This window comes from Streptomyces sp. NPDC023723 (assembly GCF_040639815.1).
In the GTDB taxonomy this organism is placed as follows: Bacteria; Actinomycetota; Actinomycetes; order Streptomycetales; family Streptomycetaceae; genus Streptomyces.
Window position 1 is genome coordinate 1 of record NZ_JBFAAP010000003.1, and the last position, 57,671, is coordinate 57,671.

Genomic DNA, 57,671 nt, shown 5'->3' on the forward strand with positions numbered 1-57,671 from the left:
GCTCCCCCCGCCCCGGGGGCGACCCTGGGGTGCGGGCCCCGGAGGGAGTTCCCTCCGGGCCCCGCACCGCTGTCCGCGGCTCAGTCCGTCGCGCGCCCCTTGGGCCGCCACACCACCAGCGCGCTGGTCTGCTGCACCTCCTGGTACGGGACCAGGTCCCGGCGGTAGGAGGCGTGCACCGCGGCCTCGCGCTGGCGCATCGCCGCCGCCGCGCCGTCCAGGGCGGACTCCATCTCGGCCACCCGGGCCTGGAGCGCCGCGACCTGGTTCTCCAGTTCGATGATGCGTTTGATGCCGGCCAGGTTGATGCCCTCGTCCTGCGACAACTGCTGCACGGTGCGCAGCAGTTCGATGTCCCGGGCCGAGTAGCGCCGGCCCCGGCCGGCGGTGCGGTCCGGGGAGACCAGGCCCAGACGGTCGTACTGACGCAGGGTCTGCGGGTGCAGGCCGGACAGCTGGGCCGCCACCGAGATGACGTAGACCGGGGTTTCCTCGGTCAGTTCATACGGATTGCGCCGACGACCGTCCATCTCCGTCAAGCTCCCTTCGCGGCCTCGAACAGCTCCGCCCGCGGATCCTCGTCCGCGGTCGCCTCGCGATACGCCTCCAGTGCCTCACGAGCCTTCCCCGTAAGGTCCTTCGGAACACTCACCTCGACGGTGACCAGCAGATCCCCGCGAGTGCCGTCCTTGCGGACCGCGCCCTTGCCGCGGGCCCGCATGGTCCGCCCGTTGGGCGTGCCGGCCGGCAGCTTCAGCGTGACCGGCGGGCCGCCCAGGGTCGGCACCCTGACCTCGCCGCCGAGCGCCGCCTCCGCGTACGTCACCGGCACGGTGACGGTGAGGTTGTCGCCCTTGCGGCCGAAGACGGAGTGGTCCTTGACGTGCACCACCACGTACAGATCGCCCGCCGGGCCGCCGCGCTCGCCCGGCGTGCCCTTGCCGCGCAGCCGGATGCGCTGCCCGTCGGAGACCCCGGCCGGGATGCGGACCTGCATGGTCCGGGAGGACTTGGCGCGTCCGGAGCCCTTGCAGACGTCGCAGGGGTGCTCCGCGATCAGACCGCGGCCCTTGCAGTCCGGGCAGGGGTCGGTCAGCGAGAACCCGCCGCCCGAGCCCCGGGACACCTGGCCGGTGCCGACGCAGGTCGGGCACACCCGGGGCGTGCCGTTCTTGTCGCCGGTGCCCGAACACGCCTTGCAGGGCGCCTGCGAGGACATCCGCAGCGGAACGGTCGCGCCCTCGATGGCCTCGGTGAAGCTCAGCGTGACCTCGGACTCGATGTCCTGCCCGCGCCTGGGCTGGGTCCGGGTGCCGCCGCCCGCGGTGCCCCGGTTGAACAGGCCCCCGAAGACGTCACCGATGCCGCCGCCGAAACCGCCGGCCCCCTGTCCGCCGCCCTGCGCGCCGCCTCCGAAGAGGTCGCCCAGGTCGAAGTTGAAGGTGCCGCCGCCGGCCGCGCCCGGCCCGGGGCGGAAGCCCCCGTTGCCGAAGAGCGCGCGTGCCTCGTCGTACTCCTTGCGCTTCTTGGTGTCGCCGAGGATGTCGTTCGCCTCGGAGATCTCCTTGAAGCGCTCCTCCGCTTTGACGTTTCCCTTGTTGGCGTCCGGGTGGTTCTCGCGGGCGAGTTTCCGGTACGCCTTCTTGATCTCGGCGTCGGTGGCGTCCTTGGGGACGCCGAGGACCTTGTAGTAGTCCTTCTCGATGAAGTCCTTGGTGCTCATCCCCGACGTCCCTCCTCTCTCGTCACTGCACGATCAGCCCTCGTCCGGGCCACCGCTCTCCTTGTCCTCGGCGGAGTCCGCCGTCGGCTCGGTGCTCTCCTCGGCCGGCTTGACCGGCTGCGCCCCGGGCTGGGGCTCGGCGACGGCCACCCGCGCGGGGCGGATGGTGCGCTCGCCGATCCGGTACCCGGGCTGGAGGATCGCCACGCAGGTCGTCTCGGTGACGTCCGGCGCGTAACTGTGCATCAGGGCCTCGTGGATGGTCGGGTCGAAGGGCTCGCCCTCCTTGCCGAACTGCTGAAGACCCAGCTTGGCCGCGACCGCCTCCAGCGACTCGCCGACGCCCTTGAAACCGCCGACCAGTTCGCCGTGTTCCCGGGCCCGGCCGATGTCGTCGAGGACGGGGAGCAGCTCGGTCAGGAGGTTCGCGGTGGCGACCTCCTTCACGGCGACCCGGTCCCGCTCGACCCGGCGGCGGTAGTTCTGGTACTCGGCCTGGAGCCGCTGGAGGTCCGCGGTGCGCTCGCCCAGCGCGGTGCGCACCTGGTCCAGCTGGGCCACCAGGCCCGCGTTCTGGCTCGCGTCCCCGGCCGGGGCCGCCCCCTCCTCCGAGGAGGGGGGAGCGGCCTTCGGCTCGGCGTCTTCGGAGGTGGCGCCGGAGGGGACGTCGGGCTTCTCGTCAAAACCCGGGGTCTCCTCCGTCACGCGGCACCGTCCTTGCGCTCGTCGTCGACGATCTCGGCGTCCACGACGTCGTCGTCGGCCTTGGCCTGACCGGCACCGGCGTCGGCGCCCGGGGCCTCGCCGCCGGCCGCCTGCGCGCCCTGGGCGTCGGCGTACATGGCCTGGCCGAGCTTCTGCGAGACGGCGGCGACCTTCTCGGTGGCGGTGCGGATCTCGGCGGTGTCCTCGCCCTTGAGCTTCTCCTTCAGCTCGGTGAGCGACTCCTCCACCTCGGTCTTGACCTCGCCGGGGACCTTGTCCTCGTTGTCCTTGAGGAACTTCTCCGTCTGGTAGACGAGCTGCTCGCCCTGGTTGCGGGTCTCGGCGGCCTCGCGGCGGCGGTGGTCCTCCTCCGCGTACTGCTCGGCCTCCTGGCGCATCCGGTCGACCTCGTCCTTCGGCAGCGAGGAGCCGCCGGTGACGGTCATCTTCTGCTCCTTGCCCGTGCCCAGGTCCTTCGCGGTCACGTGCATGATGCCGTTGGCGTCGATGTCGAAGGAGACCTCGATCTGCGGGACGCCGCGCGGCGCCGGCGGCAGCCCGGTCAGCTCGAACATCCCGAGCTTCTTGTTGTACGCCGCGATCTCGCGCTCGCCCTGGTAGACCTGGATCTGCACGGACGGCTGGTTGTCCTCGGCGGTGGTGAAGATCTCGGACCGCTTGGTCGGGATCGTCGTGTTCCGCTCGATCAGCTTGGTCATGATGCCGCCCTTGGTCTCGATACCGAGGGACAGCGGCGTGACGTCAAGGAGCAGGACGTCCTTGACCTCACCCTTCAGCACACCGGCCTGGAGCGCGGCGCCGATGGCGACGACCTCGTCCGGGTTGACGCCCTTGTTGGCGTCCTTGCCGCCGGTCAGTTCCCTGACCAGTTCGGCGACGGCCGGCATCCGGGTGGAGCCACCGACGAGAACGACGTGGTCGATCTCGCTGAGCTGGATGCCCGCGTCCTTGATCACGTTGTGGAACGGCGTCTTGCAGCGCTCCAGCAGGTCCGCGGTCAGCTGCTGGAACTGGGCCCGGGTGAGCTTCTCGTCCAGGTGCAGCGGGCCCTCGGCGGAGGCCGTGATGTAGGGCAGGTTGATCGAGGTCTCGGTGGACGAGGACAGCTCGATCTTCGCCTTCTCGGCGGCCTCGCGCAGGCGCTGGAGCGCCATCTTGTCCTTGCTCAGGTCCACGCCGTGACCGGACTGGAACTGCTTGACCAGGTAGTCGACGACGCGCTGGTCCCAGTCGTCACCACCGAGGTGGTTGTCACCGTTGGTGGCCTTCACCTCGACGACGCCGTCGCCGATCTCCAGCAGCGACACGTCGAAGGTGCCGCCACCGAGGTCGAAGACCAGGATCGTCTGGTCGTCCTTGTCGAGGCCGTACGCCAGCGCGGCGGCGGTCGGCTCGTTGACGATGCGCAGGACGTTCAGGCCCGCGATCTCGCCGGCCTCCTTGGTCGCCTGCCGCTCCGAGTCGTTGAAGTACGCCGGGACGGTGATGACCGCGTCGGTCACCTTCTCGCCCAGGTACGCCTCGGCGTCCCGCTTCAGCTTCTGCAGCACGAAGGCGCTGATCTGCTGCGGGTTGAAGTCCTTGCCGTCCAGGTTGATCTTCCAGTCGGTGCCCATGTGGCGCTTGACCGACCGGATGGTCCTGTCGACGTTCGTGACCGCCTGGCGCTTGGCCACCTCGCCGACGAGGACTTCGCCGTTCTTGGCGAAGGCGACGACGGACGGCGTGGTCCTGGCGCCCTCTGCGTTGGTGATGACGGTGGGCTCGCCGCCTTCAAGAACGCTGACGACGGAGTTAGTCGTGCCCAGGTCGATGCCGACCGCACGTGCCATGGTGATTTCCTCCAGCTGACTTGAGTGGAACAGGCTCAAGTGTGCACGACGAAGTCCGCCGGGTCAACAGACCTGAGTCGAGTGGACTCAACTCTTATCCGTTCCTTACGCGCAACGACTCGCTGTTGGTCAGGGTTCCCTCAGCGACACAGATCACGACACGGCCGACTACAGTGCGGCGGAGAATGGGGGGTACTCTCATACAGACCGCATAAGCTACCGCTCAGTAACTCTCGCTCAGCTGTACCGCCCCCCTGGAAACCTCGCAGGCCCGAGGAGCCCCGAAATGCAACTCGCCGCGATCATCGTGTCGCTGGTCCTGATCGTGGTCGGCGTGGCGCTGTTCGCCCGCGCCGTCCTGCAGATCGTCACCTACATGCGACTGGGCCAGCCGGTGCCGGCCGGCACGCGGACCGACGCCCCCGGGCAGCGCACCCTCACGGTGGTCCGGGAGTTCCTCGGCCACACCCGGATGAACCGCTGGGGCGTCGTGGGCGTCGCGCACTGGTTCGTGGCGGTGGGCTTCTTCTCCCTGCTGCTGACGATCGTCAACGCCATCGGCCAGCTCTTCCAGGCCGACTGGCTGCTGCCGATCCTGGGCGACTGGGCGCCGTACAACGTCTTCGTCGAGTTCATCGGCACGATGACCGTGCTCGGCATCCTCGTCCTGATCGGCATCCGGCAGCTCAGCCACCCGCGCAAGCCGGGCCGCAAGTCCCGCTTCGCCGGCTCCAACTTCGGCCAGGCGTACTTCGTCGAGGCGGTCATCCTGATCGTCGGCGTCTGCATCTTCACGCTGCACGCGCTGGAGGGCGCCCAGCACCACGTGGACGGCTACGAGGCGTCGTTCTTCATCTCGTACCCGGTGGTGTCCTGGCTGGAGGGCCTGGACCTCGCCAGCCTCCAGAACCTCACCTACTTCTTCGCCGGCCTGAAGATCGCGACCTCCTTCATCTGGATGATCACGGTCGCCCTGAAGACCGACATGGGAGTGGCCTGGCACCGGTTCCTGGCCTTCCCGAACATCTTCTTCAAGCGGAACGCGGACGGCGGGACCTCGCTGGGCGCCCTGCTGCCGATGACGTCGGGCGGCAAGCCGATCGACTTCACCGACCCCGGCGACGACGACGTCTTCGGTGTCTCCCAGGTCGAGCAGTTCTCCTGGAAGGGCCTCCTCGACTTCTCCACCTGCACCGAGTGCGGCCGCTGCCAGTCGCAGTGCCCGGCCTGGAACACCGGCAAGCCGCTCTCCCCGAAGCTGCTGATCATGTCCCTGCGCGACCACGCGCACGCCAAGGCGCCGTACCTGCTGGCGGGCGGCGGCAAGTCGATGGAGGGCGAGGAGAAGGCGAGCGAGGAGCAGCTGGCGGGCGTGCCGGCGGCGGCCCTGGCGGAGGCCGAACGCCCGCTGGTGGGGTCGTTGGACGACAACGGCGTAATCGACCCGGACGTCCTGTGGTCCTGCACCACCTGCGGCGCCTGCGTCGAGCAGTGCCCGGTGGACATCGAGCACGTCGACCACATCGTCGACATGCGCCGCTACCAGGTGATGATCGAGTCGTCGTTCCCGTCCGAGGCGGGCACGATGCTCAAGAACCTGGAGAAGAAGGGCAACCCCTGGGGCCTGGCGAAGAAGCAGCGCCTGGAGTGGACCAAGGAGGTCGACTTCGAGGTCCCGGTGGTCGGCAAGGACATCGAGGACCTCACCGAGGTCGAGTACCTCTACTGGGTCGGCTGCGCGGGCGCGTTGGAAGACCGCGCGAAGAAGACCACGAAGGCGTTCGCGGAACTCCTCCACATGGCGGGCGTCAAGTTCGCCATCATGGGCGGCGACGAGAAGTGCACCGGCGACTCGGCGCGGCGGCTGGGCAACGAGCCGCTGTTCCAGGAACTGGGCATGGAGAACGTCGCCGCGCTGAACATGGCCTTCGGCGAGGAGATGGACGACGAGGGCAAGGTCGTACCGGAGTCCGCGAAGCCGAAGTCGGCGAAGAAGATCGTCGCGACCTGCCCGCACTGCCTCAACACCCTGGGCAACGAGTACCCGCAGCTCGGCGGCGACTACGAGGTCATCCACCACACCCAGCTGCTCCAGCACCTGGTGGACGAGGGCAAGCTGGTCCCGGTCACGCCGGTCGAGGGCATCATCACTTACCACGACCCCTGCTATCTGGGCCGGCACAACAAGATCTACACGCCGCCGCGCGAGATCATCGCGGCCGTCCCGGGCGTCCGCAACGAGGAGATGCACCGGCACAAGGAGCGCGGCTTCTGCTGCGGTGCCGGTGGTGCGCGGATGTGGATGGAGGAGCGGATCGGCAAGCGCATCAACAACGAGCGCGTCGACGAGGCCCTCTCCGTCAACCCGGACATCGTCTCCACGGCCTGCCCGTTCTGCCTCGTCATGCTGACCGACTCGGTCAACGGCAAGAAGAACGACGGCCAGGCGAAGGAGTCGATCCAGGTGGTCGACGTCGCCCAGCTGCTGCTGGACTCCGTGCGGACGCCGGTGGACCCGGCGGGCGAGGCGGAGAACGAGAACGCGCCGGAGCCGGAGCCGGTGAAGTAACGCCTCCGGCCAGCTGTTGAGCCCGCTCAGTCGAGCGGGCTCAGCCGTTCCCCTCGGCTTTCGGCGACCCGGAGGACCTCCTGAAGGGACTCGGCCAGCCGCACGGCGAGATACCGCAGCTCCCCGTCCGGAGCACTGGGCAGCATCCCGCGCGCGTGGACGAGCAGCCGCTCCCCCATCTCCAACTGGACGGATTCGGTGACGTCCGCGATCCGGGAGACGGTCCCGCCGTGCCGGTCGGTGATGAGGTAGGCCGGCTTGCCGCCTTCGGCTGCGGCGGAGCAGGGCAGCAGGCGGATATGGTCGGTCATGTCATCAGCTCCGTGTGAGTGGGCAGTTGGTGGCCACGCCCCCGGACGGCTCCACCCGTCGCGGGGGCTTCATGTGCCTCACCGTAGCGGAGGCATTACAGGCATGCTAGGGGTTCCGTGAATCGCACGGATGTACAGGGATACGCATGATGGCTGGCATGATGGAGTTCGCCCCCGACATCCCGCGCTGGCGCCAGGTCGCGGAAATCATCCGTGGCCGGATCGCGGACGGCACCTACACCCCACGCACACGAGTGCCCTCGGTCGTCCAGCTCACCGCGGAGTTCGGCATCGCCAACGCGACGGCCCACAAGGTACTGCGCGCACTGCGTGAGGAAGGGCTGACCTACACCGAACCCGGCCTGGGGTCCTTCGTCGCCCGGCGCTCGGACGGGACACCCACCGAGTGAGCCCCGACCTCGACCGCACCTGGCCCATCTGGCGTCAGGTCGCCGCCGCGACCGCGGACCGCATCACCGACGGCCAGTACCCCGTGGGCGCCCGCGTCCCCTCGGTCGTCGAACTGTCCGCCGAGTTCGGCATCGCCGCCTCGACGGCGCAGAAGGCCCTGAGCCACCTCAAGGCGGAGGGCCTCATCCGCGCCGAGGTGGGCCTCGGCTCCTTCGTCATCCGGCGCCCGGACGACCCGGCGTAGCCGCCCGGCCCGCCAAGGCCGGTCCGAACACGCGTACAACCCTCACTCCCCGCCAGCAGTCTCCTGATCGCCGAACGTGCAGTGACCCCGCCCCCAACTCCCGGCGAACACACCGCAACCGGCACTCAACCGACGCGATGCCGTCAGGCATTCGCATGCCGCAGGAGACCCCGTATGCACAGACCTCTGCGCCTCGCCCTCGCGACCGCCACCGCCGCCGCGCTGACCGGCGGGCTGCTCAGTGCCGTCGCCGTGACGGCCACCGCCGCCGACGCCACCGTCGTCCCGGGGGCCGACTTCAACGGCGACGGCCGCGGCGACGTCGCCTTCTCCGCCAGCAGCTCCTACGTCGCCGGCAAGCAGGGCGCCGGCCAGTTCGTCGTCCTCTACGGCACGGCCACCGGCGTCTCGTCCGCCAAGCGCCACACCATCAGCCAGAACACCACCGGCACCCCCGGCGGCGCCGAGACGGGCGACATGTTCGGCGCGGAGAGCGCCTACGCCGACTTCAACGGCGACGGCTACGACGACGTCGCCGTCGGCTCCCCCGGCGAGGACGTCGGCAACGACAAGGACGGCGGCAGCGTCACCATCCTGTGGGGCTCGAAGTCCGGCATCACCGGCAAGGGCGCCGCCGTCGCCGACCCGGCCGCCTCCGCGCACGACTACTGGGGCAAGAACCTCGCGGCCGGCGACTTCGACGGCGACGGCAAGGCCGACCTGGCCGTCGGCAGCGACAACGCCACCGTGTACGTCCTCAAGGGCGGCATCAGCAGCACCGGCAAGCCCGGCGGAAAGTACACCGTCAAGCCCCCGATCCTCAGCACGGAGGCGATGGGCCCGCTCAACCTCACCACCGGCGACATCAACGGCGACCACCGCACCGACCTCGTCGTCGACGGCTACGAGACGGCCACCGAGTACGGCTGGAACCGCAACTTCTACCTCCCCGGCTCCGCGACCGGCCTGACGGCGTCCGCCGCGCAGCCCCTCAAGCCCGGCGTCATCACCGCGATCGGCGACATCGACGCCGACGGCTACGGCGACATCGTCAGCGGCGCCTACTGGAACACGAAGACCGAGGACGGCACCACGGTCCCCGACTCCGCCAACGGCGGCAAGGTCTGGGTGACGTACGGCGCGGCGGCCGGCCCCGGTGCCGCCACCGGCATCACCCAGAACACCGGCAACGTCCCCGGCACCGCCGAGGGCAACGACTTCTTCGGCTACGAACTCGACCTCGGCGACATCAACGCCGACGGCTTCCTGGACCTGGCCATCGGCGTGGCCGGCGAGAACATCGGCAGCGCCGTCAACACCGGCACGGTCACCGTCCTCTACGGCACCGCCGCGGGCCTGAACACCGCCTCCGGCACCCAGTCCTTCTCCCAGGACACCGCGGGCGTCCCCGGCGCGAGCGAGAGCGACGACTTCTTCGGCGTCGACCTCAAGCTCGACGACGTCACCGGCGACGGCCGCGCCGACCTCGTCGTCGGCTCGGACGAGAACGCCGGCAACGGCGCACTGACCTACCTGCCGTCCAACGGCACGAAGATCATCACGTCCGGCTCCCGCACCATCTCGCCGAGCACCTCCGGCGTCTCGACGACGGGAACGCCGTACTTCGGTTCCAACTTCGCGGACTGACGGGCGGCTGACGGACGGCCGACGGGCCGCCCCCTAGGGGATACGGTCCGATCCCGTAAGGGATGTCACAGCTCGGCCGCAAAGCCGGGCCCTGAAGCCCGGGCCCGGCACGTCACTCAGCGGGACCAGGTACGTTCGGAAGCGTGGCTGGATTCAGGATCGGACGCGGCCGGGACAACGGCGCTCCTCAGACGCGACCGCAACACCCCCCGCACGGGCAGCAGACGCCGCAGGGACAGCCGTACGGCTATCCCCCGGCGCCGCAGCCGTACCCACCGCAGCCGCCGTACACCGGCGGCGCCGGCGGCGGGCAGTGGCCGCAGCCGAACGGCGGCGGCTACGGCGGCCAGGCGCCCGGCGGGCACGGCGGGCACGGCGGGCACGGCGAGCCGGAATACTTCGGCGACGACGCCGGCTACCCGCGGGGCGGCCCGCCCGGCGCCGCGCCGCACGACCCGTACGCCGCCAACAACCCCGGCCACACCCAGGCCTTCTCGGTCGGCGAGGACCCGTACACCCAGGGCGACACCTACCGCGCCGGTTCGGCCACCCCGCCGCCCGGCCCGGTCGGCCCCCGCCTGCACTGGAAGGACCTGCTGAAGGGCGTCGTCACCGCCCCCAACCAGACGTTCCTCCAGATGCGGGACTACACGATGTGGGGCCCCGCCCTGATCGTGACCTTCGTCTACGGCCTGATCGCGGTGTTCGGCTTCGACGGCGCGCGCGAGGACGCGATCAACGCGACGCTGTCGAACGCCATCCCGATCGTCCTGGTGACGGCCGTCGCGATGGTCCTGTCCGCCTTCGTCCTCGGCGTGGTCACGCACACCCTGGCCCGGCAGCTCGGCGGCGACGGGGCGTGGCAGCCCACGGTCGGCCTCTCCATGCTGATCATGTCGCTGACGGACGCGCCGCGCCTGATCGTCGCCATGTTCGCGGGCGGCGACGCGCCGTTCGTCCAGATCCTCGGCTGGATCACCTGGGTCGCGGCCGGCGCGCTGCTCACCGTGATGGTCAGCCGCTCGCACGACCTGCCCTGGCCGAAGGCGCTGGGCGCGTCCGCGATCCAGCTGGTCGCCCTGCTGTCGATCGTGAAGCTGGGCACGTTCTGACGGACCCACGCACCACCTGAACGCGAAGGGGCTCCCGCGATACGGGAGCCCCTTCCCCTTACCAGCAGAAGCACCTGGAGTCGGCCCAGCAGGGGCAAGGACAGCGGCGCACCCGCACCATGCGGATGGCGGAGAGACGACCAGATCAAGGTCGACCCGCAGGCGGCCGAGGCGATTCACGAAGCACAGCGGGAGATCCTGGCCGGCATCCGCATCCGCACCATCCCTACGAGGTGGCAGGAACAGGGCTTGGGCAATCCCCGTGCGGGCACCGAGCACGTGGCCCACCACCATGTCGAGCACGGCCTGACCAACCCCAGGCTGGTCGGCTACCGGACCTGCCACGGCGAATCCTGCACGGGAAGACGGCCAGCCTGTCACCGGAGAATGGGAGCCGGTCAACAGGCTCGAAGAGTGCGAAGCCGTGTGCGCGGCGATCGCCGGGTCGGAAGCCGCCGTCGTTGGAACTGTCCGATCGCGGACGCCGGTTGCTGCGGACAGCTCATCTCCGCAGCGGCTTGTGCTCCGACGGGCTTGTGCCGGACGGACGGACGAGGACTGCCCTCCGCGCCGGGGCCTGACCGGATCGCGGGCCCCCTTGGAGTGATGGCAGCACCAACTGCCACCAGTCGGAGAGGCGGCCATTGACCGCCTGGGGGCCGTCCAGCGCCTCCGTGAGCGTGCAGAATCCGAAAAAGGCCCGGACCAGGGTGCGGGCGGTGGGGGCCGGGCGAACACCGGCGGCCAGCTGGCCGCCGGCATGGGCCTGGGCCAGCAGACGGGTGGCCGCGGTCGTCCACAGCACGAAGGGGTCGGGGAGCTGCACGTTTATAGCGTGACGCTCTGCCCACAGACGGGCACCCGCGCGCGTCAGGGAGTCCTCGGCGAGAGCCCGGGCGATCTCATGACTCAGCGCGATGAGCCGCTCCAATGGCGGCACGCTTTGGTCTTCGTAGCGCGTGACGAGGCTCGGCCAGGTCGCGAAGCCGTCGTGGACGACAGCCAGCGCGATGCCTTCCTTGCTCGCGTAGTGGAAGTAGATGGACCCGCTGGTCCGTCCGGAGCGGGCGCTTATGTCGTTGACGCTGGTGCCCGCGTAACCCTGCTGGGCGAAGAGGCAGGCGGCTGCCTCCAGAAGTGATCTGCGGGTTGCTCTGGCCCGGTCCTGCAAGATTCCGTACACCTCAGCTCGGCCTCATCATGAACGATCAAATGTAGTGCGCCCGCGTACGCCTGAGGCAATGAACCGGCAGCCTCGCACGATGATTGCGCATTTCTTTCGATTTTGAACACCCAAGAGTGGAAATTGGCTTCGCGGGTGCCGCACCTGGCCGACCGTTCGAAACACCGCCACCCGCTGAGAATTTCGTCCTTGTCGCAGGAACTGGTCGCAACTCGTCCCGTGCAAAGCCTTCCTGACGCCACATCAGGCACGTAGTCGAAACGTTTCTCGACAGCCGCTTACACCGCGATCTCCTGCCGGTCGAGTACTCGAAGTGGTGATTGCATCGCCTTCCCGGCCGCAAATATCGTAGTCGTTGCAATGTTTTCTCTTTGCGGCCGGCCACATGGAATTCGAGCCGTCTTCCCGCTGGAACCGCCGGAAGAACACTCACTTTCCCCGGGGGCCCGTCATCGAAGGCCCGCATCACCTCACATCGCGGTCTCACTACGCACGCGACCGCCCTTCTGCCCCACAGGAGACCACCATGACGCCGACGCTTCACGCCCTCTCGAACTGGTCACCCGAGGCCGTCGTCTTCGACTGCGACGGCACGCTGATGGACACGGAACGCCATTGGCAGGACGCGCGTGGCCGCGCCTTCCGCGAGTTCGGGCTGCTGCCGCCGCCAGGGTTCGCCGAGCGCGCCAAAGGCGTGCACTACATGGACTGCGGCCGCCTGATGGCCGAGGAGACGAACAAGCCCGACCTGGCCGCGGACCTGGCCGCCGCGCTGCTCGGACACTTCCTGTCCCTTGTGGCGGACGACCCTCTGACGATGCCGGGCGCCTCCGAGTTCGTACGTCTGCTGTCCGGGCGGCTGCCCCTGGCCGTGGCCAGCAACTGCCCGCTGGAGGTGGTCGAGGAGAGCCTCGGCCGCGCCGGACTGCGGCGGCACTTCCGCCACGTCGTCGTGCCCACGGGGCCGCCCGGGGAGCCGGCCGGGCCGCAGCCGGTGGCGGACCGCGAGCCGGCGGAGACCGTGGTACGGCCCAAGCCGTGGCCCGATGTGTACGCCACGGCGGCACGCCTGTGCGGTGTCCTCCCGGGAGCCGCACTGGCCGTCGAGGACTCCCTCACCGGGGTCGAGTCGGCGTGGCGGGCCGGCCTGCGTGTGCTCGGCGTGGGCCCGCTTCCGGACGGCGGGGACACCGGGCACGCCGACGCCTGGGTCAGGGCTCTGGACTGCGAGGAGGTGTTGGGACGGGCGTGGGACCGGCCCACCTCGCCAATGGGCGAAGAGCAGGCTCACGGTCACGAACACCACGACCCGTCCTGAGAGATGTCCCGCAACTGCAAGTCGTCTCCGGCAGGGGACCGCTTGCGGCAGTCAGCCGAAGAGGAGATCGCCGGTGTACACGAGTCGATCTCCGTGGAACGCGCGCACGGGTCAGGGCAGATGGCGTGCGCGGGGGCTTCTTCCCGTCCACCGTCGCCCCTGGCAGAGCCGAGCGGACGGGATGGCAGCCGGGTGAGCGGTGGGCTGCGGCGAGGCCAGTGATCACCGAACTGAGGACCGCCAAGCCGTGGTCTTCCCCGGACAGGAACGGCCCAGGCCGTGGAGCTCCAGTCGGGTTGTGCACGCAGGCACACGTGCATGCCTAGCCGCTGCGCACGGCGAAGGGGCTCAGCCTCGAAGGCTGGCTCCACCCGAAGAGCCCGAGCCCGGCCCTGGTTGCCGCCAGGGTCCGGGCTACCGCGTGGAGTCGCTAAGCGGATCCGGCCGACTACCCAACGGCCGGGCCCGTTCTGCTACCCGCCATCGTCCGACTCACCACTTCTGGCAAGGCCCTCGGCTCTCAGGGCCGAAGCTCAGGACGGACCGGAACCGCACGGCAGAGGCCTATCGGTCAGCACTGACAACCAAGGGTGCGCCCGAATCAGTGCCGCCCCTCAAGCACCCTAGAGCGCCTCCCTGTTCGCCTTGGCCGCCTCCCCCGACCCATGCACTGGAGGCAAGACGCTCCAGGGAAAATTGATCCACTCATCGGTCCGCTTCCACACGTACTCGCACTTCACCAGCGACTGGGTCTTCTCGTAGATCACCGCACTGCGCACCTCGGCGACGGTGTCCAGGCAGAAGTCGCGCACCAGCTTCAACGTCTTGCCGGTGTCGGCCACGTCGTCGGCGATCAGCACCTTCTTGTCGGAGAAGTCGATCGCGTTGGGGACCGGCGCCAGCATGACCGGCATCTCCAGTGTCGTCCCCACCCCCGTGTAGAACTCCACATTCACCAGATGGATGTTCTTGCAGTCGAGCGCGTACGCCAGCCCGCCCGCCACGAACACCCCGCCCCGGGCGATGGACAGCACGACGTCCGGCTCGAACCCGTCGTCCGCCACGGCCTGCGCGAGCTCCCGGACGGCGACACCGAACTGCTCGTAACTGAGATTCTCCCGAACGTCACTCATACCTTCGCACTCATACCTTTGTCCGCGCTCACACCTGGGTCCGATGAAAATTGAGGAAGGAGCGGGAGGCGGTCGGCCCCCGCTGTCCTTGATAACGCGACCCGTACCGCTCACTCCCGTACGGGTACTCGGCCGGCGAACTGAGCCGGAACATGCACAGCTGCCCGATCTTCATGCCGGGCCACAGCTTGATCGGCAGCGTGGCGAGATTGCTCAGCTCCAGCGTCACGTGCCCGGAGAACCCCGGGTCGATGAACCCGGCGGTGGAGTGCGTGACCAGCCCGAGCCGGCCGAGCGAGGACTTCCCCTCCAGCCGCGAGGCGAGGTCGTCGGGCAGCGAGATGACCTCGTACGTACTGGCCAGCACGAACTCACCGGGGTGCAGGATGAACGGTTCGTCCCCGTCCGGCTCGACCAGCCTGGTCAGATCCACCTGCTCGACCGACGGGTCGATGTGGGGATACCGGTGATTCTCGAACACCCGGAAGAACCGGTCGAGACGTACGTCAACACTGGACGGCTGCACCATCGAATCGTCGTAGGGGTCGATCCGTACCCGCCCGGCGTCGATCTCGGCCCGGATGTCCTTGTCTGAGAGAAGCACGCCCCGAGGATACGCAAGGCGCGCGAAGCGACCGCAATCGGCCACCCCACGCGCCGCGCGCTGCTGCTTTCGTCCGCTACGTCCGCTACCGCTTCTGGTAGCTCACCGGCACGACGCTGCGCAGCCGCGCACACCTCGGACACCGGACGAGCCGCCCGGGACCGAGCCGCTCGGCCTGCTGCATCGGGAACGAAGAGGTGCTGAACACGTGCCCATCGGCACAGCGGACGACGGTGCGCTCCATCAAGTCCTTCAAGTCCCTTCCCCAAGAGCCGCGTCTGATCATGTCTACCTGACGACATCGACGACAAAAGCCACAGTACGGGATGAAAGGAACGACTCTCCAGGCGGCACTCCGCCCCGCCCGGCCCCTCTCCAGCACCGCCACCGTACGCCCCAACTCCCACCCCCCGCAGCCCCGTCCCACCCCCTCGAAAACACCCCGGAACGACGACCGGGCCCCACGGCGCGAACACCGGGAGCCTGGCATGAGGTAGAGTGAGCGAGCATCCGGACGCCGGTTCCAACCAACTCCGTGACGCTTACGCGGGTGTAGTTTAATGGTAGAACATCAGCTTCCCAAGCTGAGAGCGCGAGTTCGATTCTCGTCACCCGCTCCATTTCGAACCCCCAGGTCATTGGCTTGGGGGTTGTTTGTTGTCTAGTCCAATTCCGGCGGCGTGCCCTTCGCGTGCCCTAGTGCAGGTGCAGCACCCCCTCCGGGGTCACCCGGGCGCCACTCCAGCGATCCAGGTCGCCGACCTTCTCGAATTGTGAGACCCATCTAGTGTGACCTGCACTACCAACTGGCGAGCGGTGTGCGAAGCAGCGTCCGCAAAATTGCAGTTCACAAGGGTCGCCTACAAATCTTCACCCACAGTGTCGACCCTCTCGGCCCACCAGCACCCCTCATCGCTGCCCGCTCTCTACGAAGGCCTCGTTGTCAGTGGCGCTCATTACGCTCCTTGATGTCACCGACAAATCAGGAGTGGCCGCTGACGTCTCGACGTACGTCGAGACGGAAGGGCTGCCCGTTGCCGAGGCCAAGACCATGGCACTGCAGCTGGAACGACACGGGCAGGTTCAGATCTCACGGGACTTCTCAGGCCGTGACACCCAGGTCTTCCTCACCGACGATGGCTCGCTGGCGGCTGGAGGGTTGAGGTCGTCGCAAGCCGACTCGGTCGCACGCTTCCTACCTGCGGCATCGAATACCTCGCCGAGGACCGGCGCGGCGACATCGACCCGTAGCCCCACCATGCCTGGCACCACGATCCAGCCCACCGTGCGCAGGCGTGTCCGGCGGCTCAGGCGGGCACAGCGCAACTCTGCCGATTGCGGCCATCGGCCCCGCGCTCTTGGTCATCAAGCCGTGCCGCCACTCTGGAAGCGCTTACTGTGGTGTCCTCGGACGCCTGCCGGGAACCGGGGCAATCATGCCCGCGCGCTCGCTGGCGGGGCCTGTAGCAGCCGGTGGTGATCCCGCCGCGGCCCACCCGCGTCCTGCCCCCGGACAGCCATGAGGACACGGCAGGTACAGCAGCAGATGACGACGTCAGAGCCTGGTCTCCAGGACCCCTGCACCGCACCGCACTTCGCGACATCCGCCCTGATCACGATCGACGTGCAGCAAGATTTCCTCTCCGAAGCCCCCTACGGAGTACCGGGCACCACGGAGATCCTGCCCGCGCTGCGGCGGACCGTGTCCGCCTTCCGCGCCGCAGGAAGGCCGGTCGTGCACGTCGTGCGCCTGTACGAGGAGGGCGGAGGCAACGCCGACCTGGTACGGCGGCGGCTGCTGAAGTCGGGGGTGCGGATCGCCGCTCCGGGCTCGCCGGGCAGTCAGCCGGCCGACGGCATTGTTCCCGAGGGGGCGCCCGCCCTGGATCCGGAGCTGCTCCTGTCGGGCCGACCGCAGCGGCTGGGGCCGTACGACCACGCGGTATTCAAACCGCGCTGGGGCGCGTTCTACCGCACGTGCCTGGAAGATCTGCTGCGTGAACTCGGGGTCGACACGCTGGTGTTCGCGGGGTGCAACCTGCCGAACTGCCCGCGGGCGAGCATCGTCCAAGCGTCGGAACGGGACTTCCGCGTCGCGCTGGTGCGGGACGCGGTCTCACAGGTCACGGACTCCGCGCTCACGGAGCTGGCGGGCATCGGCGTCCACCTCATCGAGGCCGACGCTCTCGAAGGACTGCTCACCGAACCGGTCCAGGCAGGCTGGGCGTGTCATTGAAGAACAGGTTCAGCGGGAACGCGGCGAGCGTGGCGCTGGTGATGGCACTGCCGCCGGTGACCTGCCCCCAGGCCGGGAAGGCGTGGTAGATCGTCGGCGCCGCGGCCGGCAGCATGCCGATGCCGCCGAAATCGACTGTGGCCACAGCAGGTGGCGCTCCCACGGGCGGTGGCTGCACACGGAGGCCGGACCCGTGGTGTGAGGCGCCCTCGTGCGAGAGGCTGCCCCTGCGAGGTGATCCACGGCCTCACACATGGGAGCCGGGGCGTGTGCGTGAGGCGTAATCCCGGACGCTCCCAGAGCGTGACGGGGTGGAAACCCGGTCTTCCTACGGTGTTGATCGTGGGGCCGCGTGCCGCAGGTGAGGCAGGCCGGCTCGGGAAGGTACGCACGCGGCGCGGTGGAGGTTCGGTGCCAGCAGGCTCGGAGAAGGACAGTGTCCGTACGGTCTGTTCGTACTGCGGAGTCGGCTGCGGGATCGTGCTCGACATCGCGCGGGACCCTGTCGACGGCCGGCGCCGGGCGGCGAGAACCTCCGGGGACAAGGCGCATCCCACCAACTTCGGCCGCCTGTGCACCAAGGGGGCGACGAGCGCGGACATGATGGCCGCCCCCGGACGAGTCGGGAAAGCGCTCGTACGCGCCGAGCGGGGCGCCGAGCCGACCGAGACGGACGTGGACGAAGCCATCACGGCGGTCGCGGGCAAGCTGAAGGCGCTTTTGGACGAGCACGGGCCCGACGCCCTGTCCTTCTACGTCTCCGGACAGATGTCCCTGGAGGCGCAGTACCTGGCGAACAAGCTCGCCAAGGGCTTTGTGCGCACCAACCAGATCGAGTCCAACTCCCGCCTGTGCATGGCGTCCGCGGGCACCGGCTACAAGCTGTCGCTGGGCGCGGACGGCCCGCCCGGCTCCTACCAGGACTTCGACCACGCGGACGCCTTCTTCGTCATCGGCGCCAACATGGCCGACTGCCACCCGATCCTGTTCCTGCGCATGATGGACCGCATCAAGTCGACCGGCGCCAAACTGATCGTCGTCGACCCGCGCCGCAACGCCACCGCCGACAAGGCCGACCTCTTCCTCCAGATCAAGCCCGGCACCGACCTCGCCCTCCTCAACGGCCTGCTGCACCTGCTGGTCGCGAACGGCCACACCGACGAGGCGTTCATCGCCGAGTTCACCGAGGGCTGGGAGGCAATGCCCGCCTTCCTCACGGACTACCCGCCCGAGAAGGTCGCGGAGATCACCGGTATCCCCGAGGCGGACATCCGCCAGGCCGCGCGGTGGATCGGCGAGGCCGGCGAGTGGATGAGCTGCTGGACCATGGGCCTCAACCAGTCCACCCACGGCACCTGGAACACCAACGCCCTGGTCAACCTGCACCTCGCCACCGGCGCCCTCTGCCGACCGGGCTCCGGCCCCTTCTCCCTCACCGGCCAGCCCAACGCCATGGGCGGACGCGAGATGGGCTACATGGGCCCCGGCCTGCCCGGCCAGCGCTCCGTCCTCGTCGAGGCCGAGCGCACCTTCATCGAGAACCTGTGGAACATCCCCACCGGCTCCCTTCGCACCGAGGTCGGGCGCGGTACGGTCGAGATGTTCGAGCAGCTGGCCGCCGGTGACATCAAGGCGTGCTGGATCATCTGCACCAATCCGGTCGCCTCGGTCGCCAACCGCAAGACCGTCATCGCCGGCCTGGAGGCAGCCGAACTCGTCATCACCCAGGACGTGTTCGCCGGGACCGAGTCCAACGCGTACGCCGATGTCGTCCTGCCCGCCACGCTGTGGGCGGAGTCCGACGGCATCATGATCAACTCCGAGCGGAACCTCACCCTCGTACAGGGCGTCGTCGACCCGCCCGGACAGGCGCTGCCCGACTGGCAGCTGATCGCCCGGGTGGCCTGCGCGATGGGCTTCGCGGACGGGTTCACTTACGCCTCCGCCGAGGAGGTGTTCGAGGAACTCAAGCAGGCGTGGAACCCGAAGACCGGCTGGGACCTGCGCGGCGTGAGCTACGAGCGGCTGCGCACCACGCCCGTCCAGTGGCCGGTACCGTCCGCCGACGGCCCGGACCGCAACCCGATCCGCTACCTCAACGACGGCGTCAGCCAGACCCTCCTGGAACTTGAGGACGGTACCCGCCCCCGCCTGGCTTTCCCGACCGCGAGCGGACGCGCCCAGTTCTTCGGCCGCCCGCACCTGCCGGCGGCCGAGCTCCCCGACGACGACTACCCGTTCGTCCTCAACACCGGCCGCCTACAGCACCAGTGGCACACGCTGACCAAGACCGGCAAGGTCGCCAAACTCAACAAGCTCAACCCCGGCCCGTTCGTGGAAATCCACCCCGAGGACGCCAAGACTCTGGGCATCGTCGAGGGCGATCACCTGGAGGTCGCCTCCCGCCGCGGCCGGGCCGTACTGCCCGTCGTGGTCACCGACCGGGTCCGGCCGGGCGACTGCTTCGCCCCCTTCCACTGGAACGACCTGTTCGGCGAATACCTCAGCATCAACGCCGTCACCAACGACGCCGTCGACCCGATCTCCTTCCAGCCCGAGTTCAAGGTCTGCGCCGTCACCCTCGCCAAGACGGCCGCGCCCGTACCGGCGACCCGCCCGAGCACCCAGCCGCAGACCGCACCCGTGAATCCCGCCGCCGTGCCCGCACTGGCCGGAGCAACCTCCGCCGAAGCCCCCGTCAACGCGCTCGCCGCACTGTTCGGCATCACCGACCTCGCCACCGCGCCGCTGGCCGAGCCGGAGCGCCGCTACCTGTCCGGCTTCCTCTCCGGTCTCGCCGCGACCCCGTCCGACGGACGCGTCCCCGTCCTGCCTCCGGGCGCGCCCTTCGACCCGGGGCGCGCCCTGTGGGTCGACGGCGTCCTCGCCGGCATGTTCTCCCGCACCGCCGCACCCACCGCCAACGCGCCCGCCCTCGTGCCCGCGCAGGCCGGCGCCCCGGCCGGCCCGGCCGTACCGACCCGCCGCCTGGTCATCCTGTGGGCCTCCCAGACCGGCAACGCCGAGCAGTTCGCCGCCGACGCGGTCGCCCACCTCACCCACGCGGCAGGCCGCACCCCCGAACTGCTGTCCATGGCGGACGCGTCCCCGGCACAGCTGACCTCCGACGCCGACGTACTCCTCGTCACCAGCACCTTCGGCGACGGCGACGCCCCCGACAACGGAGCCGACTTCTGGCAGACACTGTCTGCCCCGGGCGCTGCGCTGCCGGAGGGAATTCGGTACGCGGTCCTCGCGTTCGGCGACTCCAACTACGACGACTTCTGCGGCCACGGCCGCCGCCTCGACGAACGCTTCAGCGCCCTCGGCGCCACCCGCCTCGTCCCCCGCACCGACTGCGAACCCGACTTCGAGGAAACCACCGAGCGGTGGCTCAACCAGATCGTCACCGCCCTGGCCACAGCCGACGACCGGCAACCTGCGCCGGCGGGTGCGGCCGAGACCGCGGCCCCCGAAAACGCCGTCGCCCCCACCCCTGCCGTCACCGCCCCACTCCCGGCTCCCACACCGGCGGGCTTCACGAAGGCATCACCGTTCGCCACCCTCCTCGTCGGCAACAGGCTGCTGAGCCTGCCCGGCTCCCAGAAGGAGGTCCGACAGTTCGCCTTCGACACCCGCGACGGCGAACTCGCCTACGACGCCGGTGACGCCCTCGGCATCTGGCCGGCCAACGGCGCCCCGCTCGTCGCCGAATGGCTCGCCCTCACCGGACTCGACCCCGACGAGCCCACCGACCTCGGCGACGGCGCGCCCCTGCCCCTCGAAGAAGCCCTGCGCACCCGGCTCGACATCGCCCGCATCAGCACCGATCTGCTCAAGTTCACCGCGGACCGCACCGGCAGCCACGACCTTAAGCGCCTCCTGCGCACGGACAACAAGGACGCCCTCGCGAAGTGGAGCTGGGGCCGCCAGGCCGCCGACGTCATCGCCGAATTCCCCGTCCGCGCCTCGGCGTCGGAGTGGACCGGAGTCCTCAAGCGTCTCCAGCCCCGCCTGTACTCCATCTCCTCCAGCCCGCTCGCCCACCCCGACGAAGTCCGCCTCACCGTCTCCGTCGTCCGCTACACCAACGAACTGGGTCGCGACCGCAAGGGCGTGTGCTCCACCTACCTCGCCGACCACTCCGACGACGGCCCGGTCCAGGTCTTCGTCCAGCGCTCGCCACACTTCCGCCCACCCGCCGACCCCGCCACCCCCATGATCATGGTCGGCCCCGGGACCGGCGTGGCCCCCTTCGTCGGCTTCCTCGAAGACCGCCAAGCCCGCGGCCACACCGGCCCCAACTGGCTCTTCTTCGGCGAACAACGCCAGTCCACCGACTTCTACTACCGCCAGGACCTGGAGGCATACCAGGCATCCGGCCACCTCGACCGCCTCGACCTCGCCTTCTCCCGCGACCAGCGCAACAAGATCTACGTCCAGGACCGGATGCGTGAACACGGCCCCCGCCTGTGGCAGTGGCTCCAGGACGGCGCCCACTTCTACGTCTGCGGCGACGCAGGCCGCATGGCCAAAGACGTCGACCAAGCCCTCAAGGACATCGCCGCCACCCACGGCAGCATGAACACCGACGAAGCCGCCGCGTACGTCAGGCGCCTGGCCTCGGACAAACGCTACGTCCGCGACGTGTACTGATCACCGCACACCCGGATACCGCGCGTCGTCGCGATCTCGCGCTGGACCGCGCTGACGGCAATTCCCCACCTGGTACTGGAGGGCTTGGACCAGGAGTCTGTACTGCTGTCCAAGCCCCTGGCTCTATAACGCGGGCTTGCACGGGCAGCGGGGCGGGTGACTGGTCCGCCCTCCCGCCAGGACAGACAGCGCGGCGACTCCGATCGGACGGCGTGCCCTTAGCGTGCCCGTAAGACCGGTCAACCACGGTCAACAGCGGTGCGATCCTGCACCGCCGGGCGCCACGCCAGGAAATATATGCCCAGATCAGAAGCCATTCGGCCACGCAAGCGCCGTCGCTTCCCAAGCTGAGAGCGCGAGTTCGATTCTCGTCACCCGCTCCATGACGAAGGCCCAGGTCATCGACCCGGGCCTGTTTGCTGTCTACGGTTGTCAGTCGTCGCGTGCCAGATCTGTGCCAGAAGGCTCGGCGGGCGGTCCGCCGGTCGCCGCAGCTCTCGCTTTCCGGACGGTGGCGGCGCGTGGGAGTCGGTACGCTGAGCGCAGCGGGATCGGGCCCGCCGCACAGTGTCCGGGAGGCGTGTCATGACTGCCGAGATGGTGGCCCCGGCGTGGATGCACCAGCAGATCACGGCCGCGGAGTACGAGTCGTGGTCCGAGGAGCAGTGCGCCGGCATCGAGATCGTGGACGGAATGGTCGTCGTGAGCCCTAGCGCCTCCAAGCGTCACAATCGGCTGGCCCGGCTCCTGGCGAACGCCCTGGACGCCGCAGCCGGCCCCGACTGGAACGCCGACACGGATTTCGACGTTCGACTTCAGGACGTCCCGCTGACCAATCGCCGCCCCGACGTCATCGTCTACCGTGCGGACACGATCGACATCACGCCCACCCGTCCGGAGCACGTACTGCTCGTGGCCGAGGTGGTGTCGCCGGGCTCGGAGACCACCGACCGGATCGTGAAGGTGGACCAGTACGCCAAGGCCGGGATCGGCTTCTACTGGCGGATCGAGCAGGCCGCGACGGGCACACCGCTGGTGTATACGTACCTGCTCGATCCCGCGACGAGGGTGTACCGCGAAGGGGACGTGTTCGCCGGCACCCTGAAGATCACCGCCCCCTTCGCAGCGGAGATCGATCTCGGCCAGATCTGAACCGGTCGCAGGGCAGACGGAGGGGCTGCTCAGCCTGTAGCGGTACGCCCAGCAGACTCCTGCGGACCATGAGCAAACGCAACCGAGGCTCCCTGAGGTGAGCAGAGTCCCGGAGTGCCCTTCGGAGCGGACAACTACGGTCAACAGGAGCACGTACCGACGACGCACACCATCATTGTTGAGCGCGTATCCGCAGGTCAGCGTGAAGGCCATCACCCAAGCGCCGTCGCTTCCCAAGCTGAGAGCGCGAGTTCGACTCTCGTCACCCGCTCCATGATGAAGGCCCAGGTCATTGACCTGGACCTTGCTTGCTGTCTAGACCAATTTGGCGGCCGCGTGCCCTGAGCTTGACTCTGTCGGGGATCTTGGAGATGCCGGTCAGGTTCCCAGGGTTCGCCAGGACTTCGGCCGGGGTATCTCGCGCTGGTCAAGGTAGTGCTGGAAGGCAGTCGGTCGGCGGGACGTGGGTGCTTCTTCGGTCGGTGGCAGGTAGCGGCAGCGCCGCGTGCCGTGTCCGTGGGTGAACTCACCGGGCCATGATCAGCGGGGCCGCGGTGGGCGAGGAGGTCGGGTAGGGGCCGTGCCAGCCCGCACTGACCTGCCCCTGGGGGCACGTGACCTGCTGACGGTCGTAGTCGATGTGGAAGTCGTCCCGGGCGAAGCCCTCGTTCTGCCGGTGTTGGCGGGTGGGGTTGCTCCGCAGTGGTCCGGAGACGGTGACCTGGTGTTCGCGGGCGGCTTGTTCCAGGTGGGGGATGTGGCCGTGCCGTGCGTAGCGGGCCGAGGTGTCGTAGGGCGAGACGGCTGCCCGGGACGAGGGCGGCAGCCCGGCTCCGCCTTCCTTCCCGGCGGTGCGCCAGCGCAGCCGGCCTGCCTGGACGCGAGGGCCCCACGTGCGGCCCGTTCCGTGCCGGTAGAGGTGTTCCAGTAGCCGGACGGCATCGTTGCCGGTGGCCAGGATCCTGGTCGTGGGCTTGGTGGGGTTCTTGCCCAGGCGGACCGGCCGGCCGTAGCGGCGGCCCCACTCCTCATCGGCCAGTTCGTCCAGCGGGTGAGGGGACATTCCGGCGACTTCTTCGAGTGCGGCGCGGACCGCCTCGGTGACCAGCTCCAGGCGGGTCGGGTTGCGCACCGCGGCCAGGACGTGGGTGGAGTCGGTGCGCTGCGTGGTGTGCTCGCGGACCAGGCCGGCCTCCTTGAGGCGGGCCAGCGCGAGGTCGAGGAGGCGGTCAGCACGGTCGCCTTCGGCGAGACGGTCGCGGAAGCCGGCCAGCACGCTGTGGTGGAACCCGGGATCGTCCAGTTCCATCGCCATGGCGTACCTGAAGTCGATGCGACAGCGGACCGCCTCAGCGGCCTGCCGGTCCGACAGGCCGAGCAGAAACTGCAGCACACAGACGGTGGCCTGTTGAGCAGGCGAGAGCCCCGGGCGCCCATCCCGCGGGTACCAGTCGGCAAAGTCCTCGTCGCACCACAGCCCGTCGAGGCGATCGCGTACCCATATCGCCGTCGTACCGCCCGGGTTGCTCGCCCGCGCGATCTGCGCGGTCAGAGCAGGGACTTGGGGCACCTCGGCAACTGCTTCGGTCGGCGGAACCATCCGAGCATGCCCGTTGATCACGCTGCCGCACCAAGGAACTCCAAGATCCCCGACGGAGTCAAGCTAAGTGGTCGTGTTCGTAGTCGATCGGGCTCTTCCAGCCGCACACGCCGTGCAGCCGACGCGTGTTGTAGAAGTCGGTGATCCAGGTCGCGATGGCGACGACCAGGCCGGCGTCGCGGCGGGTTCCCATCGCATGGCCGAGCAGGCGGCGGGAGAACAGGTCGATGACCGTGGCCAGATGTCCGAGACCCGCCGGCCCTGCCTCACCAGCCTGATCCGGATCTTCTATTCGAGGCCTCGTTTTCCTGGCGTCCAGAACGCTTTGACCGAGATGGTGGACCGGGCCGGCCAGCCGCGGTCTTGGACCAGGTGCCGACGGGCAGCGGCGCAGGTCTTGGCTTCGCCAGCGATGTAGGCGTGGCCCGGTTCGTCCGGGAGTTGGAGGGAGCGGAGGGCCTGGAGGAGCGGGGTGGAGCGTTCGGCGCCGGCGCCGTGACGGGACAGCCAGGTGATCTGTTCGGTGTGGGGCAGGGGAAGGCGGTCGGCCTCGTCGTCGACTTCGATGACGCCGTGGGCCGGCGTGCCGGGGTTGAGGGATCGGAGCATGCCGCCGAAGGCGACTTGCGCCGTTTCCTCGCCGACGAAGAGGTGGTAGGCGGCCGGGCGGGGCACGAACTTGCCCTCGGGACCTTTGAAGTACACGTCGTCGCCGACGGCGACCTGACGGGACCAGCGGGCGCCGGGCCCGTCACCGTGGTCGAGGACGCACAGGTCGATGCTCATGTTGGCTGGGTCGTGGTGCCACACCGAGTAGGTCCGCAGCGCGTCCCGGAACCCTTCTCGCAGTGCCTGGAGGGAGAGCAGGTCACTGACGAGGACCCGGAGGTGCTGGCCGGGGGTGAAGCTCAGGGAAGCGAGGCGGGGGTCGCTGAGACGGATGCGGCGCATCCGGGCTGCGACCGGTTCTACCTCGGTGACGGCGGATCGGACGAACAACCGGCCGGCAAGCCGATCGCCGAGAGTGCCGGGGTTGGTGGCGGATGTGCCCATGGATACTCCGATCATTGACATCTAGTGGCTGGCGCGGGTGCGGTAGAGGTGGACGGCGGCGGCGGCGAAGACGGCGGTGATGCCGACGGACCAGATGAGGCTGGCCGCGACGGGGTGCTGCATGGTCCAGGCGCTGGACGTGGCGGCGGGGTCGGGGTTGCCGAAGAGGTGGCGGCTGGCGGCGGCAAGGACGCTGACGGGGTTCCAGTAGGCGAAGGCTTGGAGCCAGCCGGCCAGGTGGTTCACCGGGATGAGGGCGGTGGAGACCATGCCGAGGAGGAACAGCAGCAGGAGGCGGGTCTGATCCGCGCCTTCGACGTTGCGGATGACCAGGCCGAGGCAGAGCATGAGCCAGTCGATGGCGTAGGCGAAGAGGAGCACGAGGGCGAAGGCGGCGATGGTGTCTCCAACGCCGTGGTGAGGACGCCACCCGATGATCACGCCGGTGACGGCGACCACGGCGATGGCCAGGGCCGAGGTGGCGAGGTCGGCGATGCTGCGGCCGAGCAGGACCCCGGCGCGCGACATGGGCAGGGACCGGAACCGGTCGATGATGCCTTCGCCCATGTCGGCGGCGATGGCCACCGCGCTGCCGCCGGCGGCGTTGACCATGGTGAAGCCGAGCATGCCGGGGATGAGGTAGGAGTGGAACTGGTCGGTCGTGGTGTGAGCGCTCCCGGTGGCGAGGCTGATGGCGGGGCCGATCACATAGCCGAAGAGCAGGATGAACATGATGGGCATGACCGTCACGTCGAGCAGGGACTCGGGTTCGCGCAGCGTCTTGGAGATGTTGCGCCGGGCGATGACGGCGGTGTCGACCAGCAGGCGGCGGGTTCCGCTGCGCCGGCGGGGTTCGCCCAGGACCGGAGACGGGACGGAGAGGGTCGGGGCGGAGGTCATGCCGACGCCTTTCGGGAAGCCGGCGGAGTGGCGGTGCCGGTTGCGGGTCCGGTGGTGGCGGCGTGGCCGGTGAGGATCAAGAAGACCTGGTCGAGGCTGGGCTGTTGTGCGCTGAGCAGGTCGACGTGGATGCCCGCCCCTGACAATGCGCTGATCAGGTCGCTGGCGATGTGTGCCCGCTCGCCGGCCAGCAGCCGGAGCCGGCGGCCGTCGGTGTCGACCTGGATGGGGCGGGTGGCGAACCCGGTCGCCTTGAGCAGGTCGGCGGCGGCGGACAGGTCGCTGTCGGTGGCGATGGTGACCACCAGTTCGGTGGCTCCGACCGCCGTTTTGAGCTCGCTCGGCGTGCCCTCGGCGACGACCCGGCCGTGGTCGATCACCGCGATCTTGTGGGCCAGATGGTCGGCCTCTTCGAGGTATTGGGTGGTGAGCAGCACGGTCGTCCCCTGGGCGACGACATCGGTCACCGTCTCCCACAGTCCGAGGCGGCTGGCGGGGTCGAGACCAGTGGTGGGTTCGTCGAGGAACAGTACCCGTGGGGTGGTGACCAGGCTGGCGGCCAGGTCGAGGCGCCGTCGCATTCCGCCCGAGTAGTTGCCCGCGGCCCGATCGGCCGCGTCGTCCAGATCGAAGCGGTGGAGCAGGTCGGCGGCTCGGGTCTTGGCCTGGCGGTGGGAGAGGCCGCTGAGCCGGCCGAGCATGACCAGGTTGGCGCGCCCGCTCTGGAACCCGTCGATCGAGGCGTACTGGCCGGTCAGGCCGATCACCTCCCGAACCCGTTCCGGCTGGGCCAGAGCGTCGTGGCCGGCGATGCGCACCTGGCCGGCGTCGGGGCGGACCAGCGTGGCCAGCACCCGCACCGCGGTCGTCTTGCCCGCACCGTTCGGGCCGAGAAGCCCGTACACGCTGCCCGTCGGCACCACCAGGTCCAGCCCGTCGAGGGCGACGGTCGACCCGAATCGCTTGACCAGTCCCCTGGCTTCGATGATCGGCCCATCTGTGCTCACTACAGCGGCTCCCTCTCGCTACGATTCGACGCGCAATCCGATCGACAAGCATTTGCTAGCCGTTCGGCAAGCTAGCACTAGCCGATCGACTAGGCAAGAAGAAGATGGTGACATACTGTGACCGTGACTTCGACCAAAGCGGCGGCGACCCCGGCTTCGACGCGGGAGCGGGTCGTCGAGGCCGCCATCGACCTCTTCGCCCGCCAGGGCTACGGGGGCACCTCGCTGCGCCACATCGCCGAGGCCCTCGGGATCACCAAGGCCGCCGTTTACCACCACTTCCACACCAAGGACGACATCGCCCGCGTTGTCGTCGGCCGGGCCCTCGAGGCCCAGGAGGGCATGGTCGACCGCCTGCTCGTGGCCGGCACCGACCCCGCCGCATGGCAGCGGGCCCTCCCGCGGGTCATCGACATCGCCCTCGGCCAACGTCAGCTGCTCTACGCCCTCGAACGCGACGAGGACACCTACCGTGCGCTCTTCGCCGACGACCCGGCCATCGGACCCAGCCTCCAGAACGAGGGTGCCCCCCTCGCCGGGCTCCTCGCCGACCCCGGTGTCGATCCCGCCGTCCGGGTCCGTCTCGGCTGCGTCCTCGGCGCCGTGCTCGGCCCGCTCACGTTCCTCTCCGACCACTACCAAGACGTCCCCGGCGACCAGCTACGCCACCACCTCAACCAGGCCATCGCCGTGCTCCTCCAGGACCTCCCCGCCCAGACCGGCCCCAGGGCGCAACCAGGCGTGTGAGCCGAGTAATCGTCAAGACCTGTGGATCAGTTGGGCTGGATCAGGCTGCGTGAACCGTTCCGGGTCCAGTGGAGACTCGATTCTTTGAGAGGACGAGTTACGGCACGTCCCTCCCCTCATCCCGCCGCGCTGCGGCGTCATGCGGTGCGCATGGTCGCCGAGCTCCGGCGGGCGAACGAGATCCTCAAGGCGGCCTCGGCCTTCTTCGCGGCCGAGCTCGGCCGGCCACCTCCGCGCTCGTGACGTTCATCGACGAGCACCGCGACCGCTTCGGCGGTGTCGAGCCGATCTGCACCGTGCTCACCGAGCATGGCGTCAGCGTTGCCCTCCTCCGCCTACGACGCCGCGAAGAGCTGAAGCCCCTGGCTCAGGAGGTCTTCGATGCCGACTGTCGCGTCTATGGTGCCCGCGGGATCTGGCACCGACTGCGTCGGCAAGGCCACCAGGTCGCACGCCGCACGGTCGAGCGGCTGATGCGGGAACTCGGTCTCACCGGGGTCGTCCGCGGAAAGCGGGTGGTCGCCACCGTTCAGGACCGGGCAGCCGAACGGGCTTTGGACCTGATCGAGCGTGACTTCGTCGCGAACGCCCCGGACCGCACTAGCTAGGTCCTGTCGTCAATTCCCCGTCTGCCGGGCGACGCATTACACATCTGTGGGCCAAATCGTCAGTCCTTCGCCAGGATGAGTCGGAAATGAGCGCCCTTGAAAATGGGGTGGCCGTCCGAGCGGGAGACCAGCAGAAGCGCGCCGTCGGCGGCTTCGGCGATGTCACGGGCACGGTGCAGACCGTCGCCCCGGCCCTCGCCCTTGGTGGAGCGGCCCGCCCGGAAGACCAGGTCCTCCCGTCCCGGCGGGTAGGTGATCCCGGCTCCGTTGTCGCGGATGTCGACGAGCCACTCGTCGCCAGCCGGTTCGACACGCACGGAGACCCGCCCCGTCTCCGAACCGGCCAGTTCCTCACCGGCGTTGGCCAGCAGCTCGTAGAAGAGCGCTTGGGCGGCGCGGGCGCTGATCCGCGCCACGGCGGCGTCCGGTCCGCCGGTCTCCACCTGCACGCCGGGGAACGCCTGCTGCCACCGGCCGATCGTCTCGCGCAGCATGGGCACCAGATCGGTGGTCCCGGCCACTCCCCGCTCGTCCGCGGAGAACTCGGCGGTCTGCCGCGCCAGCCGCTCCAGCCGGGCGTCGAGGTCGGCGGCCGGGGTGCCGCCCTCCAGGACGGCCAGGTACTCCTCGTAGTCGGAGCTGAGGCCGTGCCGTCGGGCCTCCCAGAGGCGTACGGCATGACCGTGGTCCTCGGACGCGGCCGCCTCCGAGTCCGCCGCCCAGTCCCGCAGGGCCGTCTCCAGCCGCTGCTCCGCCCGCTCGCCCAGGAAGGTGAGCACCCCGCACCGGCGCAGCCGGACGCGCTCCGCGGAGGCCTGCTCGGTCAGCCGGAGACGGCCGAGCCCGGCCATGGCCGCGGTGAGGACGTCGGCGTCGGGCACCAGGTCGGCCGTGAGCTGCGCCACCGCCAGCAGTTCGTCCGCCGTGACCCCCTCGCCGGCCGGTGCCGCGGTGAGCGCGGCCCAGAACGCGATGCGCGCGACGCGTGACGGGCCGAGCGGCCGCAGCACCGTGTCCTCGACCGCGGCCCTGAACTGCCGCTCCTCCCGCCACCGGGACAGCCACCGTTCGCCCCCGCCGGCACGGCCCTGCCGCTCGGCCAGAGCCTGGAGGAACAGGTGGAGCAGCTCGGGATCCCAGCCGGTCGCGAAGGCGAGCGCATCCGCGACGACGATGCCGCCGAGCCCGGTCAGGTCCAGGATCCAGCGAAGCGTCGACCACCGCGTGGCCTCGTCCGGGCCCAGCCGCTCGTCGAGTGCGCCAGGGGTACGGCCGACGAAGGTCGCCAGCGGCCACTGCCGTCCCAGCAGGCGCGCAAGTGCCGTGGACCGGCCCGTATGCAGGGTGGCGAGCTGGAGCAGGTCCCGCAGCACCAGCACCGCACACGGGCTGCGGTCCGCCGGTGCGGCCAGGGCGGCGCCCACGGCGACATACGGCGGCATCGCGTCCAGGCCCTCCGGCTCCCTGGTCTCGGGGCCGCCGATGAACAGGTCCAGGTTGCCCACGGGCCAGAACCGTTCGATCTCGGGATCGGCGAACGCCCTTGCCACAGTGGCGAGGTAGCCGCCGGTGATCTCCTCGGTCCTGACCTGGTCGAGGTCGTCGGCGTGCAGGTAGGCGTTGAACGCCGCGGCGAAGCGCTGTGCCGCGACGAAGCCGCCGTCGTCCAGGGAGGCGTACGCCTCCAGCAGTTCCCGGGCGGAGTCGTCGTCCGGCGCCCAATGGGCGTAGCGCACCTGCCGCTGGCGCTGGATGGGGTCGAGGTGCCATTCGAGGAGCTGTGCCGGCGACAGCTCAGGGTTCCAGGCGGGCAGCGCGGGCACCTGTTCCGGGCCGGTGCTGCGCGTCCCGTCGTCGATCTGCCGGGCCGCGACCCGCAGCAGCCCCGCGTCGATGAGCGCACGGCTCGACTCCGCCCACGCGGGGTCGGTGGCCCCCTGCTCCTCCCGCTCCGCGAGCCGGACCCGCAGCGCCTCCCGGCCCGCCGCCAGCCCCTTCTCGAGTGCCGTCTCGGCGATCCCCAGCAGCCGCAGCGTCCGAGTCCAGGACACGGCGCAGCTGCGCTCCAGTTCCGCCATGTCCAGCTCGGGCAGGGTCAGGTCGGCGTCGCCTGCCCGCTTCCGCAGTGCGTCGCGGCGGTCCCTGAGTTCGTCGCGCAGCTCCTGACGGCGGTCGGCGAGGGCCTGGAGCCGGCTGGACAGGCCGGCCCGGTCCGGCAACGGGCCGTGTTCCAGCAGATACTCGGCGGCCTCCAGCTCGCCTTCCCGCAGCAGGCTGCCGAAGACCGACTGCTCGTCCTCGTCCTCGGCGATGCCGCGCAGCACCGCGTCGACGAGGACGTCCTCGTCCAGCCGTTCCGGGGAGCGCAGCGCTACCGCCAGCCGGCCGAAGCGGAACCGCCCCGGCCACTGGCTCAGCAGGTCGATCAGGGGGTCGTCGGTCATGCGTGCACCCTTGCCCACGTGGCCACCGGCTCCAGGCGCTGGAGCAGGGCCAGCGCGGGGTGGCGATACGGCGGTTGAAGGACGTCCGCCTCGCTGAACAGCCCGTCCCATGCCCCGGCCGTCCGCACGGCGAAGCCGCGGAAGGCGACCGGGACCGCGGTCCCGGCGTCGGCGCGGCTCGCGGCGGCGGACAGGCTGCGCGCCTCCAGCACCAGCGCCTCGATGCGGTTGAGGTAGGACGTCTGCCTGCCCCACTGGATGCGCTCCTGCCCGGCGGCCGCGACCAGCCGGTCGACATGGCGGCGGACCTCGGAGGGCAGGCCGGAGCCGAGCGCGGGGCGCAGCGCGGGATCCGTGGCGGCCGCCTCGATGAGGGTGAGGAAGCCGTCCGCCGCGAACATCCCGTCGTGCCATGCCTGGCCCGAGTCGAAGTTGAAACGCTGGCGGCGCCGCCGAATCTCGTCGATCCTGCGGGCCAGCTCGGCCCAGCGCTCCTCCACCTCCGCGGCCGTCATGGTCGTGGCGAGCTGCGCGCTGAACGCGTCCAGCGGCAGGCCGCCGTCGAGCGGCCCCAGTTCGCCGACGAAAGCGGCGAGTTCGCGCCACCGCGGCGGCAGCGCCTCCTGGAGCAGCCCGACCACCTGGCCGCCGGCGGGGCCGCCCCACAGCAGCGTTTCGGCGAGCCCGCCGACGGCCGCCGCGCTCTGGTCCCGGGGGTCCTCGACCTCCAGGGCGGCGACCTCCAGAGCGCCGCCCACCGGGCCGAACTCCAGCGGCAGCGCCGCCGTGCACACCGCCACCGTGAGCGGCTCCCCGTCGTTCGGCAGCATCCGCCCGATCAGCGCGGCCTCGAAGAAGGCGTACCGTCTCCAGGCGTCCCTGACCAGCCAGCGGGCCCAACGAAGGCGGTGCACGGCCGGCACCCGGTCGGCGGACCGCAGGAGCATGGCGGCGCCCCGGCGCAGATCGGCGACCGGAACCTCGCGCTCCTCCCACACCTCCAGGACCCGCCAGGGGTCGTCGAGATCGCCCAGGAGTTCCGTCATCACCTCGCCGTAGCGACCCTCGGCATGGGCCGCACGCGCCTTCTCCAGAGCGGCGTAGGCGGCGATCGCGCCGTCGGTCACCCGCGAGACGGGCGCCCCGGTCTCCCGCCGCGCCGGTTCGTGCTCCGGTTCCTGCGCGACACCCAGCCGGGACAGCACGTCGGCCACGAACCCGGCGCCGTAAACCCGCACCCCGACCTGGCTGGCGGTGCTGGGCCCCTCGGCGCGAACGGAGTTACGGCCCAGCGGGGCGAAGCTGCCGAGCTGGAGGGTGTCGTCGCAGACCACCGCCCGGATGCCCGTGCGACGCCGGTGCACAGTGATGCCCGGTGTCGACTCGACGACGCCGGTGAACGACTGCACCTCGGTGTCCCTGCCCGCCGAGGGCTGCACCAGGTGAACGGCGACGCCGCTCTCGGCGCGTTCCCGCATGGCCCGCGCGACGCGTTCGGTGGCAGCGCGAGGGCTGATGCGGTCGTCGGCGAGGACCAGCCGGGTGGTGGCACCGTGCAGCGCCTGCCAGAGGTAGTCCTGGTGGGAGCCGTCCTCCACCAGTTCCACGCTCGGCGCCTCGTCCGTGGCCTGCCGCACGGTGTCACGGAGCGCGGCCTGGTACTCGCGCCAGCTCGCCGCCCAGATCCGCAGCATCTCCGGGGTGCCGTCGGCGGGGCCCGGCGGCAGCGGGGTCTCCGTGTTCTCGGCGCCGAACGGCTCGGCGGGGCCGGCCTCGGCCTCGGGGAACTCGGACTCCTGGGTGAGAATCTTCAGCCGGTTCTGCCCGGCGAACCCGGACCGGCGGACCCACAACAGCAGTTCGGTGACGCAGCCGGGCAGTGCGGGACCGTACTTCGACGGCTCGACCAGCAGCCCCGTCAGCTCGCCGGCGAAACCGCTCACCAGGTCGAGCGGGCTGTGCGCGCTGACGTAGGCGCGCACGTTGTCCTGGACCACGACGCACCCCGCGGTGCGCGCGCTCGCGGAGGACAGCAGGACCCGGCCCGGGTACTTGGCGGCCAGCTCATTCAGCGCGGTGCGCACCTCCGGGGCTGGCGTGTCGCTGATCGTGCGGCCCGACGACACGACGACACGGACCTTGCGCCGCAGCGCGGCGCGCAGATCGGGCAGCAGTCCGCTCAGGGTGGAGTATCGGATCGCGGGCGAGACGATGACGATCTGCCGCTGCGCCCTCTCCAGCAAGTACTTGAGCGCCCACTCGTGCCCCTGGACGCTCTCGATCGGCTCCAGGCCCGCCCGCGCCTGGAGCAGTGCCCGCAGCCGCTGCTGGATGCGGCGCCCGAGTTCCTCCAGCTTCTTCTGGGCCTGCGCCGTCTGTGCGGCCTCGCTCGTCGGCAGCTTCTCCACCTGGGCGGCCAGCCGGTTCAGCAGCTGCGGGACCCCCTCGGGCTCCAGCAGCACCCGGCTCGCCCTGCCGCGCAGCGCCTGCACCAGGCTGCTGTCCGGCTGTTTGTCGCCGATCCGGGCGAAGTACTCCTGAAAGCGGGACTCCGCGCGGGCGCTCCAGAACCGCTTGCCCGCGTCGGAGACGGACACGGTGAGCCGCCCGCTGTCCTCGTCGGTCCGGACCTGCACACCGACGGTGTACCAGCGGATCTCGTCGGGCGGCTGAAGCAGGGGGTTGCCAAAGCTGACATTGAGGATGCGGCGCCGGAAACCGGCCCCGCCGCCGTACCGGGTGGCCGCACGGACCGCGGCCAGCAGATCGCGGGGCGGCAGATCGGAGGCCTTCAGGCTGTGGTCGACCGGGGCGCGCAGAGCCGCCGGGGCCGCCCTCGGAGTGCCTTCCCGCTCCGCGAAGAAGCTGCCGGTGATCGGTTCGAACAGGTAGGCCCGGGTCTCCTGCGTCGTGCTGCCCTCGGCGAGTGCGGTGCTGGCGGCCGCACGGATGCTGTCGCGGCCCCCGTCGCTCAGTTCCAGGGCGCCGCTCTGGAGGTCGATGGTGAGCAGTCCCCGGGTCCACAGCGACGTCACCACGTCGAGCACCACCCGGTACGGCAGCACGAACAGGTCGGCCAGCTCCTGCACCTTGGCCAGGCCGGTACCGACGGCCTTGGTGACCAGGGTCTCCAGGGTGGTGTCGCCCTCCTCGGGACCGACCTCCATCTTGAGGGTCACCATGCGGCACGGAAGCGCCAGTTGGACGAGATCGTTCACCGCGTCCTCACCTCGTCGGCGGAGACGACCTCGCCGTAGTGCCGCAGCACCTTGATCACCGTCGCCCAGTGCTCACCGCCGTAGGTGGCGAAATGCCGGAGGTCGCCCACAACGACGAGGAGCCGCTTGGCCCGTGACATCAGGACGTTGATCAGTTCCCGGCTGCCCACATGGCCGACGTTGCGCTCGATGCCGCCGCCGGGGTCCGCGGTGGAGCGCACCAGGGAGACGATGACCCGGTCGGCCTCCCGGCCCTGGAAGGAGTGCACGGTGTACTCGCGGCCGCGCACCGAGTCCCGGCCGCTCAGCAGCTCCAACTGGGCCTTGTAAGGCGTGAGGACGGCGAGGCTGCCGTCATCGTCCAGACGGTCGGGCGGCGCGGACGCCGGCAGCATCGACTGGGCGATCCGGTCCACCAGGTTCACCTCGCCATCGTTCCGCCAGCGGGGTTCGTCGCCGAACCCCTCGCAGCCGCCCGTGTCGACCCACACCAGCGGTCGGCCGCGCAGGAAGGCCGGTTCGGTCAGGTCGTGCGGCTTGTGCTGCTGGGTCTTGAGGAAGCTGAGGGGCAGCCCGTCCTCCTCGCGCAGCGGTACACGGGGGTAGAAGGCGCGACTGACCGGCTCGGCGATCGTCTTGTCCATGCGGAACTGTTTCTCGATCCGGCCCACGGCCGAGTCCGCCAGCTTGTAGTCGGCCTCGGTCTTGCCCGCGAAGATCTGCTCGAACAGCCGCAGTGCCTTGCGGTGGTCATCCTTCTGCTCGTACTCCAGGGCCACCATGGGGTCCGGGTGGTTGCGCAGGGAGTCGAGGAATGCCTCCAGCTCCTCCTCGCGGTGCGGTCCGAGCTGTAGATGGTCACCGATGAGGGTCCAACGCACACCGAGCACCAGCGGGACGATGATCTCCGTGGACCACGCCTTGGCCGCCTCCTCGACGATCACCCAGTCGAACAGGTCCTTGGGGTCCCAGCGCCCGTCGTTGACGGTCGCGGCGATGGAGCAGGTGGCGAGGACGACACTCGCGCCGCTGCGGATCCGGTCGCTGAGTTCCAGCTGGTTGGAGGTGATGTGCTTGAGCCACTGCTCGGCCAGTTCCCGGCGGGCCCCCTTCAGCGGCGGCAGGTTCGGCAGGTCGATCCACCAGCGCTCCGCCAGTTCGACGAGATCCTGGGAGTACGGCTGATCGACGTAGGGCGGATGCTCGTAGGGCTTGCGGACGAGCCGGGCCCTGAGCAGCCGGGTCGAGGCGTCCTGCACCGACCGGGTCAGATGGGTGAGGGTATGGGCGCGCACCAGTTCGTCCCGTACCTCGTCCTCCTTCTCGGCGGGCGTCTCGCGCAGGATGAGGGTGCGCGGGCTCTGCTGCTGGATCAGCTTGCGGGCCAGTCCGTCCAGGGTGTGGTTGGACTGTGAGGTGACCAGGATGCGGGCGCCCTGCTCCACGGCCAGATTGCGGCGGACGGCGGCGGCGGTGAGCGTGGACTTGCCGGAGCCGGGCGGCCCCTGCAGGGCGAAGAACGGGTGGGTGCCGAGCATCCGCTCGATGAGCTTGCGGGAGACGGCGTCGAAGTCGACCTCGCCCGCCAGCGGATGCGCGTCGATCCAGCGGCCACGCCCGAGGTCGAAGGAGAACGGCTCGCGCAGCGACTCGATGAGCAGCGGCTGCGCCCGCAGCAGGGCCAACCCTCGCTCCTGGCGGTCGAGCTGGGGACTGGTGCCGCCGTCGTCGTCGTGCCGGATCCAGCCCGCCTTGGGGATGGTGCCCGCGCCCTGCACGGAGACTCTGACCGTGTACGGGTCGACGTACTCCTGGAAGACCGCAGTGAAGGTCTTTCCGCCGAAATAGGGCTCACGGGTGGAGCCGCGGCTCACCAGGTTCAGCAGGGTGGCCTTGCCCTCGCGTTCGCCGTCGAGAGCGGCGAAGAAGTCCGCGAACCGCGGCCGACGCCGCTCGTCGAGCGCGTAGGCCGACAGCATCGGGGACGAGTGCCGCCGGTCGGCATCCGCTTCCTCGTCGAACTCGATGGTCACCAGGCCCTGCTGAGCGGCGCCGACCACCCGGAAGGGGTAGGAGCGGGCCTGGAGCACCATACGCTGGTAATTGAGGAGGAACTGGAGGGAGCGCAGATACATCTCGTTGAGCGTGTCGGTGCGGGCGTGTCCGCGCACCGCCTCTTGGAGGTCCGTCCACGAGCGCCGGTCCTTGACCACCTGGGACATGTTCTGACCGGGTCGGAAGGGGATCAGTTCCAGCCCGCTCTCTATCTTGCGTCTGCGCTTGGCCGTCACCAGTTCCATGGTGATGTCCTTGTCCCGCAGGTACTTGATGACCAGGATCTGCTCGAAGTGCTTGCGCATGTTCGTCATGGGGACGGGGTCGTACAGGACGGCGCAGAACCAGACCGCTCGCCGTCCGATCAGCACCCACTGCGCCTCCTTGAGCCGGTCCTCCGGCCCGGTGGCGTAGCCGAGGGCGCCGCGAGCCGAGTGGACGAGCACGGCCTCGGCGAGTTCGCGCTGGAGGAAGAACCGCAGTTCCTCCTGACCGACCGGGGTGGCAGGGGAGTGCCGGATCCATTTCCGGTCCTCATAGAGCATCTTCACGTTCTCGTCCGGCATGAAGGCGACGAGCCGGGGCCGCCTCTCCTCCGGCCCCGCCCAGTGGGCGCGGATCTTCTGCCAGCTCTCCCCCAGGTGCTTGGCCGCCTGGTAGGCGGTCCAGCGACTGTCCGGGTGGGGTTCCATCATGCGGCGCAGCGCGTCGGCAAGGGCCGTGGGCAGTTCGGCGGTGGCGAGGTGCGAGGCCATGGCCCGCTGGAGCTGGGCCAGGGCGGTCTTGCGGCCCGCCGGTCCGGCCCGCCGCACCTCCGCGTACGGCTCGGGCAGGACGTCGGGGATGCGTCCGCAGAACCACTCCCAGGCAGTGGCCGCCAGGCCGTACACATCGGTGGTCACCCAGTCCCGGCGGACACTGGTGTGCTCGTCGAAGAGGTAGGCGTGCAACTCCGGTGCCAGGTAGGCAAGATGGCGTTCAGGATCGATGCCGACGGGGGCCGTGTAGAACTGGCGGACCTCGGCCACCGTCTCGGCTCCGCTGCCCGCGCCCACGGTGCGGATCACGTTCCCCATCAGCGTGCTCATCTCGAACCGCGACAGGACAATGTCGACCTCGTCCGGCTCCGAAACATCGATCACATGGGTGTTGAGGGAGGCCGCGGTGAGGTTGCGGTGGATGATGCCGGCCGAGTGCAGCTCGTTCAGGGCGTCCAGCAGGGTGCTGAAGTGCTCGAAGGCCCGGGCCGGGTTGCGGCGCGCCCAGGCCACGGTGTGGTCGATGTTGATGGGCTTGCCGCGCTCCCGGGTGAGAGTGAAGGCGATGTCCTCGCTCGGGACGAACTTGCCCATGGCGATCTGCGGCAGGGCCGGGTGGTTGAGCGCACCCACCCGGAGCAGGTTGCGGGCGGTGTGCTCCCATAATTCGCCGGCCAGGTCGGTGATCCTGTCGAAGATCGTGAGCTGGTAGGCGTCGTGCCCGTGGGGTGCGTCGGTACGGCGGTGCAGGGTCGCCCGCACCAGGCGCTCGGGAACCACGATCTCCGGTTCGCCGAACAGGGTGTAACCCTCGAACTGGGCGTTGTCCCGGCAGAAGAGCCGGTCGATGAGTTCCTTGTACTTCTCTACGTCGCTCAACGGCGCCCCGTTCCCCTCGGCGTCCCCTCGTGCCGTCATTCTCGGGCGACTTCCGACGACCTGTCAGCCCGTTCGGCGAACACCACGCCACCACGGCCGGTGTCCTCGTCGTCCGGCTCGCCCTCGTCGGCCCACGCGCTCGGATCGAGGTCGAGCACGACGACCCCGTCCTGCGTCCCCACCGCGACGCCTCCCTCGCCCAGCTCGGTCAGGGTGTGGCAGCGCAGCCCCAGCCGCACCGTGTGCAGCAGCCGGGTGCCCGTGGGGTCCCACACCCGCAGCTCTCCCTCGCGGCCCACGGTGACCAGCACCCGGGGCGTCTCCGCCGGGCCGCGGACCACCGCCACCGCCGCGAGCCTGCCCGGCCGGCCGGGGAACAGCGGGTTCCAGGGCCCCTCCGGGCCGGCCGACCACCAGACGTGGTGGCCGCCGTCGCCGACGACGGCCAGGACGGTCGTCATGTCGTACGGGATCGCGGTCATCGCCTTGAAGGGGGCCTGCAGCCCCGTCGGAACACTTCCCAGGAGAGCGCCGCTGCGCGCGTCCCACCAGCGCAGTTCCCCGGCGGCCGTGAGCCCGGCGAAGGCTGGATGTCCCCCGGCCAGTCGCAGCCCGGCGAGGAACTCCACAGGGGCCGCGAGGGGCGACAGGGCCAAGGCGAGGCGCTGCGAGGGCACGGGCTTGCCGAGCGACTTCCCCGGTACGGCCTCGCCGTTCCGCCCGACCTCGCCGTCTCGCTCTCCCGCTTCGGCCTCGACTCCCCACTTCCCACCGCCGGTGAGGGCGCCGTCTATCCGGACGGTGCCGTCCTTGTGGGCCGTGGCCAGCAGGGTTCCGCCCTCGGGATCCGGCAGGGATGCCAGGGCCAGGACGTCGCCGCGGGGGCCCGGGGCGTCGAGCGCGGTGCCGTCGGCCGCGCTCAGGCGGGCGACGCCCCCGTCGGTGTACGCCACGCACAGCACGCCGCCGTGCGCCGGGTCGGCGGCTTCCGCCAGGGCCCGCACCGGGGGCAACGCCGTCGGCTGCCCGGTGGCGCTCCTGCCGCGTGGGTCCCACAGCCGTACGGTCCCGTCCTGGCCCGCGGTCGCCAGCACCACCCCCTCCTCCGGATCCGCGAACGCCGTCACCGCGTACACCGGCCCCTCATGCCCCGTCAGCCGCCCCAGCTCCCCGTGTCCGCGCGGGTCCCACAGCCGCACGGTCCCGTCCTCACCCGCGACCGCCAGCACCACCCCGTACCGCGGGTCGGTGTACGCCGTCACCGCGCGTGCGCCCTGGCCGTGGGCCTGCCACTCGGTCTCGCGCCTGCTGCGATCGGCCCGCCACACCAGCGCCCAGCCCTTCGCGTCGACCGTGACGAGCCGCTCGGCACCGCTGCTCGGCTCCTCGAACACCGCCATGCCGTTCACCGGGCCGTGGTGGCCGGTCCGGCAACGGCCCTCCCGGCCCTCAGCGGGGTCGAACAGCCAGAGACGGCCCTGGAAGTCGCCGATCGCCAGCTTCCCGGCGAAGGGCGCCATGGCCCGTACGGCGTCCCCCAGCAGCGAGTACGCCGGGGCGGCGAGCCGCCCGGTCAGCGCGTCCCAGAGCCGCAGCGTGCGATCGTTCCCGGCCGCGGCGATCAGGTCCGTTCCGTCCGGTCCGCGCAGCGGGGCGAGCGCGCACTGGGCTCCCTCGCGCGGTCCGCCGCGCAGTGCGGGTGCCGTCTCCAGGCCGGTGCGCAGGTCCCAGGCCCGCACCACTCCGGCGTCCCCGGCGCCGACGAGCAGCTTCCGCCCGTCCGCACGGCGGACGAGCGCCTGCAACGACCGCATCGGCGCGTTCAGTCCGGCGAGGGTCAGATGCGGGGCGTGCGGCGGCAGCGCGGCCCACCGCACGGTCCAGGATGCGGCGGGACCGTCGTACGGCGGCATGCCGGGCGCAGCCGGGGCGGCACCCCCGATCCGCCGGCTGCCCAGCTCACGCAGTCCTCTGCGGTCGGCCGGAGAGGCGGCGACAGCCAGGTGCGCCAAGGCCAGGGCCCCGGTGACCTCCGTGGGCAGGGCGGCGAGTCCCGCGCCCGACCGCAGCGCGGCACCGGCCTGCGCAGCCGGGTCCAGATGGTCGAGCACCCCGAGGTGTCCGGCCAGCACCCGCCAGCCCTCGGTGCCCGCCTCGGCGGCGTGCCCGGCGAGATGGCGCACCAGGTAGGGGTGCGGCCGCGGAACGGCCGTCATGCCCTCGTCCTTCACCGCGGCCAGCCGGGTCAGGGCGGTGACGACGCGCAGCCGGTCTTGCCGCGCCCGCCGGGTGTCCCGCGGCTCGTCGCCGCCGAGGAGGAAGTCGCGGAAGGCGCGGTGCGCCAGCCGGTAAACGGCCTGTCCGTCCTCGGCGTCGAGCATGATGTACGGCGCCGCGGCCTTGGCCACGGTATCCAGCAGGGTGGCGTCCACGGGGGTGTCGTTCAGCGCGGAGGCGACCGTGGCCCAGATCCGTTCGGCCCGGGGCAGACCGTGGCCCTGTGCGAAGGCCAGGGCGCGCAGGACGGCCGTACTGCCCGGCAGCGCGTCCCTCAGCCGCGCCACCACGGCGGCGAACAGCCGTCGGTGGTCCTTGCCGAGCAGGTCCGCCAGGTCGGCCCGTCTGCGGTCCAGGAGCAGCGTCGGATCGGCGATGACCTCGTGCACCGCCAGCGTGGCGTAGAGGAAGTCGCGCTCCGCCGCCGGCTGCGGCGCCGTGCAGACCAGCGCGATGACCCGCTGGACCGCCGCGTCGAGGTCGATCTCCGGGTGCGCGAACGCACCGCGTTCGGCGAGCAGGGCCTCGCGCACGTAGATGGCGAGGTCCTGGGGGTCCCGTCGCAGGCGCAGGACCTCGGCCGCCGGCCACCCCAGCCCCTCCAGCAGGTCCTCCCCGACGGCCCGCGGCACATCGAGGCTGTCGGTGGACGACGGCCTGGTGCCCACCACCACGCGCACGCCGGGCAGCGCGCCGAACGCACGGAGCAGGTCGGCGAGCCGGTTCGGGTCGTCGGACGCGTCCAGGGCGTCGGCGAACAGGGTCCAGCGCCGTTCACCGGGCCGTACGGCGTCCAGGAGGGCGCGAATGCGTTCGTCGTCATTGGAGGCGTCCGGCAAAGTCGCCACGGCGAACACCTCGGCAAGCTGCCCCACGGCCTGCCGGACCGAGGCGCCGGTGAGGTTCAGGAAGGTGTCCGCCCGGGGCCGCGGGACGTCCTCGGGCCACGGACCGTGCCGCAACGCGGGTCCGGCCCCGGGCGATTCGCCGTGCCCCGCGGCGCGCAACAGGATGTGGCCGAGGAGCGCGGACTTCCCGCAACCGGGCGGCCCGGTCACCGCCAGCACGCCATGGTCGGTGTCCGCCAGCCAGCCCGCTATCCGGTCGCGCTCCCCGGACCGTCCGACGAACAGCCACGACAGCTCGCCGGAGGGCGACCCGGCCGGGACGGGGGTGGCCGCGTCGGCCGAGACGGGGGTGGGATCGGCGGCCGGCACCGCGGGCGCCGTCGCCGCGCGCGGTCGTGCGTAGTCCTCCAGCGTCATGATCACGGAAGCGGGCGCCCCGTCCCGGCGGATCAGGACCTCGTCCCCGGCCAGCTGGTACCAGACCCGGCCCGGCTCCAGCAGGTCCTGGATGCGCTGCGCCAGGTCCCTGAGGCGTATGTGGCTGTAGTTGCCGGAGAACTCGCCGAGCACCGTGGTGAGCACCTCGCGGAAGGAGGCCAGGTATCCCCAGCCTTGGTCGGCCCCCGAACCGATGATCACCAGGCGCTCGGCAGCGCGCCGATTCACGACGTACATCAACAGCTTGTCGACGAAGCGGGCAGCTCCGCACGCCTCGACGACCACGACAGCCCAGCAGTCCTCGCGGGCCCGGCCGCGGAACTGGCGGACGATGTGATCGCCCAGCTGGTCGGGCTTGACGCTGTCGTCCTCGTCGTCGACGCCCGAGCCGCGGACGGCGAGCAGGGCGTCGTCCTCGTTCGACTCGCCGTGGCCGAACCAGAGCAGCATGGAGTCGCGGGGCGGACGCGCCCGGGACCACTCACGCAGCCGTGCCTCGGTGGCCCCGCGGGTGCGGTCCTCGCCCTGCCACGTCCGGTGTTCACCGCCCCAGTCGCTCAGCAGTTCGGTGACGCCGTCCGCCTCCGCCACGACCTCGGGCAGCTCGGCGAAGCGGCTCGTGTCGACGTACGTGTCCATCGGCAGCGTGACAATGGTGAAGCCGTCGTCCTGGCCGAGATGGCCGGGCAGGCCCCCGTCCAGCCCGTCACCGTGCATGCGGTCCTACTCCCCGTGTCGTCTCCCTCTGCGCGGCCGAACTCCGCTCAGCCGACCATCACCAGCCGGGTGACAGGGTCGCCGCCGGCGCCCACCTTTACCCGGTACAGGCCGGGGTCGTTGAGCAGCACACGGGCGCTGAGCAGTGCCTCCTCCCCCGGAACAGGTGTCAGCAGCGGCTTGCGGACCGGGTTTTGGAGCGCCTCCGAACCGGCGTCCTCCACCAGGCAGCTGACCCGGTCCGGACCCTGTTCGGTGCGCGCCATGACCTCGAAAGGGCTGCCGACCGGGACCCGGTCAGGGGTGTCGAGACCGACGTCGGTGCCGCCGAGGCGGGCGCCGCGCCGGTTTCCCGTGAGGAGGCCACGCGCGAAGTCGAGGACCGAGCCGGTGACGGCGAGGGCGGCGTGCTGCTGGGCGACGGGGTAGGTCTCCACGTCACGGTGGGTGGTGGAGTAGCGGTAGACGGTGCCGTCGCCGCCGTGGTCGTACTCGACAAGCCGACCGATCTCGTCGCGCAGGAGTTCGCCGTCGTCGTGCCGGTCATAGCCGACGTGCCGAGCCTCGACCACGCCGTCCCGGATACGCAGAGACTGAGTGGTGTGCTGGGCGGTGCCCTCCACGATGCGGTGACCGGGCAGCTCGACCTCATCGAGCCGGGCGTGCAATCGGAAGGCCCGCTCGCCCAGTTCACGGTCTCCTCCGATGGACTCCACGTCACCGGGGGTCAGTGCCACCACATCGTCCCCAGTGTCCAGGCAGCGGTAGCTGGGCAGCAGGTCGTGCACGCCGGGCAGGGTGCAGGCCAGCCGGCACAGGTTCTTCGCGGGGAGACCCAGCATGCCGCGGCCGCTGTTGAGGATCTCCATGGCCTTGACAGCGCCGTGGAAAGGCGTTCCCACGGTCAACACGGCACGGACGTCGTCGAGAGCCCCCGGGATCAGCCCCAGCGCCGCGGTCACCAGACCGCCCATGGAGTGCGCGACGAGGACGATCCGGGCGGGCCGCTGGTCAGGAGCAGCGGCCCTGGCCGCTCGGCAGTCGGGATGGGCGCGCCAGGCGGTGAGGTGCTGGTCGATCCTGTCGGCCAGCAACTTGGCGTTGTGCTCGACGGACAGCCGCCAGTCGTAGCCGAACTCGTCGACGGCGGACGGGTGGACGACGGCCTTACGCAGGCCCTTGACCAGCGGGGTGTAGGGCTCGAAGCCGTCGGTCAGCGGCATCCAGGCGGGCGTCCGCAGCAGTCGGCCGGGCACCACCCGGCCGAGTCGGCCCGCGCGCTCGTCGTCGGTCAGAGCCAGCGCGTCCATGCCGTTCTCGAGGTCCCAACGGGCGGCGTAATCCACCACCTTGCGCATGCCCCACAGCATGCGGCCCGTGGCGGCCTCGTATAACTCCGTACCCATGATCCCGGGCACGACCAGGACTGCGTCATGCGTGACCCCCGGCCGGGCAGGATCCCTGTCCCGGACAATCGTCGAATCCATGGAGCAAAGTTACTGGAGGAGCACGGGGGGCGATACAGGCTTACCTCCGGACGAGACGTTCCACGCCACCGGAGCCTACGAAGGCGGACGACTGACGGCTCGGGCTGCTAGTGCGCGGGGGCGGCGCGGGACGAGTCGCAGCACCACAGTGCCGGAACTGTCCACCTCGTGGTCGCCGCCACAGCCGAGTTGCAGGGGCTCATCCTCCGGCCCGCGACCGGGACTTCGAGTGCGTCGTCGCCGTCACCGGCCAGGCACTTCAGTGGTACGGACCAGGAGCCGGCAAATGAGCCAACGGGGCGGGCGCCGGCTGTTCTGGCCAGAGTCCTTCCCGACTGGACCGCCGCCCGAGCTCAGCCGAGCGCGGCACTGTTCGTTCCCGTGATCTGCCCACTGGTCATCGCGACTCGTGCCCACAGCGTGCCTGTGAGAACGGGCAACCACGGTCAACAGCGGACGCGCGGGCCCGCGCCATGATGCCGAAACAACGAATCTGCGCAGGTCAACGGCCACACGGCCGCACAAGCGCCGTCGCGTCCCAAGCTGAGAGCGCGAGTTCGATTCTCGTCACCCGCCTCCATGATGAAGGCCCAGGTCGCCCCGGGCCTTTTGCTGTCCGCCGTCACCGGTCGCCAGTCGCCCGCCGCCGCTTCCGCCCGAACGAGATACGCCGGAAGAGAGCACCCTCCGCGGCGCACCAGTTGTTTCCCGCCGCACCCTTCGAGGCGCCCGACGAATGGAGCGCCTTACCTCGCCACCGCCTCCCCGAAGTCCATATGGGCGATACCTACCGTAAACTCTCTTTTAGTTCCTCTGCACTACTCAACGCACCGAAACGCAACCCTCAGTTGATCCCCAACACCATGACGGGGGACACTGTCCGGCAGCAGCGTCGAGGGCCATACGCCCGGTGATTACTGGGCAGTTGACCTCGGGCTTTCGTGGTAGCGTAATTGTTCGGAGGGACAGTGCAACCTGAAAGGGAAATCGTGAACACGGAGAAGATCGCCGCTCGCCGACTCTCGCTGGAAGAGGTGACGAAGCTCGGCGTCAAGGACAGGATCTTCGTTTCCGCCGACACGGCAGAACTCAAGCTTCCCGACTGCTACGTCCCTGCTTTTCTGACCCAGTCCGGCGACAATTTCGAGGGCGGCTCGGTCACGGCGAGAACCGTATTCCAAGAAGAGGTCACCTGCCTTCCCGACGACGAGAATGGAGCGGGGATTTACGTGGCCGCCGAGAACGACTCGGTGACCATCGAGGTCCTCCAGTCCTCCGGTGTCGTGCTGGACCTGGCACTTTTCGTCCCCGGTGGGGACAAGGGGGCCCTCACGGCCCTTTACGCCGCGGTCCGGCAGGCGTTCGGCGCCGACGTCGTGCAGATCTGGCGCCAGGGCCTCAAGGAGGTTCCCGACGTGAAGGTCGACATCTTCGAGGAGCAGATTCCCCGGGGGCGCAAGGCGACCGACAGTCCCAAGCGTGACCGCCGCGCGATCGACACGTACCCCACCCGGGCGGACTTCATCGAGTTCTCCGCGGGGTGGAAGCCGGTCATCGAGATTCACCGGCCGGTTGTCGACGACACCCCGACCATCTGAACGGTCGCAGGAAGTCTCAGGGAGTCGCAGAAAGTCGCGGGATGTCGTAGGGGCCGACCGCGAGGTCGCGTCAGGTCCCCCAGGCACATGGCGCGGGGCGCGCGCTCTGCCGCTCCACCGCCGACCGCGTCTGGCAGGCCCGGGAGTTGCTCTCCCAGCGCGGACAGCCGCGCAGTGGCCGGGAGGCGGGTCGAGCAGGCCGCGACGGGCACCCCGCTGGTGTATACGTACCTGCTCGACCCCGCCACGAGGACGTACCGCGAAGGCGACGTGTTCACCGGCGTCCTCAAGATCACTGCCCCCTTCGCGGCGGAAATCGACCTCGGTCAGGTCTGAACCGGTCGTAGGGCAGGGCGGCCCGGGCCACGAAGAGCGCGAGGACGGACAGCGTGGCGGGGTGGTGTTCTCCGCGTCGGTAACGCGTCGGTCATGGGTGTCCGCGCGGCACGGGAGTGCCGCCGTGGCTGCCGTCCAGCTTGCGGTGTCGGCTTCGGCAGGGCTGCACGTGCCGTACCGGAATTTCGTAGCTGGTGCTGGAGTCCGAAGGCGAGTGGCCGGGCCGGGAACAGCCGGTACGTCCGGCGCGGTTGCACCGATCGGGGGCCGGCGCCTCGCGACGGGAACACGGCGGTCGCGAGGTGGTCCGTCCCCCCTACCGAGATCTGGGCTACAGGGTCGCGGCATGCCCGCCGCACGCTCGGACCAGGACGTACTTCCGCAGGAGGACTGTTTCATGACTGACCGGCCCTTGACGCTCATGGCCGTGCACGCCCACCCCGACGACGAGGCCACCGGGACCGGCGGGGTCCTCGCGCGGTACGCGGCGGAAGGCATCCGCACGGTGCTCGTGACGTGTACCGACGGCGGTTGCGGTGACGGACCGGGGGGTGTCAAACCGGGCGAGCCCGGCCACGATCCGGCGGCGGTCGCCTCGATGCGCCGGCAGGAGCTGGAGGAGAGCTGCGGCGTTCTGAAGATCAGCGATCTGGAGATGCTGGACTACGCCGACTCCGGAATGGTGGGCTGGCCGAGCAACGACGCCCCCGGGTCCTTCTGGCAGACCCCCGTACCGGAAGGGGCGGCCCGGCTCGCGGAACTCATGCGGCACTACCGGCCTGACGTCGTCGTCACCTACGACGAGAACGGCTTCTACGGCCACCCCGACCACATCCAGGCCCACCGCATCACCATGGCGGCGCTGGAGATGACCGGGCTGACGCCGAAGGTGTACTGGACCACGATGCCCCGCTCGACGATGCGGCGGTTCGGCGAGATCATGCGCGAGTTGCAGCCGGACATGCCGGAGCCGGACCCGGCCGAGGCCGCCGCGATGGCCGAGATCGGCCTCCCCGACGACGAGATCAGCACGTGGGTGGACACCACCGCGTTCAGCGGCCAGAAGTTCGACGCGCTGGCCGCGCACGCCAGTCAGGGCGAGAACATCTTCTTCCTCGGGATGGGCAAGGAGCGGTTCGGCGAGCTGATGGGCGTGGAGACCTTCGTACGGGTCCAGGACGCCACCGGCACCGCCCTGCCCGAGAACGATCTCTTCGCCGGACTGCGCTGATCCGGTGCCGGAGGCCCAGGTGAGAGACCCTGGGCCTGCTGTGCCGGCTGTCCTCGCTGGTCAGTGGACGGTCAGCTGTGGGACAGGGCGAAAGACACCAGGAAGCCGCACACCGTGATCATCCCGATCGCCAGATGGGCGTCCTCGAACGCCTCGGGGATCATGGTGTCGGCGATCATCGCGAGGATCGCGCCGGCGGCCACCGCCGTCACGGCCGCGATGACGGCCGGGGAGAACGCGCCGATGACCGTGTAGCCCAGTACGGCTGACACGGTGCTGGCGGCCGCGATCGCCGTCCACACGCCGAAGACGTACGCCTTGCCGCGCCCCGCCCGTTTCATCCCCGCCGAACTGGACAGCCCCTCGGGCACGTTGCTGATGAACACGGCCGCGACCGTCACCAGGCTCACCGCCCCGCCGTCGAGCAGGCTCACCCCGATGACCGCGGACTCCGGGACCCCGTCCAGCAGCGCCCCCAGCGCCAGCGCCGCCCCGGACCCGCCCTGCTCGCTCTCCGACGGCTGCACCTCGCCCGACCGGCTGCCGGACCGCTTGCGATGCCGGGCACCGCGCCGGGCCAGCCACATGTTGCCCAGGGTGTAGGCGGCGGCGCCGGCGAGGGTACCGATGGCGGCCGGTCCGAGTCCGGCCTGGTCGTACGCCTCACCGACCAGTTCGAAGGAGACCGCCGACAGCAGCACTCCGGCCCCGAAGGCCATCACCGAGGCGATCACCTTCTGCGGCACCCGCAGCCCGTAGCCGAGTCCGGCCCCCAGCAGCAGCGCCGAGCCCGCCACCAGTCCCCACAGCCCCGCCTGCACCACGTCACCCATGACGGCACCCGTACCCGGGCCGGAGACGATCACTCGGCGGGACGCCGCCCGGGGAGCTCGCCGACCAATACTTGGCCAGCCACATAATCGGTGCTACCTTTCATGTGGCTGGCCACCTAAAGGGGTCGGCGGTCCTGCTCACGAAGGAGACGCAGTCATGAAGGCCATCGTTTTCGACACGTTCGGCGGCACCGAAGTCCTGCACGAGGCGGAGCTCGAGCTGCCCCAGCCCGGCCCCGGCCAGGTCCGGGTCCGAGTCCGGGCGGTCGGCGTCAACCCGGTGGACGGCAAGATCCGCTCCGGGATCATGGAGGCGATCTTCCCCACCACGCTGCCCGCCGTGCCCGGCGGGGAGATCGCCGGGGTCGTCGACGCGGTCGGCGAAGGCGTCGAGCGGCTGAAGGCCGGCGACGAGGTGCTGGGCTGGTCCGACACCGGTTCCTACGCCCAGTACGCGCTGGCCACCGAGTCCGTCCTCGCCGCCAAGCCGGCCGGCCTGGACTGGACGCACGCCGCCGCGCTGCCCGTGGCGAGCGACGGTGCCGACCGGGTCCTGGACCTGCTCGACGTCAAGGCCGGTGAGACCCTGCTGATCCACGGCGCGTCCGGCGCGCTCGGCACCGTCGCCGTCCAGCTCGCCGTGGCCCGCGGCGCCCGCGTCATCGGCACCGCGGGTCCGGCCAACCAGGAGTACGTCACCTCGCTCGGCGCCACCGCGCTGGTCTACGGGGAGGGCCTCGTCGAGCGGGTCCGCGCGCTCGCCCCGAACGGCGTGGACGCCGTGTTCGACGCCGCGGGCAAGGGCGCGCTGGAGGACTCCATCACCCTGCGCGGCAGCACCGACCGGATCGTCACCACCGCCGACTTCCGCGCCCGCGAACTCGGCGTCGTCTTCGCCGAGGGCCCGCAGCGCCGCTCGGCCGCCCGGCTGGCCGAACTCGCCCAGCAGGCCGCCGCCGGCGCGCTGGTCACCACGGTCGGCGCGACCTATCCGCTCGCCGACGCGGCGCAGGCGCAGCAGGCCAGTGACGCCGGGCACGGCCGCGGCAAGGTCGTCCTGGTGGTGGCTGGCGGCTGATCCCGTCCCTCTCCCAGGTCCCGCCCTCGCCGTCTCACTCTCCGTCCCCCCTCCCTATCTACAGAAGGACGCCCCATGCCCAGCACCGACCTCGACGCCCTGTGGCAGCCCGCCCGTGCCGGGGAGCTCCGGCTGCCGCACCGGCTGGCCATGGCCCCGATGACACGCGGCCGCAGCACCGCGGAAGGCGTGCCTACGGAGCTGAACGCCGAGTACTACGCCCAGCGCGCCGCCAACGCCCTGATCATCACCGAGGGCACCCAGCCGTCCGCCGACGGACAGGGTTACCTCCTGACGCCCGGCATCCACTCCACGGCGCAGGTGGCCGGGTGGCGCAAGGTCACCGACGCGGTGCACGCCGCCGGTGGACGTGTCGTCGTACAGCTGATGCACGTCGGACGGATCGCGCACCCCGCCAACACCCCGCACGGACGGCAGCCGGTGGCACCCTCGCCGGTGCGCCCGGCGGGCGTGATGTTCACCGCGTCCGGACCGCGGGAGATGCCCCGGCCCCGGGAACTGTCGGCCGCGGAGATCGCCACGACGGTCGGGGACTTCCGCCGTGCCGCCGCGAACGCGGTCGCGGCCGGGGCGGACGGCGTGGAGATCCACGGCGCCAACGGCTACCTCCTCCACCAGTTCCTGTCCGGCAACGCCAACACCCGCACCGACCGCTACGGCGGCCCGGTCGGCAACCGCATCCGGTTCGCCGTCGAGGTCGCCACCGCCGTCGCCGCCGAGATCGGCGCCGGCCGCACCGGCATCCGGCTGTCCCCCGGCAACCCGTACAACGACATCCGCGAGGACGACCCGCACGAGCTGTACCCGGCCCTCGTCCGCGCCCTCGCCCCGCTGGACCTCGCCTACCTGCACCTGATCCACAGCGGCGACGAGCCGTTGCTGGACGCCCTGCGGGCGCTGTGGCCGGGCGCGCTGGTGCTGAACCGCGCGGGCGCGGACCTGGCCGCCCGGGCCAAGGACGTCGCCGACGGCCGGGCCGACATCGTCGCCGTCGGCGCGGCGGCCCTGGCCAACCCCGACCTGGTCGACCGGATACGCTCCGGAGCGCCGCTGAACACCCCGGACCCGGCCACCTTCTACAGCGGCGGCGCGACCGGCTACACCGACTACCCGACCCACGCCGCCTGAGGAGCAGCGATGAACGACCCCGCATTCAGGCCCCCGAGCACGGCACACGACGGACGCCTCAGCTACGCCGTCTTCCAGCTCGCCCGCGTCCACCGCGGCCACGCCGCCGCCATGCTCCGCGCCATGAACCTGCATCCGGGTCAGGAACTGCTGCTGATGCAGCTCTTCGACCGCGACGGCCAGACCCAGTCCGAACTGCTGGAAGCCGTCGGCCTGGACCACTCCACCGTCTCCAAGTCACTGCGCCGCATGCAGGACGCCGGACTCCTCACCCGGGAGCCGTCGGCGCACGACCGGCGCGTCATGGTGGTCCGGCTGACCGACGCGGGCCGCGCCCTGCGCGAGCCCATCGCCGACATGTGGCGCACGCTGGAGGAGATCTCGGTACGCGGCCTCACGGCGGACCAGATCGAGACGTTCACCGCGTCCGCGTACGCGATCGGGCAGTCGATCCGGGACCATGACCGTCAGGTTCCGACAGACCAGACGGACCGGACGGACCGGACGGACCAGACGGACCAGACGGACCAGTAGGACGGTCTCGCCTTCTGGGAAGTTGTGGGGTGGCGGGGTTGTGGGGTTGCGGGGTGGTGGACAAGGGACCGCCCGGGCCGGGGAATTCCGGTCCGGGCGGGGTGCCGCCGGGGCGTCAGCAGCCGTTGCGCAGCCGGTTCCAGGTGACCGGGCCGACAATGCCGTCGGCGGAGATGGCGCAGGTGCGCTGGAAGTCCACGACACCGGCCCTGGTGTTGTTGCCGAACTGGCCGTCGACGCCGGTGGAACCCACGGAGAAGCCCCAGAAGATCAGCAGACACTGGGCCTCGCGCACGGCGTTGCCGGAGCTTCCGACGGAGATGGTGGGCGGGGTGACGGCACCGTGGTAGCCGCAGTAGTAGGCGGTCGGAGCCGCCTCGACCGCCGGAGTGGCGGCCGCGGCGGAAGCGGATCCGCTGGTCAGTGCGGTGGCCCCGGTGAAGATCAGGGCACCGACAGCGAGTGATGCGGCGGAACGTCGGACAAACCTCACAATTTCTCCCCACAGCATAGATTGGTCATGTCCATGCATTGCCCGGCAAAGCTAACAAGGCCCTATGTGTCGCAATAGGTGCCTTCAAGCCCGTCCGTCCGTGCGCGAGACCGCCCGATGAGCTGCCACCATCCCCTCGGCAACCCCATCCGCCCGCGAGCCAGCAGGCGGAACTCCCGGGGCGGAATGGCCGGTACTCCGGGTTGCGCGGGCAGTAGGACAAGACCTGGCCTAGATCGTCCCTAACGTGGTCCTGACCGACGGAGCAGGACCATCGAGAGGCGAAGATCATGAGTAGCGACGAGTCGACCGCCGGCGGACCCGACCTGGGCGAGCGCCCGGCTGCCAGTGGGGAGCGCGCCGACCTGCTGGAGGCACTGGCCAAGCAGCGGCACTTCCTGCGCTTCCCCGCCCGTGACCTCACCGACGAGCAGGCCCGGCTGCGGACCACCGCCGGCGAGCTGTGTCTGGGCGGCCTGATCAAGCACGTCACGGAGGTCGAACGAGGCTGGGGCGACTTCATCCTGCACGGCCCCTCGGTCATGCCGGACTTCACGGCCATGACCGAGGCCGACTGGGCGCGCCGGCAGGACGGGTTCCGGCTGCTGCCCGGGGAGACACTGGCCGGGGTGCTGGCCGACTACGCGGAGGTGGCCCGCCGTACCGACGAACTGGTGGCCACCCTGCCCGATCTGGACGCCTCCTGGCCGCTGCCGAAGTCCCCGTGGAACGAACCCGGTACGCGGTGGTCGGCCCGCCGGGTCCTGCTGCACATCGTCGCCGAGACCGCCCAGCACGCCGGTCACGCCGACATCATCCGCGAGTCCCTCGACGGCGCCAAGAGCATGGGGTAGGCGGGCACAAGGACGACCGGGAGGAGGGCGGCCCCCGGCCCGGTGCGGACGACAAGCCCGCACTCCTGAGCCACAATCTTCGCAGAGGCGAATTTTCACACCAGCCCTCGTGAGGGGTCCGCCGTGCTCGATGTGCCGTTCTGGTTGTGGTCGGTGTTCGCCGTCACCGTGATCGTGTCGCTGACCGTGGACCTGCTGGCACACCGGGACGCCCACGTCATCGGGTTCAAGGAGGCCGCCGCGTGGAGCGCCGTGTGGGTCGGTCTCGCCCTCGTCTTCGGCGCGGTCGTCTTCCTGGTGCTGGGCACGACGCCAGGGGTGGAGTACACCACGGCGTGGCTGCTGGAGAAGAGCCTGTCGGTCGACAACCTGTTCGTCTTCGCGCTGATCTTCTCCTACTTCAAGGTGCCGCGCGCCTACCAGCACCGCGTGCTGTTCTTCGGCGTCATGGGCGCGCTGGTGTTCCGAGGGCTCTTCCTCGCCGCCGGTGTGGCGGTGGTCAGCCGGTTCACCGCGGTGCTCTTCGTCTTCGCGGCCATCCTCTTCTACAGCACCTACAAGATCCTCACGGGGAAGGACGAGAGCTTCGACCCGGGCCGGAGCATCGCCGTACGGCTGCTGCGCAAGGTGGTGCCCGTCCGGGACGAGTACGCCGGGACGAAGTTCTTCGTGAAGGAAGCCGGCAAGCGGGTCGCCACCCCGCTGCTCGCCGTCGTCGCCGCGATCGAGGCGGCCGACCTGGTCTTCGCCGTGGACAGCGTGCCCGCCGTGCTGGCGGTCAGCGACGACGCCTTCATCGTGTACACCAGCAACGCGTTCGCCATCCTCGGCCTGCGGGCCCTGTATTTCCTGCTCGCCGGGCTGCTGGACCGGTTCCACTACCTCAGCAAGGGTCTGGCGCTGATCCTTGCCTTCATCGGCGTGAAGCTGATCCTCCAGGCGTCCCACAAGCTGTTCAGCAGCGACATCCCGGAGATCCCGTCGCCCGTCAGCCTGGCCGTCATCGTCGTGGTCCTGGCCGCGTCCGTCGTACTGAGCATCCGGCACCCCGACCCGTCCGGGACAACAGCCGCAAAGGACCAGGACGGGGATAGAAACGGCAACGGGAACGGGAACGGTAGCTAATAAAAGCCTCATATATTGGTAAAGAGAATATTATTGACATATGGGTAAGCGACTACACGCAAGCGCGCCGCAGGCGGGCCGGGTCTGCCCGGTCTGCCAGAACTACGTGGCCGCGGAAGTCACGCGGCACAAGACGATGGGAGTCTTCGTCCCCCTGTGGAAGCCCGGCCGCTGCCACACCCCCGACTGCCCGGAGCACCTGCGGGGCGCGGAGCACCGCGGAGACACCCGGAGCGCTCCCCAGCCGCACGGTCAGAACCGGGTCTGACGGCACTCCCCGTCACGCTACGATCACCCCCGTTCACCCTGTGAGCGGGCCCGTACCGAGGACCGCGGGCAGGCGGGCGGGCTGGAGGGACCGGTGCGTGGTGCGGCGGGAGACGGCGGACGGCCGGGGGTGACGCCCGGACCGGGGTTCTGGCGACAGGTCGTCGAACAGCTGGACGCGGCCCTGATGGTGCTGGACCCGGCCGGACGGATCACCGCCGCCAACCCGGCGGCCGAGCGGCTGCTCGGCCGCCCGGCTGCGGCGCTGCGCGGCGCGGACGCGCACGACCTGCTGCACCGGGACCCGGACGGCGGCGAGGTGCCGCGCGACCGGTGCCCCCTGCTGCACGCGCTGGCCGAGGGCAGCGGGGCGCGCGGCGAGGGCGGGACGTACGTGCGCGGCGACGGCCGCCTGCTGCCGGTCTCCTGGACCGCCTCTCCGCTGGCCGAGGGCGGCTCCGTCCGGGGCATGGCGCTGCTGTTCACGGATGCCACCGGGGACCGCCGCGTCCACCGGGAGCGAACGGCACGCACGCGCGCCCTGGAGGACCTCAACGAGCGGCTGTCCCTGGTTGCCGAGATCACGGACGTACTGGGGCAGACCCTGGAGACCGACGAGGCCCTGGCCCGCCTGGTGCGCCTGCTGGTGCCCCGCCTCGCCGACTGGGCGGCGGTGGATCTGCGCACCGGTTCCGGAGCGGTCCACCGCGTGGCGGTGACCGGCCCGGAGGGACGGCACGCCGGGTTCGAGGGCCGGCACACCCCCACGCCGCGGCCCGGTGAGGTCGACGACTCCCCGCTGAGCCGGGTGCTGACCGGTGGCGAATCGGTACTCGAGAGACGGGTGACGGCCGTCCCGCCGGCCGCCGAACGTGCCCCGCTGGCCGCTCTGCACAACGGCTTCCTGAGGGTCGTGGGCGCCACCTCCGCCGTCACGGTGCCGCTCGGCGCCGACGACCGGATCACCGGCGCGCTGACGGTGGTGCGCACCGACCCGGCGCATCCCTTCGACGACGGCGACCTGCTGGCGGTGGGTGACGTCGGCCGCCGGGTCGGCGTGGTCATCGACAACACCCGCCGCTACGGCCGTCAGCGCGCCGTCGCCGAGGCCATGCAGCGCAACCTGCTCACCCCGCTGCCCCGGCCCGGCCGGCTCCGGCTGGCCGCCCGCTACCAGCCCGCCCCGGCCGGCTCGCAGGTCGGCGGGGACTGGTACGACGCCTTCGCGCTGAAGGACGGCGCGCTCGCCCTGGTCATCGGTGACGTCGTGGGCCATGACCTGACCGCGGCGGCCGGCATGGCCCAACTGCACGGCATCCTGCGCTCACTGGCCTGGGACCACACCGGGCCGCCCGGCGCCGTCGTCGACCGGCTGGACGCCGCCATGCCCGTCATCACCACCGTTCCGATGGCCACCCTGATCCTGGCCCGGGTCGAGGGCGACCCGGACACGGGACCCTGGACGCTGCACTGGACCAGCGCGGGACACCTGCCTCCGCTGCTCCTCTCCCCGGACCGAACGGCGCGCTACCTGGAAACCGGCCAAGGACTGCTCCTCGGCACCGGTTCCGCCGCCGCCGCGGGCCGGCCGAACGCCACCCACCCGCTGGCGCCCGGCTCCACCCTGCTGCTGTACACCGACGGGCTCGTCGAGACACCGGGCAGCCACCTCGACACCGGCCTGGACCGGCTGCGCCGGCACGCCCTCGCGCTCGCCCACGAACCGCTGGACACGCTGTGCGGCGAGATCCTCGCCCGCGTCCCGCCCGGCAGCACCGACGACATCGCCCTGCTCGCCCTGCGGCTGCCACCGCGCTGAGCCGGGCCCCTGGGCGGGGACACGAGCAGGCGGGGAACGGCGCGCGGTTGTCCGAGGCCCGGGCCGGTGACGGACCGTCACGCCGCTTTTACGGGCCGGAGAGTAAGCTGGAGTCACCGAGGGCATCAGGCACGCCGGTGGCGGACCGGCTCCACCCCCGGCGTTCACCGGCGGCTCATCATCCGGGACGGTTCCCGCGCCGAGTCGCGTACGCCGCAGTCGTCCGGTCCCCGGCATCGCTCGCACCGGCACTCCCGCGGTCCCGGAGACCGGCGACGGCCGCCGGCCTCCTCAATCGCCTCGGCCCGAAGCCCGACCCCCTGGTCCGCTCCCGGGCCCGCACCGACCGCGCGCCACACCCGTCCGGACCGCCGTACACGACCCCCGTACGCGACCGCCGGCCCTCGTCTTCAGAGAGAAGCCCCGTGCTCACCACGACACCCGCCACACCAGCCACACCCACCGCACCGGACACACCGGCCACACCAGCCACATCCACCGCATCGGCCACATCCACCGCGTCGGCCACACCCGCCGCACCCGCCGCACCGGACACATCGGCCACATCGACCGCCCCAGTCACCTCACCCGCCTCTCTCACGCCGGCCGCACCAGCCGGCCTGCCCCTCCTGCGCCTGCGTATCGCACCCCGCGGCGTGCTGCCGCGCCGGCTGGACGGAGTGTGGTGGCCGTACTCCCGCGACCTGCTGACCCAGCTCCCGTTGCTGCTCGCCGCGCTGCCGACCGCTTGGGGACACGTCACCGGTGTCACCGTGAACGCCACGGCCTGGTCCGCGGCGCCGGGACGCATGTTCGTCGCCAATCAAGTCGTGCGCCTGCACAAGTCCGTCGCCGCGCCGGACACCGTCGTCCTTCTCGCGCCCGGCCACGGCCGCTGGGACCTGCTGGTCGTTGCGCCGGACACGACGGAGGAAGCCGCCGAGTCCCTCATGGCCGCCGCGCTGGACGACCCCGCGGCCGGCCCCGACGGGGGAGCCTGAAACCGCCCCCCTCGCGGACCCCTCCCAGTCATCCGCCCGCTTCGCAGAGAGTCCCCCCGCCATGACCGCTGTCAGCACCCCCGCCGCGCGTTCCGACACCTCCGGCAGCGACTTCGCCCGGCTGTCGCGGAAGATCACGGACGCCGGACTGCTGGGGCGCCGCCCCGGCTACTACACGTTACGGATCACCGCGGTGACCGGCCTCTACGCCATCGGCTGGACCGCGTTCGTCCTCGTCGGCCCCTCCTGGTGGACGCTGGCGGTCGCCGCCTTCCTGGCCGTCCTGTACGGGCAAGTGGCGCTGGTCGCCCATGACATGGCGCACCGGCAGGTGTTCCGCCGCCGCCGGGCCAGCGAGGTGTCCGGACGGATCGCCGGCGCGTCGATCGGCATGAGCTACGGCTGGTGGCAGGACAAGCACACCCGTCACCACGCCAACCCCAACACCGTGGACCTCGACCCCGACATCGGCCCCGACCTGCTCGTCTGGACCCCGGACCAGGCCCGCGCCGCCACCGGACTGCCCCGGCTGCTCGGCCGCCGGCAGGCGTTCCTGTTCTTCCCGCTGCTCACGCTGGAGGGCTTCAACCTGCATGTGTCCAGCGGCCGGGCGGTCGCCAACCGCCGGCTCAAGAACCGGACGCTCGACGCGGCCCTGCTGTTCGCGCACTGCGCGCTCTACCTGGCCGCCCTGTTCCTGGTCCTGCCGCCCGGCATGGCGATCGCCTTCCTCGCCGTCCACCAGTGCCTGTTCGGCGTCTACCTCGGTTCCGTCTTCGCCCCCAACCACAAGGGCATGCCGATCCTGTCGGCCGACGACCGCCCGGACTTCCTGCGCCGCCAGGTGCTCACCTCCCGCAATGTCAACGGCGGCCGGTTCACCGACCTCGCGCTCGGCGGGCTGAACCACCAGATCGAACACCACCTGTTCCCGAGCATGCCCAGCCCCAACCTGCGCAAGGCCCGCGCCATCGTCCGGCGCTACTGCCGGGAGCTGGGCGTCGACTACACGGAGACCGGGCTGATCGCCTCGTACCGGCTGGCGCTCGCCAGCCTGCACCGGGCCGGCGCGCCGCTCCGGCAGCCCGGCGCCCGGGCCTAGGACCGGACGCCGGGCCGCGACCGGCGGGCCGGCTCGGCTCCGACCGCGGGGGCGGGGATTTCCCCCCGCCCGCTCTGCCCCCGCCGGCTCTGCCCCCGCCGGTTCTCCCCCTGCCCCGCTCCGGCCGGGCGCGGGGCAGGGGGACCCAGCAGGCGACCGGAGCCGGTGATGTCGATGACCCGGACCAGCGAGCTCGGCGGGTGGTGCAGGCGCAGGACCGCTCCGGTCCGGCCGAGGTTCTCCGCGGCTTCGAGGAAGGCGTTCAGCGCGCTGACGTCGCAGAAGCCGACCGCCGTCAGGTCGACGTCGACGGTACGGGTGAGTCCGCGCGGGCACCGGGCCAGCGCGGAGCGCACGA

At 70.6% G+C, this 57,671-nt stretch carries 45 protein-coding genes, 1 tRNA gene and 3 pseudogenes (1 of these 49 running past the window's edge); 26 read left to right on the forward strand and 23 right to left on the reverse strand.

Annotated elements, in window-relative coordinates:
- Positions 1-80: 80 nt before the first annotated feature.
- From AB0G32_RS05030 to dnaK, 4 genes are read right to left on the reverse strand one after another with little or no spacing between them, the layout of a single operon-like run.
- A complete protein-coding gene (locus tag AB0G32_RS05030; protein ID WP_361158262.1) occupies positions 81-530 on the reverse strand; it encodes a helix-turn-helix domain-containing protein in 450 nt (149 codons plus the stop codon).
- Between the two features lie 5 nt (positions 531-535).
- Entirely contained in the window at positions 536-1,723 is a 1,188-nt protein-coding gene (gene dnaJ / locus AB0G32_RS05035) for a molecular chaperone DnaJ (RefSeq protein ID WP_361158265.1), read from the reverse strand.
- A gap of 33 nt (positions 1,724-1,756) precedes the next feature.
- Positions 1,757-2,428 carry a nucleotide exchange factor GrpE gene (grpE, locus tag AB0G32_RS05040; protein WP_361158268.1) on the reverse strand — a complete coding sequence of 224 codons (672 nt, stop codon included), beginning with the start codon at positions 2,426-2,428 and terminating at the stop codon, positions 1,757-1,759.
- Complete coding sequence (gene dnaK, locus AB0G32_RS05045; protein ID WP_361158271.1) at positions 2,425-4,281, reverse strand: molecular chaperone DnaK; 1,857 nt, start codon at positions 4,279-4,281, stop codon at positions 2,425-2,427. The genes grpE and dnaK overlap by 4 nt, the downstream gene beginning before the upstream one ends.
- Positions 4,282-4,567: 286 nt before the next feature.
- On the opposite strand from dnaK, the gene AB0G32_RS05050 reads away from it, so the two are divergent.
- The gene (locus tag AB0G32_RS05050; RefSeq protein ID WP_361158273.1) at positions 4,568-6,850 is read left to right on the forward strand and encodes a heterodisulfide reductase-related iron-sulfur binding cluster; all 2,283 of its coding nucleotides are present in this window, start codon (positions 4,568-4,570) and stop codon (positions 6,848-6,850) included.
- 26 nt (positions 6,851-6,876) lie between these two features.
- Here the strand turns inward: AB0G32_RS05050 and AB0G32_RS05055 are convergent, their stop codons facing one another.
- Positions 6,877-7,161 carry a hypothetical protein gene (locus AB0G32_RS05055; protein ID WP_361158276.1) on the reverse strand — a complete coding sequence of 95 codons (285 nt, stop codon included), beginning with the start codon at positions 7,159-7,161 and terminating at the stop codon, positions 6,877-6,879.
- A 158-nt stretch (positions 7,162-7,319) separates the two neighbouring features.
- Here AB0G32_RS05055 and AB0G32_RS05060 point away from each other — a divergent pair, with 158 nt between their 5' ends.
- The 5 genes and pseudogenes from AB0G32_RS05060 to AB0G32_RS05080 all read left to right on the forward strand — a co-directional run.
- Positions 7,320-7,571, forward strand: a complete 252-nt coding sequence (locus tag AB0G32_RS05060; RefSeq protein WP_361158278.1) for a winged helix-turn-helix domain-containing protein — start codon at positions 7,320-7,322, stop codon at positions 7,569-7,571.
- Positions 7,568-7,816, forward strand: coding sequence for a winged helix-turn-helix domain-containing protein (locus AB0G32_RS05065; protein ID WP_361158281.1), 249 nt, complete (start codon positions 7,568-7,570; stop codon positions 7,814-7,816). Before AB0G32_RS05060 ends, AB0G32_RS05065 begins: the two co-directional genes overlap by 4 nt.
- A 174-nt stretch (positions 7,817-7,990) precedes the next feature.
- On the forward strand, positions 7,991-9,463 hold the full coding sequence (locus AB0G32_RS05070) for an FG-GAP and VCBS repeat-containing protein (RefSeq protein WP_361158284.1): 1,473 nt from the start codon (positions 7,991-7,993) through the stop codon (positions 9,461-9,463).
- A gap of 143 nt (positions 9,464-9,606) precedes the next feature.
- Entirely contained in the window at positions 9,607-10,575 is a 969-nt protein-coding gene (locus AB0G32_RS05075; protein ID WP_361158286.1) for a Yip1 family protein, read from the forward strand.
- A 213-nt stretch (positions 10,576-10,788) separates the two neighbouring features.
- Positions 10,789-10,869, forward strand: a pseudogene (locus AB0G32_RS05080) (hypothetical protein); the annotation flags it as partial.
- Between the two features lie 208 nt (positions 10,870-11,077).
- Here AB0G32_RS05080 and AB0G32_RS05085 read toward each other — a convergent pair.
- Positions 11,078-11,746 carry a ScbR family autoregulator-binding transcription factor gene (locus tag AB0G32_RS05085; RefSeq protein ID WP_361158289.1) on the reverse strand — a complete coding sequence of 223 codons (669 nt, stop codon included), beginning with the start codon at positions 11,744-11,746 and terminating at the stop codon, positions 11,078-11,080.
- Positions 11,747-12,284: 538 nt separating this feature from the next.
- Between AB0G32_RS05085 and AB0G32_RS05090 the strand changes: the two genes are divergently transcribed.
- Entirely contained in the window at positions 12,285-13,076 is a 792-nt protein-coding gene (locus AB0G32_RS05090) for an HAD family phosphatase (protein ID WP_361158292.1), read from the forward strand.
- A gap of 623 nt (positions 13,077-13,699) precedes the next feature.
- On the opposite strand, the gene AB0G32_RS05095 is transcribed toward AB0G32_RS05090, so the two are convergent.
- The 3 genes from AB0G32_RS05095 to AB0G32_RS05105 all read right to left on the reverse strand — a co-directional run bounded on the left by AB0G32_RS05095 (position 13,700) and on the right by AB0G32_RS05105 (position 15,099).
- Entirely contained in the window at positions 13,700-14,209 is a 510-nt protein-coding gene (locus tag AB0G32_RS05095; protein ID WP_361158295.1) for a phosphoribosyltransferase, read from the reverse strand.
- A gap of 28 nt (positions 14,210-14,237) precedes the next feature.
- The gene (gene dcd / locus AB0G32_RS05100; protein WP_361158297.1) at positions 14,238-14,813 is read right to left on the reverse strand and encodes a dCTP deaminase; all 576 of its coding nucleotides are present in this window, start codon (positions 14,811-14,813) and stop codon (positions 14,238-14,240) included.
- Between the two features lie 85 nt (positions 14,814-14,898).
- Positions 14,899-15,099 carry a hypothetical protein gene (locus AB0G32_RS05105; protein ID WP_361158299.1) on the reverse strand — a complete coding sequence of 67 codons (201 nt, stop codon included), beginning with the start codon at positions 15,097-15,099 and terminating at the stop codon, positions 14,899-14,901.
- Positions 15,100-15,359: 260 nt separating this feature from the next.
- Here AB0G32_RS05105 and AB0G32_RS05110 point away from each other — a divergent pair.
- Together AB0G32_RS05110 and AB0G32_RS05115 are read left to right on the forward strand one after the other, a co-directional pair.
- Positions 15,360-15,433, forward strand: a tRNA-Gly gene (locus AB0G32_RS05110).
- A 926-nt stretch (positions 15,434-16,359) separates the two neighbouring features.
- A complete protein-coding gene (locus AB0G32_RS05115; RefSeq protein ID WP_361158301.1) occupies positions 16,360-17,049 on the forward strand; it encodes an isochorismatase family cysteine hydrolase in 690 nt (229 codons plus the stop codon).
- Here the strand turns inward: AB0G32_RS05115 and AB0G32_RS05120 are convergent.
- On the reverse strand, positions 17,012-17,194 hold the full coding sequence (locus AB0G32_RS05120; RefSeq protein WP_361158304.1) for a hypothetical protein: 183 nt from the start codon (positions 17,192-17,194) through the stop codon (positions 17,012-17,014). The genes AB0G32_RS05115 and AB0G32_RS05120 overlap by 38 nt on opposite strands.
- Positions 17,195-17,460: 266 nt before the next feature.
- Here AB0G32_RS05120 and AB0G32_RS05125 point away from each other — a divergent pair, with 266 nt between their 5' ends.
- A complete protein-coding gene (locus AB0G32_RS05125; protein WP_361158306.1) occupies positions 17,461-21,705 on the forward strand; it encodes a bifunctional nitrate reductase/sulfite reductase flavoprotein subunit alpha in 4,245 nt (1,414 codons plus the stop codon).
- A 585-nt stretch (positions 21,706-22,290) separates the two neighbouring features.
- Positions 22,291-22,857 carry a Uma2 family endonuclease gene (locus AB0G32_RS05130; protein WP_361158309.1) on the forward strand — a complete coding sequence of 189 codons (567 nt, stop codon included), beginning with the start codon at positions 22,291-22,293 and terminating at the stop codon, positions 22,855-22,857.
- Between the two features lie 526 nt (positions 22,858-23,383).
- Here the strand turns inward: AB0G32_RS05130 and AB0G32_RS05135 are convergent.
- The 5 genes from AB0G32_RS05135 to AB0G32_RS05155 all read right to left on the reverse strand — a co-directional run bounded on the left by AB0G32_RS05135 (position 23,384) and on the right by AB0G32_RS05155 (position 27,417).
- On the reverse strand, positions 23,384-24,250 hold the full coding sequence (locus AB0G32_RS05135) for a transposase (RefSeq protein WP_361158312.1): 867 nt from the start codon (positions 24,248-24,250) through the stop codon (positions 23,384-23,386).
- A 265-nt stretch (positions 24,251-24,515) separates the two neighbouring features.
- Positions 24,516-24,650: a hypothetical protein gene (locus AB0G32_RS05140; RefSeq protein ID WP_361158314.1), complete on the reverse strand. Its 135-nt coding sequence runs from the start codon at positions 24,648-24,650 to the stop codon at positions 24,516-24,518.
- Positions 24,651-24,745: 95 nt separating this feature from the next.
- Positions 24,746-25,510 carry a siderophore-interacting protein gene (locus tag AB0G32_RS05145; protein ID WP_361158317.1) on the reverse strand — a complete coding sequence of 255 codons (765 nt, stop codon included), beginning with the start codon at positions 25,508-25,510 and terminating at the stop codon, positions 24,746-24,748.
- A gap of 21 nt (positions 25,511-25,531) precedes the next feature.
- Entirely contained in the window at positions 25,532-26,410 is an 879-nt protein-coding gene (locus AB0G32_RS05150; protein ID WP_361158319.1) for an ABC transporter permease, read from the reverse strand.
- Positions 26,407-27,417: an ATP-binding cassette domain-containing protein gene (locus AB0G32_RS05155; RefSeq protein ID WP_361158321.1), complete on the reverse strand. Its 1,011-nt coding sequence runs from the start codon at positions 27,415-27,417 to the stop codon at positions 26,407-26,409. Before AB0G32_RS05155 ends, AB0G32_RS05150 begins: the two co-directional genes overlap by 4 nt.
- A 123-nt stretch (positions 27,418-27,540) precedes the next feature.
- Here AB0G32_RS05155 and AB0G32_RS05160 point away from each other — a divergent pair, with 123 nt between their 5' ends.
- Both AB0G32_RS05160 and AB0G32_RS05165 read left to right on the forward strand, forming a co-directional pair.
- Positions 27,541-28,164, forward strand: coding sequence for a TetR/AcrR family transcriptional regulator (locus AB0G32_RS05160; protein WP_361158324.1), 624 nt, complete (start codon positions 27,541-27,543; stop codon positions 28,162-28,164).
- Positions 28,165-28,403: 239 nt separating this feature from the next.
- Entirely contained in the window at positions 28,404-28,772 is a 369-nt protein-coding gene (locus AB0G32_RS05165) for an IS3 family transposase (RefSeq protein ID WP_361158326.1), read from the forward strand.
- Positions 28,773-28,831: 59 nt separating this feature from the next.
- Here the strand turns inward: AB0G32_RS05165 and AB0G32_RS05170 are convergent, their stop codons facing one another.
- The 5 genes from AB0G32_RS05170 to AB0G32_RS05190 are packed head-to-tail and all read right to left on the reverse strand — an operon-like array spanning position 28,832 to position 43,812.
- Positions 28,832-31,216 carry an ATP-binding protein gene (locus AB0G32_RS05170; protein WP_361158329.1) on the reverse strand — a complete coding sequence of 795 codons (2,385 nt, stop codon included), beginning with the start codon at positions 31,214-31,216 and terminating at the stop codon, positions 28,832-28,834.
- Positions 31,213-34,434: a hypothetical protein gene (locus AB0G32_RS05175; protein ID WP_361158332.1), complete on the reverse strand. Its 3,222-nt coding sequence runs from the start codon at positions 34,432-34,434 to the stop codon at positions 31,213-31,215. The genes AB0G32_RS05170 and AB0G32_RS05175 overlap by 4 nt, the downstream gene beginning before the upstream one ends.
- Positions 34,431-38,126 carry an AAA domain-containing protein gene (locus AB0G32_RS05180; RefSeq protein WP_361158335.1) on the reverse strand — a complete coding sequence of 1,232 codons (3,696 nt, stop codon included), beginning with the start codon at positions 38,124-38,126 and terminating at the stop codon, positions 34,431-34,433. The genes AB0G32_RS05175 and AB0G32_RS05180 overlap by 4 nt, the downstream gene beginning before the upstream one ends.
- A gap of 35 nt (positions 38,127-38,161) precedes the next feature.
- A complete protein-coding gene (locus AB0G32_RS05185) occupies positions 38,162-42,406 on the reverse strand; it encodes an AAA family ATPase (protein WP_361158337.1) in 4,245 nt (1,414 codons plus the stop codon).
- A gap of 47 nt (positions 42,407-42,453) precedes the next feature.
- The gene (locus AB0G32_RS05190; protein WP_361158340.1) at positions 42,454-43,812 is read right to left on the reverse strand and encodes a hypothetical protein; all 1,359 of its coding nucleotides are present in this window, start codon (positions 43,810-43,812) and stop codon (positions 42,454-42,456) included.
- A 219-nt stretch (positions 43,813-44,031) separates the two neighbouring features.
- Here AB0G32_RS05190 and AB0G32_RS05195 point away from each other — a divergent pair.
- The 4 genes and pseudogenes from AB0G32_RS05195 to AB0G32_RS05210 all read left to right on the forward strand — a co-directional run.
- A pseudogene (locus AB0G32_RS05195) lies at positions 44,032-44,183 on the forward strand (VapC toxin family PIN domain ribonuclease); the annotation flags it as partial.
- A 699-nt stretch (positions 44,184-44,882) separates the two neighbouring features.
- Positions 44,883-45,491 (forward strand): hypothetical protein, encoded by a 609-nt coding sequence (locus AB0G32_RS05200; RefSeq protein WP_361158342.1) that lies wholly within the window; start codon positions 44,883-44,885, stop codon positions 45,489-45,491.
- 186 nt (positions 45,492-45,677) lie between these two features.
- Positions 45,678-45,827 (forward strand): annotated as a pseudogene (locus AB0G32_RS05205) (Uma2 family endonuclease); the annotation flags it as partial.
- 397 nt (positions 45,828-46,224) lie between these two features.
- Positions 46,225-47,058, forward strand: coding sequence for a PIG-L family deacetylase (locus AB0G32_RS05210; RefSeq protein ID WP_361158345.1), 834 nt, complete (start codon positions 46,225-46,227; stop codon positions 47,056-47,058).
- Between the two features lie 71 nt (positions 47,059-47,129).
- Here the strand turns inward: AB0G32_RS05210 and AB0G32_RS05215 are convergent, their stop codons facing one another.
- A complete protein-coding gene (locus AB0G32_RS05215; protein WP_361158347.1) occupies positions 47,130-47,891 on the reverse strand; it encodes a ZIP family zinc transporter in 762 nt (253 codons plus the stop codon).
- Between the two features lie 157 nt (positions 47,892-48,048).
- Here AB0G32_RS05215 and AB0G32_RS05220 point away from each other — a divergent pair, with 157 nt between their 5' ends.
- The 3 genes from AB0G32_RS05220 to AB0G32_RS05230 all read left to right on the forward strand — a co-directional run bounded on the left by AB0G32_RS05220 (position 48,049) and on the right by AB0G32_RS05230 (position 50,652).
- Positions 48,049-48,969 carry an NADP-dependent oxidoreductase gene (locus AB0G32_RS05220; protein WP_361158349.1) on the forward strand — a complete coding sequence of 307 codons (921 nt, stop codon included), beginning with the start codon at positions 48,049-48,051 and terminating at the stop codon, positions 48,967-48,969.
- A gap of 75 nt (positions 48,970-49,044) precedes the next feature.
- Positions 49,045-50,118 (forward strand): alkene reductase, encoded by a 1,074-nt coding sequence (locus AB0G32_RS05225; protein ID WP_361158352.1) that lies wholly within the window; start codon positions 49,045-49,047, stop codon positions 50,116-50,118.
- A gap of 9 nt (positions 50,119-50,127) precedes the next feature.
- Positions 50,128-50,652, forward strand: a complete 525-nt coding sequence (locus AB0G32_RS05230; RefSeq protein WP_361158354.1) for a MarR family winged helix-turn-helix transcriptional regulator — start codon at positions 50,128-50,130, stop codon at positions 50,650-50,652.
- A gap of 115 nt (positions 50,653-50,767) precedes the next feature.
- Here the strand turns inward: AB0G32_RS05230 and AB0G32_RS05235 are convergent, their stop codons facing one another.
- A complete protein-coding gene (locus AB0G32_RS05235; RefSeq protein WP_361158357.1) occupies positions 50,768-51,145 on the reverse strand; it encodes a peptidoglycan-binding domain-containing protein in 378 nt (125 codons plus the stop codon).
- Between the two features lie 290 nt (positions 51,146-51,435).
- On the opposite strand from AB0G32_RS05235, the gene AB0G32_RS05240 reads away from it, so the two are divergent.
- The 6 genes from AB0G32_RS05240 (at position 51,436) to AB0G32_RS05265 (ending at position 57,313) form a co-directional block, all read left to right on the forward strand.
- Complete coding sequence (locus AB0G32_RS05240; RefSeq protein WP_361158358.1) at positions 51,436-51,999, forward strand: DinB family protein; 564 nt, start codon at positions 51,436-51,438, stop codon at positions 51,997-51,999.
- 123 nt (positions 52,000-52,122) lie between these two features.
- Positions 52,123-53,124 (forward strand): TerC family protein, encoded by a 1,002-nt coding sequence (locus AB0G32_RS05245; RefSeq protein ID WP_361158360.1) that lies wholly within the window; start codon positions 52,123-52,125, stop codon positions 53,122-53,124.
- A 40-nt stretch (positions 53,125-53,164) separates the two neighbouring features.
- Positions 53,165-53,392, forward strand: a complete 228-nt coding sequence (locus AB0G32_RS05250; RefSeq protein ID WP_361158363.1) for a hypothetical protein — start codon at positions 53,165-53,167, stop codon at positions 53,390-53,392.
- 129 nt (positions 53,393-53,521) lie between these two features.
- A complete protein-coding gene (locus AB0G32_RS05255) occupies positions 53,522-55,210 on the forward strand; it encodes a SpoIIE family protein phosphatase (protein WP_361158366.1) in 1,689 nt (562 codons plus the stop codon).
- 641 nt (positions 55,211-55,851) lie between these two features.
- Positions 55,852-56,211: a DUF5994 family protein gene (locus AB0G32_RS05260; RefSeq protein ID WP_361159063.1), complete on the forward strand. Its 360-nt coding sequence runs from the start codon at positions 55,852-55,854 to the stop codon at positions 56,209-56,211.
- Between the two features lie 61 nt (positions 56,212-56,272).
- Positions 56,273-57,313: an acyl-CoA desaturase gene (locus AB0G32_RS05265; RefSeq protein WP_361158369.1), complete on the forward strand. Its 1,041-nt coding sequence runs from the start codon at positions 56,273-56,275 to the stop codon at positions 57,311-57,313.
- Here the strand turns inward: AB0G32_RS05265 and AB0G32_RS05270 are convergent.
- On the reverse strand, positions 57,310-57,671 hold the 3' portion of the coding sequence (locus AB0G32_RS05270; RefSeq protein WP_361158372.1) for an STAS domain-containing protein. 94 nt of this gene lie beyond the right edge of the window; only the last 362 of its 456 coding nucleotides appear in the window; its start codon lies off the right edge, out of view; it ends in the stop codon at positions 57,310-57,312. The genes AB0G32_RS05265 and AB0G32_RS05270 overlap by 4 nt on opposite strands.

What these genes read in the sequence shown, in the direction of transcription:
- AB0G32_RS05115 (WP_361158301.1), top strand. Translation starts at nt 16,360, where the DNA reads ATGACGACGTCAGAGCCTGGTCTCCAGGACCCCTGCACCGCACCGCAC.
- AB0G32_RS05050 (WP_361158273.1), top strand. Translation starts at nt 4,568, where the DNA reads ATGCAACTCGCCGCGATCATCGTGTCGCTGGTCCTGATCGTGGTCGGC.
- AB0G32_RS05055 (WP_361158276.1), bottom strand. Translation starts at nt 7,161, where the DNA reads ATGACCGACCATATCCGCCTGCTGCCCTGCTCCGCCGCAGCCGAAGGC.
- AB0G32_RS05190 (WP_361158340.1), bottom strand. Translation starts at nt 43,812, where the DNA reads ATGGGTACGGAGTTATACGAGGCCGCCACGGGCCGCATGCTGTGGGGC.
- AB0G32_RS05150 (WP_361158319.1), bottom strand. Translation starts at nt 26,410, where the DNA reads ATGACCTCCGCCCCGACCCTCTCCGTCCCGTCTCCGGTCCTGGGCGAA.
- AB0G32_RS05105 (WP_361158299.1), bottom strand. Translation starts at nt 15,099, where the DNA reads ATGATCAGACGCGGCTCTTGGGGAAGGGACTTGAAGGACTTGATGGAG.
- AB0G32_RS05265 (WP_361158369.1), top strand. Translation starts at nt 56,273, where the DNA reads ATGACCGCTGTCAGCACCCCCGCCGCGCGTTCCGACACCTCCGGCAGC.
- AB0G32_RS05145 (WP_361158317.1), bottom strand. Translation starts at nt 25,510, where the DNA reads ATGGGCACATCCGCCACCAACCCCGGCACTCTCGGCGATCGGCTTGCC.
- AB0G32_RS05220 (WP_361158349.1), top strand. Translation starts at nt 48,049, where the DNA reads ATGAAGGCCATCGTTTTCGACACGTTCGGCGGCACCGAAGTCCTGCAC.
- AB0G32_RS05030 (WP_361158262.1), bottom strand. Translation starts at nt 530, where the DNA reads ATGGACGGTCGTCGGCGCAATCCGTATGAACTGACCGAGGAAACCCCG.
- AB0G32_RS05070 (WP_361158284.1), top strand. Translation starts at nt 7,991, where the DNA reads ATGCACAGACCTCTGCGCCTCGCCCTCGCGACCGCCACCGCCGCCGCG.
- dnaJ (WP_361158265.1), bottom strand. Translation starts at nt 1,723, where the DNA reads ATGAGCACCAAGGACTTCATCGAGAAGGACTACTACAAGGTCCTCGGC.
- AB0G32_RS05090 (WP_361158292.1), top strand. Translation starts at nt 12,285, where the DNA reads ATGACGCCGACGCTTCACGCCCTCTCGAACTGGTCACCCGAGGCCGTC.
- AB0G32_RS05170 (WP_361158329.1), bottom strand. Translation starts at nt 31,216, where the DNA reads ATGACCGACGACCCCCTGATCGACCTGCTGAGCCAGTGGCCGGGGCGG.
- AB0G32_RS05240 (WP_361158358.1), top strand. Translation starts at nt 51,436, where the DNA reads ATGAGTAGCGACGAGTCGACCGCCGGCGGACCCGACCTGGGCGAGCGC.
- AB0G32_RS05140 (WP_361158314.1), bottom strand. Translation starts at nt 24,650, where the DNA reads ATGGGAACCCGCCGCGACGCCGGCCTGGTCGTCGCCATCGCGACCTGG.
- AB0G32_RS05185 (WP_361158337.1), bottom strand. Translation starts at nt 42,406, where the DNA reads ATGCACGGTGACGGGCTGGACGGGGGCCTGCCCGGCCATCTCGGCCAG.
- AB0G32_RS05215 (WP_361158347.1), bottom strand. Translation starts at nt 47,891, where the DNA reads ATGGGTGACGTGGTGCAGGCGGGGCTGTGGGGACTGGTGGCGGGCTCG.
- AB0G32_RS05230 (WP_361158354.1), top strand. Translation starts at nt 50,128, where the DNA reads ATGAACGACCCCGCATTCAGGCCCCCGAGCACGGCACACGACGGACGC.
- AB0G32_RS05210 (WP_361158345.1), top strand. Translation starts at nt 46,225, where the DNA reads ATGACTGACCGGCCCTTGACGCTCATGGCCGTGCACGCCCACCCCGAC.
- dnaK (WP_361158271.1), bottom strand. Translation starts at nt 4,281, where the DNA reads ATGGCACGTGCGGTCGGCATCGACCTGGGCACGACTAACTCCGTCGTC.
- AB0G32_RS05095 (WP_361158295.1), bottom strand. Translation starts at nt 14,209, where the DNA reads ATGAGTGACGTTCGGGAGAATCTCAGTTACGAGCAGTTCGGTGTCGCC.
- AB0G32_RS05130 (WP_361158309.1), top strand. Translation starts at nt 22,291, where the DNA reads ATGACTGCCGAGATGGTGGCCCCGGCGTGGATGCACCAGCAGATCACG.
- AB0G32_RS05060 (WP_361158278.1), top strand. Translation starts at nt 7,320, where the DNA reads ATGATGGAGTTCGCCCCCGACATCCCGCGCTGGCGCCAGGTCGCGGAA.
- AB0G32_RS05225 (WP_361158352.1), top strand. Translation starts at nt 49,045, where the DNA reads ATGCCCAGCACCGACCTCGACGCCCTGTGGCAGCCCGCCCGTGCCGGG.
- AB0G32_RS05250 (WP_361158363.1), top strand. Translation starts at nt 53,165, where the DNA reads ATGGGTAAGCGACTACACGCAAGCGCGCCGCAGGCGGGCCGGGTCTGC.